Source organism: Campylobacter concisus, from assembly GCF_003048375.1.
Taxonomy (GTDB): Bacteria; Campylobacterota; Campylobacteria; order Campylobacterales; family Campylobacteraceae; genus Campylobacter_A; species Campylobacter_A concisus_T.
In genome coordinates this window covers 1-57671 of the sequence record NZ_CP021643.1, presented here as the reverse complement: position 1 = coordinate 57671, position 57671 = coordinate 1, and the positions used below count along the sequence as shown (strand labels likewise).

General features: G+C 32.2%; 54 protein-coding genes (1 of these 54 running past the window's edge). 24 read left to right on the top strand and 30 right to left on the bottom strand.

The features are described 5' to 3' along the window. The 3 genes from CCS77_RS10005 to CCS77_RS09995 all read right to left on the bottom strand — a co-directional run. A protein-coding gene (locus CCS77_RS10005; RefSeq protein WP_107917371.1) for a DHH family phosphoesterase crosses the window boundary here: on the bottom strand, positions 1-347 show its 5' end (the start). 1645 nt of this gene lie to the left of the window's left edge; only the first 347 of its 1992 coding nucleotides appear in the window; it begins with the start codon at positions 345-347; the stop codon falls past the left edge of the window. 66 nt (positions 348-413) lie between these two features. Then, on the bottom strand, positions 414-3302 hold the full coding sequence (locus tag CCS77_RS10000; RefSeq protein WP_107917370.1) for a hypothetical protein: 2889 nt from the start codon (positions 3300-3302) through the stop codon (positions 414-416). A 24-nt stretch (positions 3303-3326) separates the two neighbouring features. Continuing rightward, the gene (locus CCS77_RS09995; RefSeq protein WP_107917369.1) at positions 3327-4481 is read right to left on the bottom strand and encodes a hypothetical protein; all 1155 of its coding nucleotides are present in this window, start codon (positions 4479-4481) and stop codon (positions 3327-3329) included. Positions 4482-4649: 168 nt separating this feature from the next. Here CCS77_RS09995 and CCS77_RS09990 point away from each other — a divergent pair, with 168 nt between their 5' ends. The 8 genes from CCS77_RS09990 (at position 4650) to CCS77_RS09950 (ending at position 13792) form a co-directional block, all read left to right on the top strand. Then, entirely contained in the window at positions 4650-5150 is a 501-nt protein-coding gene (locus CCS77_RS09990; protein ID WP_107917368.1) for a hypothetical protein, read from the top strand. Next, a complete protein-coding gene (locus CCS77_RS09985; protein ID WP_107917367.1) occupies positions 5147-7627 on the top strand; it encodes an ATP-binding protein in 2481 nt (826 codons plus the stop codon). The genes CCS77_RS09990 and CCS77_RS09985 overlap by 4 nt, the downstream gene beginning before the upstream one ends. A 12-nt stretch (positions 7628-7639) precedes the next feature. Continuing rightward, on the top strand, positions 7640-8092 hold the full coding sequence (locus tag CCS77_RS09980) for a hypothetical protein (RefSeq protein ID WP_107917366.1): 453 nt from the start codon (positions 7640-7642) through the stop codon (positions 8090-8092). Continuing rightward, on the top strand, positions 8092-10491 hold the full coding sequence (locus CCS77_RS09975) for a type IV secretion system DNA-binding domain-containing protein (RefSeq protein ID WP_103642860.1): 2400 nt from the start codon (positions 8092-8094) through the stop codon (positions 10489-10491). The genes CCS77_RS09980 and CCS77_RS09975 overlap by 1 nt, the downstream gene beginning before the upstream one ends. A gap of 328 nt (positions 10492-10819) precedes the next feature. Further along, on the top strand, positions 10820-12229 hold the full coding sequence (locus CCS77_RS09965) for a UvrD-helicase domain-containing protein (protein WP_107917364.1): 1410 nt from the start codon (positions 10820-10822) through the stop codon (positions 12227-12229). Positions 12230-12239: 10 nt separating this feature from the next. Beyond that, the gene (locus CCS77_RS09960; RefSeq protein WP_107917363.1) at positions 12240-12776 is read left to right on the top strand and encodes a hypothetical protein; all 537 of its coding nucleotides are present in this window, start codon (positions 12240-12242) and stop codon (positions 12774-12776) included. Position 12777: 1 nt separating this feature from the next. Further along, a complete protein-coding gene (locus tag CCS77_RS09955; RefSeq protein ID WP_107917362.1) occupies positions 12778-13155 on the top strand; it encodes a hypothetical protein in 378 nt (125 codons plus the stop codon). Then, complete coding sequence (locus CCS77_RS09950) at positions 13148-13792, top strand: hypothetical protein (RefSeq protein WP_107917361.1); 645 nt, start codon at positions 13148-13150, stop codon at positions 13790-13792. Before CCS77_RS09955 ends, CCS77_RS09950 begins: the two co-directional genes overlap by 8 nt. Positions 13793-13821: 29 nt before the next feature. Here CCS77_RS09950 and CCS77_RS09945 read toward each other — a convergent pair whose 3' ends face one another. Then, positions 13822-15078 carry a type II toxin-antitoxin system HipA family toxin gene (locus CCS77_RS09945; RefSeq protein WP_236635328.1) on the bottom strand — a complete coding sequence of 419 codons (1257 nt, stop codon included), beginning with the start codon at positions 15076-15078 and terminating at the stop codon, positions 13822-13824. After that, positions 15075-16904, bottom strand: coding sequence for a helicase C-terminal domain-containing protein (locus CCS77_RS09940; protein WP_107917360.1), 1830 nt, complete (start codon positions 16902-16904; stop codon positions 15075-15077). Before CCS77_RS09940 ends, CCS77_RS09945 begins: the two co-directional genes overlap by 4 nt. A gap of 98 nt (positions 16905-17002) precedes the next feature. Between CCS77_RS09940 and CCS77_RS09935 the strand changes: the two genes are divergently transcribed. From CCS77_RS09935 to CCS77_RS09925, 3 genes are read left to right on the top strand one after another with little or no spacing between them, the layout of a single operon-like run. Beyond that, the gene (locus tag CCS77_RS09935; RefSeq protein WP_107917359.1) at positions 17003-18436 is read left to right on the top strand and encodes a hypothetical protein; all 1434 of its coding nucleotides are present in this window, start codon (positions 17003-17005) and stop codon (positions 18434-18436) included. Then, positions 18437-19108, top strand: a complete 672-nt coding sequence (locus CCS77_RS09930; RefSeq protein ID WP_107917358.1) for a hypothetical protein — start codon at positions 18437-18439, stop codon at positions 19106-19108. Between the two features lie 17 nt (positions 19109-19125). After that, a complete protein-coding gene (locus CCS77_RS09925; RefSeq protein ID WP_107917357.1) occupies positions 19126-20136 on the top strand; it encodes an RAMP superfamily CRISPR-associated protein in 1011 nt (336 codons plus the stop codon). A 1918-nt stretch (positions 20137-22054) separates the two neighbouring features. Here the strand turns inward: CCS77_RS09925 and CCS77_RS09920 are convergent. Genes CCS77_RS09920 through CCS77_RS09910 form a run of 3 tightly spaced genes read right to left on the bottom strand, consistent with a single transcriptional unit; the run spans position 22055 to position 23662 of the window. Continuing rightward, positions 22055-22408, bottom strand: a complete 354-nt coding sequence (locus tag CCS77_RS09920) for a hypothetical protein (protein ID WP_012000860.1) — start codon at positions 22406-22408, stop codon at positions 22055-22057. Then, positions 22405-22632, bottom strand: a complete 228-nt coding sequence (locus tag CCS77_RS09915) for a type II toxin-antitoxin system HicA family toxin (protein ID WP_012000867.1) — start codon at positions 22630-22632, stop codon at positions 22405-22407. The genes CCS77_RS09920 and CCS77_RS09915 overlap by 4 nt, the downstream gene beginning before the upstream one ends. 40 nt (positions 22633-22672) lie before the next feature. Next, a complete protein-coding gene (locus tag CCS77_RS09910; protein ID WP_107917356.1) occupies positions 22673-23662 on the bottom strand; it encodes a tyrosine-type recombinase/integrase in 990 nt (329 codons plus the stop codon). Between the two features lie 579 nt (positions 23663-24241). On the opposite strand from CCS77_RS09910, the gene CCS77_RS09905 reads away from it, so the two are divergent. The 3 genes from CCS77_RS09905 to CCS77_RS09895 are packed head-to-tail and all read left to right on the top strand — an operon-like array spanning position 24242 to position 25240. Then, positions 24242-24499, top strand: a complete 258-nt coding sequence (locus CCS77_RS09905; protein WP_103592737.1) for a hypothetical protein — start codon at positions 24242-24244, stop codon at positions 24497-24499. Positions 24500-24557: 58 nt separating this feature from the next. Continuing rightward, entirely contained in the window at positions 24558-24743 is a 186-nt protein-coding gene (locus tag CCS77_RS09900) for a hypothetical protein (protein WP_107917355.1), read from the top strand. Positions 24744-24778: 35 nt separating this feature from the next. Further along, on the top strand, positions 24779-25240 hold the full coding sequence (locus CCS77_RS09895; RefSeq protein WP_152025747.1) for a hypothetical protein: 462 nt from the start codon (positions 24779-24781) through the stop codon (positions 25238-25240). On the opposite strand, the gene CCS77_RS09890 is transcribed toward CCS77_RS09895, so the two are convergent. Both CCS77_RS09890 and CCS77_RS09885 read right to left on the bottom strand, forming a co-directional pair. After that, positions 25241-26416 carry a hypothetical protein gene (locus CCS77_RS09890; protein WP_107917353.1) on the bottom strand — a complete coding sequence of 392 codons (1176 nt, stop codon included), beginning with the start codon at positions 26414-26416 and terminating at the stop codon, positions 25241-25243. 24 nt (positions 26417-26440) lie between these two features. Next, positions 26441-28573 carry a UvrD-helicase domain-containing protein gene (locus CCS77_RS09885; RefSeq protein ID WP_103642849.1) on the bottom strand — a complete coding sequence of 711 codons (2133 nt, stop codon included), beginning with the start codon at positions 28571-28573 and terminating at the stop codon, positions 26441-26443. A gap of 151 nt (positions 28574-28724) precedes the next feature. Here CCS77_RS09885 and CCS77_RS09880 point away from each other — a divergent pair, with 151 nt between their 5' ends. From CCS77_RS09880 to CCS77_RS09850, 7 genes are read left to right on the top strand one after another with little or no spacing between them, the layout of a single operon-like run. Then, complete coding sequence (locus tag CCS77_RS09880) at positions 28725-36101, top strand: hypothetical protein (RefSeq protein ID WP_107917352.1); 7377 nt, start codon at positions 28725-28727, stop codon at positions 36099-36101. Continuing rightward, a complete protein-coding gene (locus CCS77_RS09875) occupies positions 36101-37519 on the top strand; it encodes an AAA family ATPase (RefSeq protein WP_103642847.1) in 1419 nt (472 codons plus the stop codon). Before CCS77_RS09880 ends, CCS77_RS09875 begins: the two co-directional genes overlap by 1 nt. Before the next feature lie 10 nt (positions 37520-37529). Next, positions 37530-38639, top strand: coding sequence for a ParB N-terminal domain-containing protein (locus tag CCS77_RS09870; RefSeq protein WP_107917351.1), 1110 nt, complete (start codon positions 37530-37532; stop codon positions 38637-38639). Next, positions 38639-39565 (top strand): hypothetical protein, encoded by a 927-nt coding sequence (locus CCS77_RS09865; RefSeq protein ID WP_107917350.1) that lies wholly within the window; start codon positions 38639-38641, stop codon positions 39563-39565. The genes CCS77_RS09870 and CCS77_RS09865 overlap by 1 nt, the downstream gene beginning before the upstream one ends. Next, positions 39562-40665 (top strand): hypothetical protein, encoded by a 1104-nt coding sequence (locus CCS77_RS09860; protein WP_107917349.1) that lies wholly within the window; start codon positions 39562-39564, stop codon positions 40663-40665. Before CCS77_RS09865 ends, CCS77_RS09860 begins: the two co-directional genes overlap by 4 nt. Beyond that, positions 40665-44408 carry a hypothetical protein gene (locus tag CCS77_RS09855; protein WP_107917348.1) on the top strand — a complete coding sequence of 1248 codons (3744 nt, stop codon included), beginning with the start codon at positions 40665-40667 and terminating at the stop codon, positions 44406-44408. The genes CCS77_RS09860 and CCS77_RS09855 overlap by 1 nt, the downstream gene beginning before the upstream one ends. Positions 44409-44428: 20 nt before the next feature. Beyond that, a complete protein-coding gene (locus CCS77_RS09850; protein ID WP_107917347.1) occupies positions 44429-45163 on the top strand; it encodes a hypothetical protein in 735 nt (244 codons plus the stop codon). Between the two features lie 398 nt (positions 45164-45561). Here CCS77_RS09850 and CCS77_RS09845 read toward each other — a convergent pair whose 3' ends face one another. Genes CCS77_RS09845 through CCS77_RS09835 form a run of 3 tightly spaced genes read right to left on the bottom strand, consistent with a single transcriptional unit; the run spans position 45562 to position 47655 of the window. Continuing rightward, entirely contained in the window at positions 45562-46185 is a 624-nt protein-coding gene (locus tag CCS77_RS09845) for a hypothetical protein (protein ID WP_107917346.1), read from the bottom strand. 28 nt (positions 46186-46213) lie between these two features. Beyond that, positions 46214-46657, bottom strand: coding sequence for a hypothetical protein (locus tag CCS77_RS09840; protein ID WP_107917345.1), 444 nt, complete (start codon positions 46655-46657; stop codon positions 46214-46216). A gap of 23 nt (positions 46658-46680) precedes the next feature. Further along, positions 46681-47655 carry a ParM/StbA family protein gene (locus tag CCS77_RS09835; protein WP_107917344.1) on the bottom strand — a complete coding sequence of 325 codons (975 nt, stop codon included), beginning with the start codon at positions 47653-47655 and terminating at the stop codon, positions 46681-46683. A 194-nt stretch (positions 47656-47849) separates the two neighbouring features. Here CCS77_RS09835 and CCS77_RS09830 point away from each other — a divergent pair, with 194 nt between their 5' ends. The 3 genes from CCS77_RS09830 to CCS77_RS09820 all read left to right on the top strand — a co-directional run bounded on the left by CCS77_RS09830 (position 47850) and on the right by CCS77_RS09820 (position 49408). Continuing rightward, the gene (locus tag CCS77_RS09830; protein ID WP_103642839.1) at positions 47850-48068 is read left to right on the top strand and encodes a WGR domain-containing protein; all 219 of its coding nucleotides are present in this window, start codon (positions 47850-47852) and stop codon (positions 48066-48068) included. A gap of 95 nt (positions 48069-48163) precedes the next feature. Beyond that, complete coding sequence (locus CCS77_RS09825; protein ID WP_107917343.1) at positions 48164-48754, top strand: hypothetical protein; 591 nt, start codon at positions 48164-48166, stop codon at positions 48752-48754. Positions 48755-49045: 291 nt separating this feature from the next. Beyond that, positions 49046-49408 (top strand): hypothetical protein, encoded by a 363-nt coding sequence (locus tag CCS77_RS09820; protein WP_107917342.1) that lies wholly within the window; start codon positions 49046-49048, stop codon positions 49406-49408. On the opposite strand, the gene CCS77_RS09815 is transcribed toward CCS77_RS09820, so the two are convergent. The 17 genes from CCS77_RS09815 to CCS77_RS10550 form a co-directional block, all read right to left on the bottom strand. Next, entirely contained in the window at positions 49403-50164 is a 762-nt protein-coding gene (locus CCS77_RS09815; RefSeq protein ID WP_107917341.1) for a hypothetical protein, read from the bottom strand. The genes CCS77_RS09820 and CCS77_RS09815 overlap by 6 nt on opposite strands. Before the next feature lie 89 nt (positions 50165-50253). Further along, the gene (locus CCS77_RS09810) at positions 50254-51114 is read right to left on the bottom strand and encodes a hypothetical protein (RefSeq protein ID WP_107917340.1); all 861 of its coding nucleotides are present in this window, start codon (positions 51112-51114) and stop codon (positions 50254-50256) included. A gap of 1 nt (position 51115) precedes the next feature. Beyond that, positions 51116-51784 carry a hypothetical protein gene (locus CCS77_RS09805; RefSeq protein ID WP_107917339.1) on the bottom strand — a complete coding sequence of 223 codons (669 nt, stop codon included), beginning with the start codon at positions 51782-51784 and terminating at the stop codon, positions 51116-51118. Between the two features lie 95 nt (positions 51785-51879). Beyond that, on the bottom strand, positions 51880-52095 hold the full coding sequence (locus CCS77_RS10395) for a hypothetical protein (RefSeq protein WP_152025746.1): 216 nt from the start codon (positions 52093-52095) through the stop codon (positions 51880-51882). Between the two features lie 237 nt (positions 52096-52332). Continuing rightward, complete coding sequence (locus tag CCS77_RS09795) at positions 52333-52617, bottom strand: hypothetical protein (protein ID WP_107917337.1); 285 nt, start codon at positions 52615-52617, stop codon at positions 52333-52335. 125 nt (positions 52618-52742) lie between these two features. Then, entirely contained in the window at positions 52743-52976 is a 234-nt protein-coding gene (locus CCS77_RS09790; RefSeq protein WP_107917336.1) for a hypothetical protein, read from the bottom strand. A 10-nt stretch (positions 52977-52986) separates the two neighbouring features. Then, the gene (locus CCS77_RS09785; protein WP_107917335.1) at positions 52987-53463 is read right to left on the bottom strand and encodes a hypothetical protein; all 477 of its coding nucleotides are present in this window, start codon (positions 53461-53463) and stop codon (positions 52987-52989) included. Positions 53464-53488: 25 nt separating this feature from the next. After that, positions 53489-53911 (bottom strand): hypothetical protein, encoded by a 423-nt coding sequence (locus CCS77_RS09780; protein ID WP_107917334.1) that lies wholly within the window; start codon positions 53909-53911, stop codon positions 53489-53491. A 305-nt stretch (positions 53912-54216) separates the two neighbouring features. Beyond that, a complete protein-coding gene (locus CCS77_RS09775) occupies positions 54217-54447 on the bottom strand; it encodes a helix-turn-helix domain-containing protein (protein WP_107917333.1) in 231 nt (76 codons plus the stop codon). 41 nt (positions 54448-54488) lie between these two features. Then, on the bottom strand, positions 54489-55142 hold the full coding sequence (locus CCS77_RS09770; protein ID WP_107917332.1) for a hypothetical protein: 654 nt from the start codon (positions 55140-55142) through the stop codon (positions 54489-54491). Between the two features lie 84 nt (positions 55143-55226). Continuing rightward, on the bottom strand, positions 55227-55598 hold the full coding sequence (locus tag CCS77_RS09765) for a hypothetical protein (RefSeq protein ID WP_107917331.1): 372 nt from the start codon (positions 55596-55598) through the stop codon (positions 55227-55229). Positions 55599-55968: 370 nt separating this feature from the next. After that, complete coding sequence (locus CCS77_RS09760; protein ID WP_107917330.1) at positions 55969-56265, bottom strand: hypothetical protein; 297 nt, start codon at positions 56263-56265, stop codon at positions 55969-55971. Between the two features lie 19 nt (positions 56266-56284). Then, the gene (locus CCS77_RS09755) at positions 56285-56509 is read right to left on the bottom strand and encodes a hypothetical protein (protein ID WP_107917329.1); all 225 of its coding nucleotides are present in this window, start codon (positions 56507-56509) and stop codon (positions 56285-56287) included. Then, the gene (locus tag CCS77_RS09750) at positions 56490-56738 is read right to left on the bottom strand and encodes a hypothetical protein (protein WP_107917328.1); all 249 of its coding nucleotides are present in this window, start codon (positions 56736-56738) and stop codon (positions 56490-56492) included. The genes CCS77_RS09755 and CCS77_RS09750 overlap by 20 nt, the downstream gene beginning before the upstream one ends. Positions 56739-56758: 20 nt before the next feature. Beyond that, positions 56759-57097, bottom strand: coding sequence for a hypothetical protein (locus CCS77_RS09745; RefSeq protein WP_107917327.1), 339 nt, complete (start codon positions 57095-57097; stop codon positions 56759-56761). Then, positions 57090-57293: a hypothetical protein gene (locus tag CCS77_RS09740; protein WP_107917326.1), complete on the bottom strand. Its 204-nt coding sequence runs from the start codon at positions 57291-57293 to the stop codon at positions 57090-57092. The genes CCS77_RS09745 and CCS77_RS09740 overlap by 8 nt, the downstream gene beginning before the upstream one ends. Before the next feature lie 27 nt (positions 57294-57320). Further along, positions 57321-57671, bottom strand: a complete 351-nt coding sequence (locus tag CCS77_RS10550; RefSeq protein ID WP_107917325.1) for a hypothetical protein — start codon at positions 57669-57671, stop codon at positions 57321-57323.

Here is a 57671-nt window from a genome sequence, read left to right as displayed (position 1 = left end):
TCTGTTCTTGTTGGTATTTTAAATCTAAGCTTCTCAAAAAAGTCTTTGATTTTAGTATTATTAGGGTCTTTATCTAGCTCTTGCTTTGCTATTTGCTGTAATGTTTCGATCATCATCACGCAAGAGAAAATGCCATCTACGTCATAGTCTGAATATATTAAAACGCCTTTGCCATTTTTGATTTTGTCGAGAATATTTTCATAAAAGCAGTCAATTTTGCCTACTGGTATTTTAAATTTACCATTACCTTCGTTTTTTTTAAGCTCTTTTATATACTCATCAATTTGTTTTTGGTTTTCTTTTTGGTTTAGTTGTAGTTTTCTAAGATATTCATTTACTGTTGCCATTTTTGTTTTCTCGTTTGTATTTTAAAAAGACCCGCCAAACCTTATGCCTGGCGGGGAAGTCTTATTTTAAAGTTTGAATTTGTTGTTAATGTTTTCGTCGAAGTCTTGGATTTCTTCGCTTAATGAGTATCCCATGTCATCGCCAAAATTCATATCATTATCGTCCATATTTGGAACGTAGGTATCGTATGGATTGCCTGCTATTTCGCCAAGATCAAGGTCTTCAATTTGTGCTTCAACGGCAATATTGTTGTCGTTCTCAATAGCAACGATCTCCTCGTTTTCTCCAGAAATAACTTCAATTACTCTCTTGGAAGGTCTGCCTCTTTTCTTTAGTTGTGGCTCTTCCGCAGGAGTTTCTTCGATATTGCTTGTCACAACCTTTGATAATTGGCTTTGGTCTTTATTTTGTGCCATTTTTAATAGCTCTTCTGGATTAAAGCTTGGTTGAACATAGCTATTTTTACCAAGCTTACTTACAAATTCTTCTTTCCTATCGCTTGAAATATCTTTGTATTCTTGGTTAAAGTAATTTTTTAGATCTCTCATTGGAGATTTTTCAGGCATATTATTTTGTAATATTTGATTTAAGACAACAGCCATTTTTGTTGGTAAAGGAACATTCATATTATGAACCTCGCCGTTTTGTGTTTCTTTTTTTACTGGTTCGCCTAAATCCTCACCTATTTTATAGTTGGCCAAGAAATTATCAGGTGACATAAATTCTTTATCCTCTTTTGTCTTGCCGACTAATTTCTTAATAGCTGGGTTAATTGGACCATATTTTATGGCATTATAAAGAGGATTGTCTTCTCTCTCTTTAAACTCAAATAGAGTATATGAAAACGCTTGATCTTTGTCATAAAATTCTCCAAGAACTTTATTAACGCTTTTTCTTATATCACCATTTGAAATCTCATTGTGAGTAACATATACGTCATCACCATTATTGCTCTTTGCTCTTAGTGCATTATTGATCACAAACTGGTTATTTTTAGCCACCGAGTCAAGATAGCTATTAAGAGCATAATTTGGGTGCAATTTACTTTGCGCAGCAAGCTTTAGTGCATCATCGAGTTTCGGTGATGTAAGAACCTTTTTTAAGTCCTCTGGTGATTTTTTTGCACTTGCAAGAAGTGATAGAGCATCAGATATTGCCCCTTTTGTTTTGATATATATCTTGTTTTCAAGCTCTGGATCTTTTTTATCTCCATCTCCATTTGCTCTTGTTAGTAATTTGTCTATCTTTTCTTCTATTTTTGCTGAATAAGTTGAGCCATTTATTCCAGTTAATTCGCCATTGTTGTTCATTGTTGCAATAGTTCTTAAGACGTCGATTAGCTCTTTTGATAGTGTTCTATTATTGCTTGGGAACAATACTCTTGGCGGAACATTTATCTCTTCGCCAGTTTGTTTATTTATAAAAAACCTACTTGGGATAAAAAAGTTTGCTATCTCAAGTTTTTGAGTAAGTATATTTTCTTTACTCATAGATCCCTTAAGGTCTTGTGATTTATTTATCTTTGCAATACCTAAACCAAGAGGCAATGCACCGTTATAAAACATACTAACACCATTTGCACTACCCTTTACGTGAGAACCATCTTTTGTTAGAGTAATTTTATTAAAATCATTTATGTAGTTAATAGACGCGACTACCTTATTTTTAAACGTTTTTACTAAATTATTAGCAAACTGAAAAATATCTTTAGCATCTTCACCCTTGCCAAATTTATCAGCAAAATACTTACCCGAAAAGCCTATTGACGGGAATGATTGTTTTATTGGTTCAAGAATTGCATTTATTGCTTTATTTTCAGTAGCAAGCTTTGTTGGGTTTGGCTCTTTAATAAGCTGCCCAACCTCTTGAATATGTGGTCTAAGGCTGCTTTCAATGGCTATTAGTAGATGATAAGCAACGTATGGATCTTTTGCTGCCTCATTGACGAAAGTTTCAATGTTGGCTCTTGTTTCATTGCTGACATAGGTTGATTTAAATTTCTCTATATCGGTTTCATTGATGCTTTTTGCAAAAGCTGATGTCGTAATTGTTAAAGAGTTGTTTTCATCAGCCATAATAAATTCAGCCTCTTCAATCTTAGTAGAGTTTATTTTTAATCCAACCTTTTCTACATCTGGATCATTGTATTGAATTAGTCTAGCAGACATAGTAATAAGATTTATGTCAGCATATTGGTTAAATTTTACTAGAGTATTTATAGCTTTTAAATATGCTTCGCTTGTAGGCATAATTTTCATATATTGTTTTTCTGTTTCCATGGCTATTTTAATAAAGTCCTTGATATTGCCATAATCAACATTTGCATAGGTTTGTCCATCTTCATCCACAGCCCAAAAGTTGCTTATATCATTTCCGTTCTCGTCTTTTTTCCCATATTTCTTAGGCAAATCAATATACATTGTTGTTAAAGGCTCTGTATTGCCATTTTGATATAAGTTAATAGCGGCTTTTAAAATTTCGTCAATGGACTCTTTAACATTTCTAAAAGTGACCCTAGTTTGGCTTAAGTCAATCTCTTTTAATTGTTTTTCACCATCTTTTTCAATGCTTTCATATAGTTTTAAAACCGAAGCTTTTGTTCCACCACTATTATTTTTATTAGAAAAATATACTTGAAAATTGCGTCCGTTAATTTCAACATTGGCTGAAGTAATTAATGGCTGAATTGTTGCACCAATAACCTCTGAGCTTTGTGGAAATTTTGAAAAGATTTTTGCATTTGTTTGCATCTCTTCTTCGTTGCTTTTATTTTCTACAATTAAATCTTTTACAAATGTGTCTTGCGAAACAACTGGGCTTTGAGAGATTACTTCTTGAGTTTTGGCTTCATTGATCTTTTTCAATGGGATGCCGTCAAAAAGACCTAGATCGCCAGCTTTTAGCGTAAGTGTAATACCTTTATTTTCATTACTATTGTATCTAAAATGTGCCATTTTGCCTCTCCATTAGTGATTTTTTTATTTTATTCTTAATTTTGGACTCTTATTATAATTATTATTTTGTGATATATTGTTAATGATACTATTTGTTTCAATTTTGCTTAAAATTTCTTTTTGCTCTAATACATTTATGCAGTATTCATCAAATTCCTTTGAACGTAAGTCAGTAAAAACATCGTTTTTCATATATATGCTCTTGCTAGTATTCTTTTGCCCCATATACTCAAAGTTTTGATCACATTGAGCAGAAAGTTCTTTGCAGCTCCACAAAAGGCTCTCAACGTCCTTCTTTCTAAATTTAAGATCTTCGGTAAGCGTTTTTAAGCTAAGCTCATAAGATATGCTTGCCGAAAAGTATTGCTCATTCTCTTTCAATTCTGGACTTGCCTTAACTAGGTTGCCAGCATCTGTATAGATCGTGTTTAATGGTTTAACTAAACTTAATCTTTCATCAAAAGATAGCTTGTCCAGCATTGCTTCATATTCATCTTTATCCCTAAGAGTGCCATTGTCATTTAAAATAATGTTTATAAGTTTATCTTTTTGACTTTGATTTATCTTGTAGCTAACTTCACTTTGTCCTTGGTAGCCAAAAATTTGATACATTAAAATACCAGGTGAAGTATTTTTTGTCTTTTTTGTAATAAGCTCAATGATCTCTTTATAGTCGTTTTGGTTGATACTATCAGATGCTAGTTTTGAGCTTAATCTAAAAGTTTTATTAATAGTTGCCATGCTTGTATTAGCAATAATATCTATGAGATTAATCAATCTATTGTCATTAATCTTTCCACTATCTATTCTTTTAATAAGCTTTGTTAAATTTGCATCTGTAATTTTAATACCTGAGCAATTTTTTATATCAAACTCTTGTTTGCATCTATCGTAGTGTTCTTTGTCCTCTGGAGTAGATGAAGAGCGATAGCCCATTGGGATAAACATTTTGTTTTTTAAATAAAAATCCCCTATTAGCTGGTTATCCTTCTTTACTTTATAGACAACATTTTCATCGTAGTCTATACCAGGGTTGAAGTTTTTAACTTCTAAATCAACGGTCGTGAAATTAGAAGGTATATCAGCAAAAATGCTATTTACATCTAGTTTGCAGTAATCAAGGATTTTTTTGGCTTGGTTCTGCAACATATTTGCAACAGCAATATCTTTGCTATCCACGATCGTTATCCTTTCAAAAAAAATTATTTAGTGCAATTATATATAATTTTTTATTTTTTATAATACAAAAAATCAAAAAAAATAAAAAAATTTAGTTTTTCTATTTTTTAGAATAAAGCAAGATTAAAAAATGTATAATTCGGCAAATATATATTAAAGAAAAAAGAAATGCAAACACTTACAGAGAAATTGGAAAGGCTCAATGATCTTTTGGAAAGAAAATTTTCTGAAAATCATGTAATTGGCGTTAATTATATCACAAAGGCGATTTGCAATCTTGCTTCAAACAATGAAGTCGAAATTGATATTAAAACAATCAATAATCTGCTTGTGGTATATTTTGATGGGGTGAAGGTTTTTATTCTTAGGCTTACAAAAAAGCGAATTTTAGAAACACTTTCTATTGTAAAAGTAGAGTTAATAGATATAAAATTATCAAATGTCAATGTAGATACTCCATTGGAGCGCGTCTTTGAATATACAAAAAATATTTCAAAGAAAAGAGAAACTGGCTCATCAGTGGAGCTAGACAATTTTTTAAATTTTATAAGAGAAAAATTTGCAATCAATGCTTTTGATTTGCAAGTTATAATAAGCGAATATGAAAATTTAAGCTACTTAGCAAAAGAGAAGCTTAAACAATTAAATACGATAGGACATTCAAAATGATAAAACTTGACACATTGCCCAAAGGCTCACTGACTTTTAAGTCTTTTGCCATATTGGATCAAATTTTTATGAAGGTTTTTGGGTATTTCTCAAAAGTTAAGCTTTCAAAAACCATAGATTTTTTTGAGATGGACTATGAAACAAATTCAATTAGTCTTGATATAAATGGACGACAAAGACTTTATGCCCTAAAACTTGAAACTGGCTCCAATGAGATTGTAAAGATAGAAAATTTTGCGCAATTCACAAACCAAATTAGGCACGATAAGGATAGACAAACTGAAGTAATGATCAGTTTTGTTAAGCAAGATAACATTGAGGCAATTTATGTTTTTACTCTTGATAGGGGCATTGCAGAAGAGATTGCACTTAGCTTCTCTATTCAACTACTCCCACCTCCTGAAATCTTAACAGCCTTGTATCATATTTTTCTACTGGATGTCTATTTGGAAAACGACAAGAGAAGTATAAATAAATACAATGACGTTGAGTATAGCGAAGACATTGACCTACTATATAAGAAATTTCCATCCCTGATTGCTATTGCGAGCGATAGTATTTTAAATAAATATACACCTTATCAAATAACTGGCTTTAAGGGGTCAAGTCACTTCTCTGTGCTTGAACTTTTTAGGACAGAGTGGAATGGCGTATGCAATCTGTTCTTTGATTTTTCTACGCACAAGACCAAAGGGCAAATAGAGCTTATGCAAAGAGCTGCCAAATTTGGGGACAGCATTACAAATAAAGCTTTAAATAAATTAAGAAAAGATCCTGAAAACAAAGAAGCAATAGAAGAAATCGAAAATAAATGTTTTGTTGCAAATGGCATGTTCTTTCTAAAAGAGCAAAAAACAGCCTCTGCTTTTCAGTCTATTATGGGCATAAGTGCCGAGGAAAGATTTTTGCTTGTTGATAAGTTATTGCCAAAAACCCTATTAATGGCAAGGGATATTGATTTTGACATAATTGTTCATCAAGATATTATTTCTAAATTCTTCCAGACATCTTTATGTAGAGATTGCTTAGCAAAACCATTAAAAGATGAGGCCGAAAATCTTAAGCACGGCGTAGGCTCAAACGTCTTTTTGAAAGTTGATTTTTATGGCCGAGATATTAATAACAACTTTTTTAACTGCATGCTAAAAGGCAATTCATCTCCACACATGCTAATTTTCGGAACTACTGGAGCTGGTAAATCTGTTGCTGCGCTTAAGATGGTGTCACAAATAATTGGTTATGATTTTGAAACTGGGAAAGCAAACGATCTAAATGAAAATCGAAAAATACGCTATATCAACGTTGGATATACTGGTGGAAGGATATTTGATAGCATTAGAAAAAATAACAATACTCCTGAGAAAAAAATGATTGAGATTGTTCCGCCAGATGTTTCAAAGCTACGTTTTTCTCTATTTGATTTTGATGATATATCAAGACCTACCGAAGAAGAGTGGCTAATGTTTAGGGACTTTATCAATTTGATGCTAACTGTTTCTGGTGGTCCAGATAAGGCATTAGACCCGCTAGAAGAAGCTGCCTTAAAAACAAGCCTTTACAGAATGTTGCAACTAAAAGGAGAGGCTGATGAAGGGGGCTATCCACTTCTTACATTAAGAGAAATTAGAAATAATCAAACCTACGGCAAATCCTATGAGGGAATAATTGATGAAATATTAAAAATAAAAGATGAAAACGGCAACCCTAAGTATAATGAAAGAACAAGGGCTGATGAATTGCCACCAGAGTATAATAGATTTGCAAGACCTATTCTAAATGATCTAGTAAATGCTATAAAGGGACAAACAAAAAATATTCAGCTAAGCGAAGAAGAACAAACTAGGTTTGGATCACTTGGCGAGAAATTAAACTTTATCAGCAAAAATCCAGTTTTTGCCTACTTCAATAACGTCGTTGTTAGAGAGAATTATCCAGCATATTATGCTGAGTTTGATAAGATCAAAGGGGACTCAAAAAACTTTGTGTCAGTAGGCTGGCTTTTATTCCAAAACTGGTTTAAATACGACAAGTTGCAAGCAATGAAGCAACAAAATGCCGATTTGCCAAGGCCTGACGCTTTTTACTTCATTGAAGAGGCACACAACTTTTTTAATATTCCAGTGTTTAGCAAGCTTCTTGATACATTTGCTAGAGAAGTTAGAAAATATGGTATTCATCTGATTTTAATTACGCAAAGCACGGGTGATGTCGATCAAGAATTTGCAGAGTTATTCTCAACAAGGTGTTTCTTGTTTAAAATGAAGGACAAAGATGTCGCATACGCTGGAGTTAAAAGTGTAAATGGCAATAAAGATCTAAGCGGCCCAGCACAACAAATTTATGATGCTATTAAAGAAAATCCTGATGGCAATAGAACCATTTTTATGCTTAATTCAAGTGGAGCTAGTGCATTTACTTTGCCTGCCTATAAGAAATATGGTAATATGTTTATGCCATACGAAATACAAACTGCATAAAAGAGAGAAAAGATGAAAAAAATAGCATTGGCCACTTTGCTTGGTTTTAGTTTTTTGGTTGCAGCAGATGATGTAGATACGCCATTAAAGGCTCAATATAGAGAGCTACAAGCTAATAATTGCTATTGTAACAATCCTGCTGGAGTAAGCCTTGTTAATGCTTCGCAATTAAAGCCTAGCGAAAAAAAGATGAATGAAGAGATTTCGCAAATGATCCTTGATGCGAAGAACGAACAATATCTTATTAGGGCTTTTTGGATAAAGGGACTTGGGGCAGAAGCGAATGAATTTGCTCCGCAAAGGGCATTTTATTCAAACTTTAACTATGCCGAAAAAGAATTTGGCTATGAGCTAGAAAAGAAAAACAGAACAAAATGTGTTGCCCTAGATACAGAAATAAATGCCATAAACGCTCAAATTTTATTGGCTGAAATGAAGTTGGCTGAACTAAAAAAGAGTAACTAATGGCGGCCATTTTACTTGAAACCAACAAGATACATCGCTCTGTCAGATATTTTGGGCTAGAAGAGAGCCGTTTCAGGTTTAAAAGATATACAAAGACGGTGAGAAGCTTATTTTGGCTATCTTTGGTTTCATTTATGTTTTCACCATATATGGCTGTTTTCTTTTTATGCCTATTTGTTTCAAAAACAGCAGGCGAACTATTTGGCGTTTTTTTTAAAAATGAAGCTTATATGCGCCAATATAATGCGATATTGCAACCTCAAACAGCTAAAAAAGTTGTTTCTGTAATCGGTTATAGAATTTATAATGAAGAGCTAGACGGACACCTTTCTATAATAAAATCAGGCGACAAGACTTCTCTTGCAGCCAAACAAAAAACAATGGAGCACCCACACAATAAGCTAAGACACATCGGAATTGATATGGACTTAGCCAAAACACACATGGTCTTAGTCGGTAAAACTGGTGCTGGTAAAACAGAGGCCTTGCGATCTATGATGGACGACATTATGAAAATTGGCGGAGGGATAGTATTTAACGACGGAAAATCTGACGTTAAAATGCTAGATGAAATCTTAGCCCAAGCAAAATTAAATTATAGAGAAACTTCGGTCAGGGTATTGAACTTTCTTAAGGCAGAAAAAAGCGCAGAGAGCAATACATTTAACTTTTTCAACAATCAGCACCCAGTAAAATTAATAGAATTCTTATCAAACCTAGCCTTTAAAGATAGTAGCGAAGGCAATACTGCATATTTTCAAAACCGCGGCAAGGCATTGTTATTGCCAGTTGCATCAGCCCTATATATCAGGGATAAACTGCTAGGCGAAGGTATAGATAGCGAAAAACTTAGCTCAAACACAAGTGTTTTAAATGTTACTCTAATCTTTATTGCGTTTTATTGCATGTGCCGTGATTTAGATGAAATCATTGCCGAAAATAAAAACGTTGAGCCACTAATTGGTGACAATAGTATTGTTGTTGCAAAGACATCTTTTTTTGACAATATAGAAAGACTTATTGAAACAGTCATTCAAGAACCTACACGCAGAATAGATATAGAAAAAGAGCTTGGAATTGAATATAGCTTTATAAAAGATACATACACAAACGTTTATAAAATTATTCGTTCATACCTAGATAAGGTATGGAATAGATTTATCCCTATACTTGATGTCGTTGCCCTTGTGGTCTATTCACAAGGCAAAAGTCAAAGTGATGGCAAGAAGAGATTTTATTCAAAAGATGTATCGCCTGAAACTATTTATTCTATGCAAGATATTAAAATTTTCTACAATCTTGCCAAAGAAGCTTTTACAAATACGCCAGGACAAAATCAATCAGTTATGCCAATTAGCCAAGAAGCTGAAACGCTAAAAAATAATTTGACTAATATTGTTAATGACTTTTCAAGAGGAACTTTAACTATCAGTTATGCGACTACGATTTTAAGCGAGGCATTTACTACCAAGGGAGCTTCATTAGAGAACCCACCAGCAGACAATATGATGCAACACTCCTATGCACAACAACAATGGGAGCAGTTGTTCAACGTTTTTGCTGCCTTTAAACATATTCTTGCTCAATCGAAGAGTGAGATCAATCCAGTTGATGTTATTGCAGATAACCAAATTTTATATGTTTTGCTGCCACCGCTTGAATTATCAAGATCGCAGGTTGAAATTTTGGGAAAAATTATTATAGCAACTATCAAGGCATTTGCTGGTTCAGCATTGGGTGGCGAATATATTGGCATTCATCAAACTATTAAGAATATAGCAAAGGATAAATTCACCCCTAAGCCTTTTACTCTAATCAACCTTGACGAGTATGGTGCATATCCAGTTGCTGATCTTGATACGATCTTGGCGCAAGTGCGTTCGTTAAATATGAGTGTTGCCCTTGGTATTCAAGACTTTGTATCGCTAAAAGCGAGTGGAACAGACGAAACAGCTCAAAAAAGAGCCTTAGCCAATACGTCAAAGATAATCTTTAAAGTAGCCGATAAAGACGTTATAGAGTGGCTAGAAGCTATGATCAACGAAGAAGAAGTTGAGAGTAGTGAGTATAAAAGAGATGCCGCTGGGGAACTTGTTCTTGATGTTCAAACAAGACTGGAGAATAAAAAGATCATACCTATCAAGAAAACACAAGACGCTAACTATGGTCTATGCCTAATGTTGCTTGGTGCTGAGAATGATAGGGCGGTTTGGTGTCAAACTTTCTTTAGAGGCGGTAAAACAGAGAATGTTAGGCTAATACACACTAATGCCATAGCTGGTATCAGTGCTGATGTTATTAGCAATATGAAAAAGGGCTACGAAGACTTTAAAGACGAGATTATTCAAGATAATATTGTTGGTAAGATCAATATGGAGCTAGAAGAACTTGCTTCTTAAGCTCATTAAAAGTTATTTCATCACCTTTAGAAATCAGCCAATAGACATAAAAATAGCCTTTGTCCTTTTTTTGGCAGGGGCTTTTTATACTCTTTGCTTCATGTTGTTATATTTTTTCTCTGGGAAGATGGATACAACACAAGCTATTAGTGGAACAATTATCTGCTCTTTGTCAGCTTACTCACTACTAAATCTCGCTGATCATTCAAACAATGCCCACATCTCGCAACCAATAAAACTCTTTCTTAGTTTTTTGTTTGGCATTGTGACGATAGCTATTGTCATGCCACTGCTTTGCTTCTTGCTGAAAGGCATATTTTACAATTAAATGAAATTTACACAAGAGCAATTAGATATTTTTGCCGTATGCAAGAACCTCAAAGATGACCAAAAGGTATCTATTATTGCACCTGCTGGCTCTGGCAAAACTTCTACTTTGGTAGAGTTGGCCAAACAACTACCAGATAAGACAATATTGTATCTAGCCTATAATCAGTCAATAAAAAGAGAAGCTCAGGGCAAATTTCCAAACAATGTGACTGTTCTTACTACTCACGGATTAGCATTGCGCTCCCAAAGCATAAAAATAGAAGATATATCAACAACTGATCTTAGTGTAGTCGATGTTCAAACCATGTTTGGCATAGAACCCCTAGAAGCTTTTAATGCTATTAAAATTTTCAATGATTTTTGTAATTCTAATTATAAAAAATTTAATGAGGAAGTCGTTAAAAAAAATGTGGCCGTGCATGCGGCTAGCCTAATATATGAAAAGATGAGAAGAAGAGAGATACCTATCACTCACTCTTTTTATTTAAAAGAATTTCAGTTCTTTGATAAGTCAAAGATTAATTTTGACTTAGTTTTTTTAGATGAAGCACAAGACAGCAATGATGTTGTCTTAAATATATTTTTGCAGCTAAAAGGCTCAAAGGTTTTTATTGGCGACCCAAATCAAGCAATTTATGGCTTTCGTGGATCGGCTAATGCTTTTAACAAAATAAGTGCTGATTACTCAATGAAGCTAACATCTTGCTTTAGGTGTGTCCCTGATGTTGTTAATAAGGCGAACAAGGTGCTTGAAAGATATAAACAAGATCCAGTCAAAATGGTCAGTAAAGTTATGCCACGAGATGATATTGCTGCCCTAAATTACGAGCATATTAAAAAAAGTTCAATAAAAAATGCTATAATCACGAGGACAAATTCAAAAATTGTCGAAATTTTGTCCAGTGGGCTAGACAAAGATACGTCCTATATCTTAATCAAAAAACCACAAGACATTTTTAAAGAGGCTATCAACTTTGTCAGATTTTTAAATAACGAAAAAGACAAAATAGAGCCTGAGTTTTCATATCTTAAAGAGTTCAATAGCCAAGCTGCCTTAAAACAGCATTTAGAAGATTGCGGAGATAACAACTTGCTCTCAACTTTCAATTTGGCTAAAAGGTATGGTAAAAGGATTTTTAGTATATACCGCAAAGCAAGTGATGACTATAAAAATAGGAATAAAATAGCACATCATGGGACATATCTTATGACGGCACACACCGCAAAGGGGCTGGAGTTTGATATTGTTACACTAGAAAAAGATTTTCCGTCGTTAAGCGATCTAATATACAAAAAAAAGATCAGTTTTAGTGAGCTGCAAGAAGAAGTTAATCTTTATTATGTAGCCATAACACGTGCGAAATATCTTTTAATTGACAAAACCAAAAACGAAGAAGAATTTAATTAAGAGTTTTAATATGAGTGCGAGTATGTATGAAAATAGTTCAGTGGTAGTTCAAAGCAAAAATATAGATAAAGCTGATTTTGATTTATTTTTAAATTCTATTTTTGCCCTAAGAGAGAACGATTTAAATATAACTGAACTAATTAAAAATTATGGTGTAAGCAGAATAAACGTCTTTTCTTGGCTAGAGCCTAAAAGGCCAGATGTAGATAGTTTGTGGCGATATGCCGTTATGAAATTTTTACTAAGATATGACGAAGAAAAACAAACAGCTCTTTACAAGACATTATCTGATATGCAAATTTTAAAAAAATCCGATGCAAATATTGATGATAAGATACTTTCTTTAATTTTAAAAGTTCCTATTGGCAATTTAGAACGTATGCGCGATAATAATAGTGGCTGGCAGAAGAAATTTTACAACATAGTAAAAAGACAACACCCAAAGGTGTTATATTATCAATTTTACTATATCAGGCAATTTATATTAAAAAACACTCAATATATTCCGCTTGGAGTAGGATATGGAGATATAGGCGTAAAGGGATAAGATGAAGCACAATAGTCAAATAAAACAAATAATTCAAAGCTTTGAAAAAAATACTATTTGGAACTATGAAAATTGCAAAAAAGCGGTAGATTTTTATATTGAACTACTTGCCATCATTGAAAACCAAATTAGTTTGCTAAAAGAGAAGCTAGACAACAAAAGCTTAAATGTTGTCAATAACAACAATGATCTAGTTATGCAAGAAATTGACTTTTTTACAAAAACTAGCAATGTTATTATAAATGCTTTTATGAAGGCTACTGGAAAAAGACCGCAAGAGGTAAGAGCTTGTATGGTTGCCAATAATTACGATGAAAAAAAGCTACCAAGAGATATTGTTGGCATTTCAACTAGCGTAAAAACATACATTTATGGTTGATTTTTCTAAACAATATACGAAAATACCACTTTCACATATACCAGATCAATGGTTCATCGCGCTGGGCAAATATATTGATTTTGAAAAAGTTTTAGCAATCCACCCTCTTAGTGATTTTACTCTAAGACAAATTCCTGGCATCTCTTGGGAAACAATAGCAAGAGCGCAAGGGATAAGCCCTTTATTGTTTGAACAACTGACAAATTTTAGCTATGTTAAACTTTGTGGCCAAAGACCAGAATTAAATGGTTTTGGCGTTAGCCCACATACCATAGAGATGCGCAAATATGAAATTAAAGACTATAACTGGAAGCTATATGCTAGCAGGGCTAAACTAGATCGAGAACATTTTGTAGATCATTTTATAGCCTTTATAAAAAATAAAATAATATTTAACGACGTTGAAGCACAAGCCCTATTAGAAGCATTAAGTCAAAATCCTTTTTTGCCAAGTAGCAAACAAGAGGCACTGCAAGTATATCAACATGTTAGCATAGATGCTGAACCTAAACAAGACACCATAGAGCAGCAAACAAAACCTCAAAGCAGCAATAGCACTAAAAACGTATCATTTTTTGATGATGAGCATAGCCCCTCTAACGAAAATAATGATGGCGAGAGTTTCTTCGCTAATTAGGATAGACAAGGTTTTCGTTAGAATATACTTCAAAGCTTAAATTTGTAAGAATTAGCTTCGTCGTCTAAAGAGATATATTCTTCGGCCATATTTTGATTAATCTGCGCTATAAATTCTCCACCCCTTCCAAAATCCTCGTGGCAATAGTTGTTTCTTAGCATTTTCAAGTTGTCGCTATTTATTTTATTTCGTTTTGCTATCTCTTCAAATTTATCTCTTGCCATTAGCATATCTGCTATGATCTCTTTAAACTCGCTGTCATTTATATCAAATTTTGATTTTATATCATAAAAAAGCTGGACTGATGGCAAGCTTTTAAAACCCACAAAATTTAAAGCATGGTTTTGTTTTGAGTAAATTATAGGTGTTGGTGTTATATCAAATGCAGGGGATAAATTCCAGCTTTTTGTTTTTTCATCATATAGCACGCCGTGATTTCTTAGGTGATCGTCCGTGTTGCCAAATAAGCCATTAAAAACCATACGCCGAAAAAGCTCTTTTTTGTTTTTACTATCAAGCACGTTAGCTAGATCGCAGTAGCTCTTATCGTTATTTTCATCGCCATCTCTAACCCCAAGCAAGGTCATAGCTGACTTATAGGGTATTCTCTTATCGCCGTTTCTGTCAAATCTTTTGACAAGTAAAGCCGTGCCTTTTGCTGTTTCAAAAAGTTCGCTTTGACATACGTTTATTTTTGCGATACTGGCAACATCTAGCATAGTCTTTTCACTACGAGAAATTTGCCTATATTCATCTTTTATGGACGGAAATTTGACTATGTAAAGCTCATTGCCTTTTAATACGCTTGCCTTTGGTCTAGCACCGCCCAAGCTTCCGCTAGGCGCAAGCAAATTTTTAATGTCACTCTCAAGGCTCTCGCCGCGTTCAATTCTTTGTGATGATATGCAAAGCTCGCTAATATGAGTTAGTTTTGGTATATCGTTTGTGGCAGAAACAAATTCGCTCTCTTTTTCTATTCTAAGTGAGCCTATACGAAAATAGTCACTTACCCCTAGCATATATTCGCTTTCAGTAAGTTCGCTACCAGCTTTTCGTTTTTGGATTAATCTGCCCCATCTATCTGGACTTATATCGCAAAACGCTCCCCATAGATTTTTAGATACAAACTGAGAGCTTTGCAGTGGTAAATTTGGGTCTATCTCAAAGCCATTTTTTAACCACTCTTTATCATATTCAAAATAATATGTTTCATTTCTACCTACAGCATATATTTTAAGAAATCCCACAAGATCATCGTTGCTATATATTTTTAAAGTATCACTCATAACTGCGCTCCCTTTAAAGCAATTTTCTCTAAAAAATAGATCAACCTATTTTTTAAGCCCTCGCTCAAAGCGTTAAATTTGCCGTCAAGCAAAAATATTTTTCCAGTATCCTCTGGTGAGCGAATAAGACGGCCGATAGCTTGTCTAAAAGTCATAACCATTTCATTATTATATTCAAACCAAAAGAAACTAGGATTTTTTTCTTTTAAAAGTATCCATTTTTTTGTTTGATAAACTGGGTAAGGCAATTTGGTTATAAAGAGCCTTTCAAGGGTTTTGCCTTTCAAATTTATACCAGTAGCGTAATTTCTAGTAGCTATTAAAATTCCACCACTCTTTTTAAAGCCCTCAATAATATTTTGGACGCTTCTACCTTGCTCCGCCAAAACTAGCCTATCTTTTACGCTTTCTAGTTTTTGAGCTAGAAGCCTTACTTCATCAAAGCCACCTACTAGAACCATTGTATTTTTGCCGTCATAGCCTCGCAAAATTTCATCTGCAAAATACTCAAATCTTTTTTGCTCGTCTTCTATAAAGTCGTTGCTAGTAATCGAATAAGTCGCCTGCTCTGGGCGTAAAATCCCCTCAAATGACTTTATTACGCATACTTTGCTTTTGCGCTCTTTTATTACTGTATCTCCAAGCTTTATATCACTAAAGTTGATGCCCATGCGTTTATAAATTTCAAGATCATGAACGTCTTGTGTAAGTAGAGCCGTAGCTGTTATACCTACAAATCGATCTATTTTGCTCCAGAACTTATCGGCGAGCTTAAGCTTTATGTCCTTAGAATAGGTATGAAACGATATAAACCCTCTTTCTTGCGAGAAGCTAATATAAATATCTTTAGACGACAAGGTGCTTTTAACATCATCAAATTTATTAAGAAAAACGCCTAGCTGAAAAAAAGGAGTTTTTTTGTAATAGCTTTTTAGTTTGGCTCTAAGAGCCTTGCTTTTTTCTTGATCAAAAAGCTTACTTAAAACGTTTGTAGCTCTTTGTATGGCTATATCATTGGCTGTTAGTGTCTTGCCAGCCATTTTTTCATCACTCATAATCTCATTTATGGATTTTACACGCTCAACCTCTTCATTCAATAACTTTATCAAAGTTTTAGGTGCGCTAGCATCGTCGTTAATTGTCTTTGCAATCGTTTTTAATTGCAAATAGTAGCTATATAAAGAAAATGCAGAGCTTAGTGTCATTTCAGCCATATTGGGTAGTTCTTGAATTTCATCAAAAATATAAACAGTGCCATCTACTTCCGCATATTTTTCATCGAACATAAATTTAGAAAACAAAAAAGAGTAGTTTGTAATTTGAATAGTATATTCTTTAAAGCTTTCACTATTGCTTTTTTCAAGTGCAAGGTTATTGGCAATATATTCTCTCTTGTCGGCATCTACTATATCTAGCTCGTTTAAAAAATCTTCAATCAAGACATAAGAGAAATCTTCCTTTAATTTTTTTATAGCCCCATCAACAACCTCTTTGTCTAAAGGTAAAACTTCAGAGCTAATCTCTGTATCCATAAAAAAAGTGAGTTTTTTTATATCCAGGTAGTTATTTTTGCCAATGCCTAGCACATAGTCTGGGAGATTATCGACATTTTTGGCTTCAAGAAATATACTTTTTGCCAAAGAGTTATCGCTAGTGGCTATTACCACTCTTTGAGCTATCTTTTCATCAATTAGTTTCTTTGCAAGCATTAAAGCCGAAAAAGTTTTACCAAACGCCGTAGGCATTTCACAAACACAATACTTATTCTCTTTTACCCTCTTTGCCGCATAATCGACAAATTTCCTTTGTTCAGATCTAAGTTCCATTCTCTTTCTTTTTTATTGATAATATTATTGTAATTTAAATTGACAAAACTTAATTTGTAGTGGTATAATAGCGCAATTTTTTTAAAAAAAGGAACAAAATGGAAAATTTAAAAATATCCTTTTTTCTCAATAGTCCTTTATTAATTGGCAGATTTAGCACGATCGATTCTATTTTGGTAAATCTTTACGTCAAGAGGCACTTTGGCAAAAATATAGAAATCGAAAAACTTTATGATTTTGACTTCATAGAAAAATATAAAGATGGTTATTGCGGATCTATCTGGTTCGTAGAAGAAAACGATCAAGTGTCGCTTGAAAATCGATGTATCGTTAAAAAGCCAGAGTATGAATATCTCAATGAGAACAGAGCAAATAAAATAGAATATAGTATGGGTAGTGGTGAATTTAAAGCCTATAATATTTGGAACGAGCTTTTAAAAACCCCTAAAATCTACTTTTACGTTAGAGGCAAAAAAGAAATTATAGAAGATCTTTTGCAGGATTTAAAATTTATAGGTAAAAAAACAGCCATTGGATATGGGCAGGTTTCTTCTTTCTTGGTAGAAACAATCCCTGAAGATAAGTCTGTATTTTTAGCTAAAAACACTCCAGCACGACCAATTAGTGTGAAGAATTATCCATCTTTGGAAAACGCTAGGATCATTTACTATAATAGCAAAGTCCCTTACTGGGCAAATTGGAGCAAAGAGGCATGCTATATGCCAAATTCATCTCTAATAGAAACTATCTATCCAGGTAAAGAAAGACCAAGTATCGATGAAAAATATTTGAGCAAATACCATTCAGCCATAAATTTTGTATATGACGTTTTACACGAAGACAAAAATAATTGGCAAGAGATAGATCTAAAAGAGAAAGCGACCGCAAAAGACTTAATTGTTGATGGACAAGATCATCTTTGTGCGTTTTCAGGTGAGCAGTCCAAAGAGGGAATTTTATGCAAAAGTATAGAAAAAACACTTGGTTCGACCTTTACAGACTACGCCTTTTTAAACAACTCTAAGTTTGTATCAAAGCAGACTTTTTGGACGCTTCAATGTGGCGTTAATAGTAGAGTAGGCAAAAAGTCTTTAGGCTTTCATGTGGTCGATAAAAATGGTATAACTTATGTTATGGGTAAAAATAAAACTAAGAGCATAGAGCAGGCTATCAAAGATGCCTCATTGCCTTTTAATTTGGCACTTAAGACTACACCAAACAACCAACACGTAGTTTTTAAATCAAATTTGACACTTTCTAAGGATCTTATAGCTTGCCAATACGGAAGTGAAACTTATTACTTTGGTTATGAAGAAGCCAAGGAGTGTCTAAAACGAGTTAATGAGATAATAAAAGATTATCCAATAACAAAAAGTCATCTAATACCAAACCCACAAATTGATGCACCTTTTATAAGCCTAAAAAAAGATGCAAGAAATAAAGATACTATCCTGCTAATTAGTGATTTTTACAAACAATATAGTAAAGACGTTAGGGTAGGAGCTTATATACTTACAATAGGAGAAAAATAAATGCGCATAGTTCTGACATTTACGGATGATGTAAGTGAGATAAAGCCTAGAGAAGTGCGTAATTTTTGCGGCAGCATTACGGAGCAAAAATTTAATAGCATAATTATGTATCATGGCAACGATGCACCGCCACTTATATACAAAAAGCCACTAAAATACGCTATTGAAATTCTTTTTTATGAAAATAACTTCTTTGCATTTCAGCATCTTATGGAAAGGCTTGAAGGGCATAAAAATAATTTCTTTGGTAGAAAGATAAAAAAGATCATCCCCAAAGAAGATGGGTATATGCCACCATTTTATCTTGGATCTCAAACGATAGAGTATTCTACTAGAACGCCTATCATAATAACTGCAAATAAAACTGAATATAATATGAAATACTATTTTGAGAAAAACGACAAAATTCAAGACTACATTTCATATAGAATAAAAAGAAATTTAGCTTATCAGCTAGAATGCTACACTAAATTTAAGCAAGATTTTGAAAATCTTGTCCTAAATTTCAAGGATTTTAGGGTTATTACAGAGAGATATAAAGAAAATATCAACTACATAGGGCTTTGGGCAAATTTTACATCTAATTATCAGTTTCCTGAAATGATAGGATATAAAAATGGTCTAGGCTATGGACAATTATTACAAAACACCAAAATAGATATCAAAAAATAAAAACCAAAGGAGATGTCATGTTAAAAGACTATAAAATCAAATTAGTCATAAAAACGGTTAGCCCAATCGCGATCATTGAAAACAATGATACCGAGCCAGGCGGAAACATTGTAACTCGCATTAAAAAAACTGCAACAGTTAATCAAAATAGCGACGATGGCAAGATAGAATATATCCCTTATTTGCCTGCAAATGGTATTAGGGGACTATTGCGCCGTTTAGCGACGAAAAAATTAGTTGATAAGGTAAAAGAGAATGAGAATATCGAAGAGCTAAAAGATACTGACATTCATGCAATGCTAAGTGGTAGCGGAGTAAGCAAGTCAGGGCTTAAATTTAAAGAGATCGAAGAGATTAGAGAAAAAAATCCGATCTTATCGCTATTTGGCACGGGCATATTAATAGCTGGAAAATTAAAAGTAGCAGATGCCATCCCACTAGACAAAGAAAATGCTAAAAACTTAGTTAAAAGGCAAACTTTTGTTAAGGTTGATGACATCTTAATGGGGACTAAATTTAGCCAGCTTTATACAAAAAAACAGATCGAGGATTGGGAGAAAAGTGTTGAAGAAAACTCTGAAGCACGTAAAAAAGACCGTGATGCTAAAAAACTAGCAAAAGAGATGGATAAAACATTTGATGAAGAAGCAAAAACTAAAAAATCATCCATACAACACTTTGCTCAAAGGGAGCATATAGTGTCTGGAGCGACATTTAATGGTGGTTTTTTCCTGGAAAAAGTTTCAAAGCTTGAGCTGGGTATGTTCTTGCATGCGCTTGAAGGCTTTATAGAAAATGGACGACTTGGTTCTAGCCAAAATATAGGCTTTGGTGTTGTTGATATACACATAGAAGATGCAAGCGAAAGTGCAAGCTTAACTATGGATAGACTAAGTGATAGCGACTATATTTTTAATGCCAAAATAGACGTAAGTCTTGAAAGCGAATTTGATGAAGCATATAAGGCTTATGCTGAATTCTTAAAAAGGGCAACTAAGGATAATATAGAGCTTATTTCTAAATTTTAAGTTCTAAATCGATACAATTTGGCTGATTTTCAGCCAAGGCTATTGTTGTGATAGTTAAGTTCTTTTATTTATCATTGTCAATTAAAATGTTTTAAATAATTTTGTGAAATTTTAAAATTTGATTATATTTTTTTATTTTTACAAGAATTTAAAAAATAATTGAATGATCTCAATAAAGCTTCTTAAAAGCTTTTAAGAATATCTACTAAAGGGGCAAGGTAGATAATAGACTATATATATTAAGTTGTTTTTAATATATATTTTTTACCCAAAGAGCTTCTTGCCCTATAATACGTAGATTTGTTGCTGTTTTAAACAATGTAGTGGAAGTTTAGAACTTTCGGTAATATCGCTAAAAGTCGCCGAATTTTCATCGTTTTAAACAATGTAGTGGAAGTTTAGAACTTATACACTTTTGATTTACATTATCCACTCCGTGCGGTTTTAAACAATGTAGTGGAAGTTTAGAACTGTTTCGCTCCGCCTTAAAAATAAAATTTGGGTCTAGTTCTAAACAATGTAGTGGAAGTTTAGAACAAAGATATAAAAGATTTAGGCACAAATTTACAAGGTTTTAAACAATATAGTGGAAGTTTAGAACACTCAAAGGCTTTCAATGCACTTGCTCCATTGCTACCGTTTTAAACAATATAGTGGAAGTTTAGAACCGATGGAATGGATGCAAACGCTGAAGGACTACGCTGTTTTAAACAATGTAATGGAAGTTTAGAACATCGCACAAGAAAATATATATTGTGCTTTTTGTATTTTAAACAATGTAGTGAAGGTTTAGAACGCGGAGAAAGGCGAGCTTTTTAACCTGATAAATAGTGTTTTAAGTAATATATTGAAAGTTTAGAACATATATATGGCGGCTATCAAAGCCAAAGACTAGATGTTTTAAACAATGTAATGGAAGTTTAAAACTAAACTCTTGCCTTACAAAAACAGCAAGCTCTATTATCGTTTAAAACAATGTAGTGGAAGTTTAGAACGCAGGAGGTGGCTCAATAAGTGATGCACTTGGTGCATAATTTTAAATAATATATTGAAAGTTTAAAACTACGAGAGCGAGAAAAAAGTAGCGACGTTTTTGTTGTTTTAAACAATATAATGAAAGTTTAGAACACAAGGACTGATCTTTGCGATCATTTGAAGATTAGTTTTAAACAATATATTGAAAGTTTAGAGCAAGGATAATCGACGTCATTTATCTTTTACAAAATGTTTTAAACAATGTAGTGGAGGTTTAGAACTACGATAACTTGGTATTTTTAAATATAGAAAAAGAGCGTTTTAAACAATATATTGAAAGTTTAGAACAGGATATGACCCCTTACGATAGCTTTGTAGCTAATGTTTTAAATAATATATTGAAAGTTTAGAACTATATAGCCAAGAGAGCACGCTCATTCCCCACTTCGATTTTAAACAATATTTTGGAAGTTTAGAACAAAGAGGATAGGTATAAATGGCGTGGAATTTATAGTTTTAAATGGTGTAATGAAAGTTTAGAATTCCCCAAGCGCGCTTAAAATCGTCATCAAGCGACCATTTTAAATAATGTTATGCAAGTTTAAAAACGGCAACAACAATATGCCAGCCCAAGCTTCGCACGTTTTAAACAAAATTTGAAATTTTAAAAAACATTTTGATTGACAATCCCTGGCTTAATTTCCCTCTATCCGCCTCATCTCTTTCTTAACCATATCCCCAGTAGCGTCTGCATAGATCATTGTTGTCTGTATTTTTTTGTGCCTAAGAGCCTTTTGGATAACGCCTAAATAAGACGTGACTAGTATTATACATGCATTTATAGTAAGCATAGAAGTAAAACAAGCCACCAAAGTCTTTGTCTTTCACAACGATTAAAACGTATGACAAATTTAGGTAGTAATCTAATTTTTTGCAATTAACATCAAATCGCCAACGCTTTTCTAGCAAGCTCACTTAGCCACGCCGAGCGGTTAGAAGTTACGGCGTCAATAGCGTTTAAAACACCTTTTGGTATGGTTAAATTTATTCGAACTTTGGCGTTTTCGTCGATCGGCTCTGGTATTTTTATACCGTCAGCAAGTGCTGTTTCTATAGTAAATTTAAAAGCTTCTTCAAGCTCGGCTAAGGCTTCTTCTTTACTTTCGCCATCACCATAAAAAAATGCAATGCTATTAAGTTCAGGCATAAACGCACCCCAACCACCACCTTGGTTTTGTGGTATTTTTTTAAGCTCTATTTTATACGGTAGGTTTAGATAGTAGTCTAAATTTTTCATTGTTTGTCCTTTATGGCGTCTAAAACTAGCTTGACATAATACGTTTTCATCGGCTTTTTATATGGCAAAGTAAGCAAAATTTTACCATTTGTAAATTGATGATGTGAGCCTTTTATGCCACGTAAATTAAAGCCATTATTTAAAAGCAACTTTTCAAGTACTTCAAATCTTACATTTTTAGGATTATTTTCAAGCTCTTTTAATAATTTGTCATTTTTACTCAAATTTTTGCCTTTTTATATGTATATTATACATACTTTTTGCTTACATCACTCTTTTCATCTCTTTCTTAACCATATCCCCAGTAGCGTCTGCATAGATCATTGTTGTCTGTATCTTTTTGTGCCTAAGAGCCTTTTGGATAACGCCTAAATTTGTATTTTTCTCGACCATATTCATAGCAAACGAGTGCCTTAGTATATGGCAACCCCTTTTATTTACTATGCCACATTTTCTATATATACGCTCTAGTAAAGTATATACGCATTGCCTAGAAATAGGCTTGTCGCCATTTTTATTTGTAAATATATAGCTTTCAGGTGGGTATATGCTAGATAGCCTCTCAAAATCATCTTCTATATGGCTTTTTGGTATATATGCCGTTTGATACTCTCCACCTTTGGCTAGTATATTTATGTCATAAAATTCCCCGTCGTCACTCTCTTGAAAGTCGCAAAATTTAAGATTTAACGCCTCGCTTATTCTAAGTCCACTTTTTAGCATTAGTTTTATAAGCAATGAATTTCTATAATTTTTAATATATCTATATTCAGGTTTTTTAACCAGCTTATTTTCTATATAGTCTAAAATTTTATCTCTCTCGCCCTCTTTCATAAAATTTTCAAGCTTGCTCGTCTTTTTCTTTGCAATCTTATAGTTATCTAGTATTTTTTCTAAATCTATAAGCTTGTCATTATTATTAGTAATATACTTAAAGAAAATCTTTAAAATAGTTAAATAGCTAATCTTTGTTGAGCTTGATATACTTTTAGTCCTATTAGCAATCTTTTTGTGTTGTTTTTTTCTATATAAGTCATCTAACCATATAAAATAATCAGTTATATGCTTATGACTTAGATTATTAAAGCTAATTACATCATTATTCTCATAACAAAACTCTACAAAGCCATCAAGGCAATTTTTATATGTATTAATTGTGTTAATGCTCTTGTCTGCTATCTTATTATAAGAAATGAAACTATCTCTATAATTTGCCATCTCGTCTGCAAAGTCTAATTTCTCATTATTTTTCATAAAATTCTCCTTTTATTTTACATAATAGGACATTATGTAAAATATTTTTTATGATTTATCACAAGGGCAGATTTTTTAATCGCTCTTATTTTTAATAATTATTATGTAAATATATTTAGAAATTATATCATAATAGATTGTATTGTCAAGTAATAAATATATCTTTTTATTTGAATTAATAAAAGAGAAAATATTGTAACTTTTGTATTGATTTTTTTATTATAATTGGCTATATTATTATAAATTTAGTTTTAAACTTTTAAAAGGCAGCTTGGCTATGCAAAAAGTATTATCTCTTGAAATTTTACTATATGAAAAGAGAAATAATATAAAAAATGGCTTTTATCATTTAAATCAAATAGCTTTTGCGTATAACTCTATTTTATATTGAGTTATAAAAAATAAACTAGGTTTTTGGATTAATTTGAACAAAATGTATTCTGTGCTTGAAAAAGTTATGTCAGGATTTGGGACAAAAATAGATAGCTAGACCTAAAAATTTCCCAGAAAAAAGTTCAAAAAGCATGGGATATATTGAGCTAGAGGGCATTAAGAAATAAAATCAGAAAGGAAAGAACAATGGCATTAAAAAAGATAGAGCTTCCAGACGAGCTTTTGGCAAAGCTAGGTGCGACAAAAAGTCCAAAAGAGTTGGGCGAGATAGTAGAGAGTTATGTAGTAGCAGGGATGGAGTGTGCTAATTTTTCAAAAGAGAACATCACGCTCTACAATATCACCCTAGATTTGTCAAAAAGGTTAGGAAAAGAACAAGAGGCTAATGCTTTGATAAAAGAAGCAATAAGAGAAATAAACGTAAAACTTATGAATGATCTTTGAGGTTGCAAGGCATAAAAACGTGTGATAGAATTGGTTAAAAAAGAAAGGAGGATCATAGATGAAAAATAGTATTTTAATTGGTTTTATCGCACTGTTTTTTGCAAATTTGTTTGCAGTTTTTTTGTTTGTCTATTTAAAAGAAAGCTTTGAAATTGCTATCATTTTGCCAATAGCTTCTATGTTATTTTTGGCAAAATTAATTTGTAAATTTATAGAAATCAAATTCATCAAGCAATGGGCATAAGATCAACGCGCAATGAATTAAAAGACGTAGCATTGTTGGGATTGGCATACTCTATGCTAAACTACTCAAACGATGCTACCGATGTCTTAATAAACGATGATCTCACACAAAGGCTAGAAGCCATAAAAGAAAAAATTCGGACTATTTTAAATATATACTACAAAAACGAGGGTGATAGAATAGCCAAATTGATCAACTCTCTTGATCTTAGAACCATAAATACCGTAACACATTTTTCGATAACAGCAGAGCAGGTTGGATTAAATTTACTAAGTCTAAATTTGCCATACAATGAAAGACTATGCAAGGTTAGCAGCAAAAATACAACCTCACGAAAACCGCTTTCGCTTGCTCCAGTCTTAGAACAATTTTGGTTAGAAAACAAAGATGAAATTTGGACCTTACTGGATATGATAAATGTCAGTCAATACGAAAAATACGCACTTGACAGCGAGAGATTGGCTTATTTTTACATCGAGCAAATGAGAGCATTATAGTTATTTTCTTGGTTCAAACGCCACTTCGACCTGATTTGTAAGAGCATTTACTCTTTTGTAGCTAAAAGTGATCTCTTTATTTTGGTTGAAATTCACAATTTGTCGATAATCTTTTTCTTTATCTTTTAGCTGGTCTATATATTCTTGGGTGTCAAATCCACTAAGCTCTACTACAAGAATATTACCCTCGCCAAAAACAAAAAAATCAGGTCTATATTGACTACGAAAATAGGGGAATTTCTTTTTGCTTAATCTATTGTGTTCGTCTGATACCGATTTGAAAAAAGTCCTATTTGCAGCAAAAAGCTTTCTTGCCATATCTCGTTCATTTTCACTCTCAATAAAGGCTATCTGCTCTTTTTCTGCACTAAAAAATACTGGACAAACAAAAAGTCTAACAGCCAAGTTTCTACTCACCGAAGCTATTACAAAGTAAGGAGGTTGAATAAAATTGTTAAAAATTTTTAGTCTTTTTATTGCAATTTTTACCCTCTTTACCGTGCTTTTTATAATGTATTTGCTATCTTGAAAATGTATCTCTGCAATAGATTTGTCATCATCGCTATCATCATATTTTGTTAGATCATCAAAAGTAATACCCTTGAACAAGAAAAAATCGCTACGATCTTTTATATTTTCAATCGAGCCTATCTTAGAAATTTTTATATCGCTTTTATTCAGGCCATATCTGAAATTTTCATAAGTATAATTTTGGATATATCTATCATTTCCTTTGTTTGCAATATTGAAAGCAAAGGCGTTTGCACTACTAATCCAGTCGATACAAAAACTATTAAAAGTAGTTGCTTTTGCCATTATTCGCTTCATAGCATTGCTGCTATTCTCATCTGCTTCGCTCTTCGTTGGCTCCTTAAAAAGTGATAGAGAGTAAGTTTGTGTTTCTTCATCATAAAGCTCGCTAGCAGTATTGCTAAATATGCACTCATCTTCGTGGGTTTGCGTTATCTTTGGGAAAGTTCTTAGAAAAAGACCACCTCGGCTTACAACTGACATCCAAAGCTCTTTTTTAGGGTTACAACCACATTTTATAACTCTGCCAGCAAGGTGGTATTTTGAAAGTAGCGACTGATAAAAAATACTTGAAAGCTCAGATCTACTTTCAAATTCATACTTACAAAAAGAACCATCTGACCCTTTAATTAAAATACTTGCCATCTTAAATCTCCGCCATTAAGCCTTCTACATTTTAGGGAAAGAGAACGTCACTCTATTGCTATTATTTACAAAAGGCTCGTCTTGATCATCATAAATATCACTATTTATACTTATTCTATCATCCTCGCCTTCTACTGGCTCTGTGATTTTTTTATATGAAAAAAAATTCTGATCTATCTTTGTATCAGAGCTTGGGCTTTCATCCTTACAATAAAAATAACGCAAGAAATTCTTGTTGCTATCTCGTTCATAAAACAAAATAGAACTCTTAGCACGTGTAACTGCCGTATGAGCAATGTTAATCTCTTCGTCAGTGCAATAATACTCGTTCTTTCTAGTAAAAAAATCATCTCCTATAATGACATTTTTATACTCTTTTCCCTTGGACTGATGAACGTTTGTAATAATAACACTAGCATTGGCCTTGGCGCGTATATTAAGATATTTTTCCAAAAACGCCTCGTCATATCTCACCAGGTAGTTATACTCTGGCATTTTTTCAAGTAGTTTTCTTACGTTTTCATCTTTTACGGCCATGCTTATATTTAGCACATCTCCATCAAAATCAGGCTGTAAAATAGAATAAGCTTTCCGAATTTGATTTTTTACATAATCACTCTCAATCACAGAGAATATATTTTTTTGATATACACCCTTTAGATCCTTTTTTATTGCTGGATCTAGGACAACGTTATCTGGTGAAAAATCACTATCTGGATAGTCGCTCGCAACTATTTTTTCAAGCGATTTACTAAGTTCATTAAAACAATCAATACAACCACTATTTGTTCTAAAAATGATGGCCGTATTGTTTTTTCGGCTCTTTGCGTCAGTTTTATGGCTTTCTTCTTTGTTGTAATTTTCTATTATTACTCTTGCCAGTGTATCATTATCAAAGACTTTGCTATCTATTGTGTCTTTAACTCTTTCATTGCCAATCAGTCTATCGTTAGGGTGAATGTGTCTTGCAATTTTCTCGCCAAACTTCGCAATATTTTCACCATACCTAAAAGATGTTGTAAGTGTCAGATCCTGAAACCAAGAGTTATTTTGGTTTGCCCACTCAAAAATATTAAATGAACCATTAAATTTGTAAATTGACTGCTTAGGATCGCCAAATGCCAAAAAGTATTTGTTTTTTAAACATTCATCCTCTCTAGCAATATTCATATATTTATGGATCAGATTAAAAATCATCGCATCGGCATCTTGTGCCTCATCAATCACAATTAAATCGTATTTATGAAAAATCTCTTTTAAAAAATCATCGTCCTTCATAGCATATTCATAAATTCGCTTATAATAGTAAGTGTGTGAAATTTCTAGCTCATTTTCTTTTATGGCCGTATCTAGTGCCTTGTTTATCTCATGGGCAAGAACCGCTTCTGGAGTAACTGAGTTATTGGCACAAAATTTAGCAAGCGTATATTCGACCCCACAAGACTTAAACGGAGTATCGTCATAGCTTAATCCTGCATCTACAAAAGCCTTATGCGCACCCCTAATATTATAGGCAACATTATCGCTTTTGAGATAGACATTAAAAAACTTCTCAATTTCTCCCCTGATTGATCGAGAATAGCCTCTTAGCATTTTAAGAGTTTCTTCGTCTGTTTGGTTATATTGCAAAATACGATTTTCAAAGAAACTATTGGTTAGCTTATTGGCGATTACGGCATAATCATTTTTGGTAAGCCCATTTTTTGCATAGTTGATTTTTACTGCATTTAGATCATTGATCCCAACCTGAGCTAATGCACGTTGCATATTTTCACCACTCTTTAAAAAAGAGTGATATGTTTTTACATCTACAATATCGCTTAACCATAGATTATCTACCAGTGATATTTCAATATCTACTTTTTTTATTAAATTTTTAAAATAATCTGCCATGGCTCTGTTAAAAACCAAATATAGTGCATCATGTCTATATGACATACCGCTGTCATAATCTATTCTTTGCGTCGCAGGATCAAACTTCCAATCCCTAATTCCATAGTGGCAATTAGTAAAATAGTTGATTAATGCTTCTTTGATAGTAAAACTTTTGCCAGTTCCAGCACCAGCTGACACTAGCATATTTGGACAAATGTTTCTATGTTGTGAAACCTCTTGTATTATTTTAAACTGCTCATCCGTATAGCTAATTGCGCTCATCTTTTTGCCTAAATTTTTTATTAATGAAACATTTTACTATTTTTATCTAAAAAAAACAATTTTTAGTAAAGTTTATAATATTTTTTTATTTTTTATGCTAAAATAATACCCTATAATTTAAAATGCTTGCAAAAATATAAAAGGGGCATAAATGGCCAATCTACATTTCAATGATTATACATTTGTTCTTTCTGCAAGCACAAAAGATGAAGTTTTTGACGATCTGGTTTCAAAATTTCCAAATATTAATTTTGAAAGACAAGATTTAGAATTAAACTACAACCAAAGGGTAGATGCCTTCTTTCTGTCTAATGGTATTAAAAAATATGAAGTAGGCAATCTTAAATTTGAAACAATAAACGAAAAAACATCAATAAAGACGACCGAAACTACAAACAATGCTCCATTTGCACTAATAACAGTAACAAGAGAAAACATGTTCTCTGTCAATTCCCCTAAACTAAAAGAAGAAGTTATTGCTATATTAGATTACCTAGAAGAGCAGCATAATATAAAAATGGATGTAAGTTTTATGCAACATAGAGTAGGCGGTGGTTATTTGGATGTGTTTTTCGATAGTCAATCATTAAAAAAGATTACATTAAATTCAAATATAGGACACCAAGAAGCTAAAAGAATGGGGCAAAGTGTTTTTTGGGGCAAGCAGCTAGACCAAGAAAAATTTAATACACTGATCGAAGTATTAAATATCCAAAAAGAGCTTCTTTTAAAAACACAACTTTTAAAAAACATTATCCACCTTGTCGGACTGCAAGCGATAGAAGAGCAATATGAATTTTATAAAGAGCATGAAACTACTATAAAAGCGACACATACTATAAATAATATTGAAACAAGAATATCAAGGGGCGAAACAGCAAAGAGTATATATGCTGATATTCATAGAGAAATTTTTTCAACCTCAAACATTTCAAGCGATACAAGACGGATTTCACTTTTTGAGACACTCGTCAATAAGAACAAAGATTTTATAGATTTTCCAGGCTCTTTAAAAGACTTTGTAACTTTTTATATTGAAAACCCTGCAAGCTCACCAACGCTTGAACGATACATAGACTTTATAAAAGATTTTAGTATAGAAAAAGTCAATAAAGAGATAAGATCAAAAAGCGATTTGGGTAACTTTTTTGCAAATGTTTTAAATTTATCCTCTCAAAACAACCAGATAATTGTTCCGCAGGGATTAAAATTAAGCGAAACAGAACTAGAAACCTCTTTATCAACAACGCCTGGTATTACCCAAAACATTAGTATTTTATCAAACAATACAAGCGAACTAGAAAGTAGAAATTTTGGATCAGTAGAGCTTGTCACAAAGGCAAAAACTGAGCAAGAAATTTCGGAGAACTTTGATCTATTTTATCAACTAGGCCGCTCTTATGATGCAGAGCAAAAACAATACTATGATATTAGTGACCTAGAGCTATCCACAAGCGAAGCCAAGACCTTGCTATCAGGCCTAAATGGATTTATTGTGGCGAAAGCAGGCTTTGGATCTAAAGTTAAACTCTCCAGCATTAAACTAGGAGCAGATAAAGAATTGTGCCTTACACATAGCAAGGCTGAAAAAACTATCGATACTAAGGTTTTTAATAGTATTAATGCTTCTTTGGGCAATATACACAATAGATATTTGCTGGACAAGCTCTTAAACATTAGTTCGGTTAGCTTAAAATCGGATTTTCTAAGTATTGAAGATAAATCGGCAAAAATTATGAGGCTAGAGCATGAACTTGCAACAAATCAGAAATACTATTTAGATGTTGTAAATGCCCTTACTAGAAATGATGCAAGAATTGATATTATTCCATTTCATACTACAAGCATTAATAATGGAAAAATAAAGAGTTCTCCTAGATCAATACCGCAAGGCGACGATGCTTCATTGACTGATGAAGAAAAAATCAACAAATACGTATATTTAGAAGCCTACAAACAAAAAGGGTATGACTTAGAAAATCTTGACAATAACCCACCAGTTTATAATGCTGCGTTTGGAGGAGATGGCTGCGTAAAAAATTTAGGCTATCCTCTTAAAATAGATCTTAGCAGCGATAAAAAGAAAGAAATTTTTTATAACCTTTGTGTAAAAGCATTGGATAATTATTCTTCTATCGCTGAAAGCTCTGATGAACTAAAGACAAAACAATTTAATCAGATAACAAATCTACTATCAAACGATAAAACATACTCGGCTATGCTAAATTTAACCTCTATTATAGATAGCACAGAAAACGTTACAAGGATTATCCCATTTGAATTTTATGGAGTTTTAAATAAAGACAACGAGCTTCTAGGACATATCAACGTCCCTGCTAGCTTTGTCTATAATGAGATGTTACAAGAAAAGCTTGTAAGCCTTGAAAATGATAGATTAAAAGTAATCCCTACCGACTTTAATAAAAAAAAGAAGCTAATTAATAACCAGCTAGCCTACTTTAACTCTTTTAGAGATTATTTGGAGAGCAACAACATTATAAGCAGAAAAGAGTTAAATGCTATTTTAAGCAATATCTTCTCCAAGGGCAAAATAACACCGAAAGAGATTTTTCAATTAAATTACAACAGCTCCGAGGAAATGAAAAAAATATACACGATTTCTAAAGCCTATTTAGACAGCATCTTGACCTTACCAAATCTCGAAAGCACAAATAAAAAAATATATGGCTCAAAATTTTTTAAAGATCTTGATACTAGCAAAAAACAAGAGATAGTCAATGCAATAGATGCCATATATGCCCAAAATAACAAAAAGGCATTAAGTAATCAATTTTTAGAATTAGAAAGAATAGTTGAGGATAATAAATTTTATAAGCGTGCTGAAGAAGCCATAGTAAAATATAAAGATGGATTGGAGCTAATAAAAAATACCACCAAGATAGTGGCGCATTCAATTTTATTTAATGCACACCACCTTATGCTTGTCAATCGCTCTGCGCAAATAGAGAACGCAAAAAAAGAGCTACTTTCAGTAGCAAAAGAAGAATTTAGCGACAACTATTTAGATAAAACCATAGGCGATATAGCACCAGAAAAACTTCCCAAAGCAGTAATAAATACTCTTCTTGCAAATAAGGACAAGACAATAGCCGACGTTGCTTCATCTATGACAAGGCAGGCTAACGATGAAATTCAAAAAGCTTTTGATGGTAATAGAATAAAACTACTCTTTTTAAATAAGCTTAAAGAACATCAATATTTTTCTCCAGAAGCAATTTTAAGTGCTGGAGTTAAAAGAGCTGACCTGAACTTTGCCCCACGAAGTGGAAAGACAAGGACAGCGTTAAACGTCTTATATGCCCTTGGAGATAAAAATCCTTCAAATTTTTACATACAAAATGGCAATGCAACAGACATAGTTGGACAGCTAGTGCAAACTTTCCCTGAAATTTTACATACAGTTAATTTAAAAGGTATTTCAGACAAGATTGATTTTATTGACCCAAAATTTCAGAAAGAATACACAAGTGAAATAGGCGTATTAAATATACCAAACATTATTAAGAAATTTTTACAATCAGAAAAAGACGATCAACGCAAGGGAGAATATGCCTTAAAGGACGAATTCCCTTTTGTGGCACTATCTTTCATCTCTTACTTTAAGAATAAAAGCAGAAGCGAGATCAAAGATCTAATCAATACGCAATTACCGCAAAGACCATTTTTAGAAATTTACCTTGATCTTTTGAATACAGAAAGAAACAATAGAAAAATAAACGAAAAAGATGTTTTTAACCACAATATGGCGGCAGTATATGCTTATTATTTAGATTATATAGCACGAAATGGATATATAGATATAGCCGACTATGACAAGATCAGAACTGCGATTGGCAACGCTTATGAAAAAATATTAGAAGATAGACGAAAAATTGCTAATAAGGACTTAAGGATCAATATAGTTTCCAAAAATAATATGCAAACTATGCTTCCAGGCGAAGAACTCTTAATGAATATTGGCGAAGCAGCAAAGCTGCAAAGTATCAATTATTTAGATAAATATTTTTTAAGTAGTGGCAGTAAAGATATCAAATTTAACACTAGCGTGGAGAGAATTTATAGCTTTAGCAATGAAGAAACATGCGAAAAATTGTCAAAACTATATAAAGATGCAAAAGACACGATTGATTTTATACCAAATAGCTCTTTGAAAAAATTAAGCGACAACAACGAAATTATAGTGTTTCCTTTTGATAGAAAAAGTAAAAAAGGAGATGCTCACATTTTAATTAGTAATAAGTTTAATGAAATTAGAGATGAATTTATCAAAGCTTGCAAAGAAATTACTCATACAACTCTAGGTGAAGCGCATAAAAACGAAATTTCAGTTCAGGATCTATCACGCGTTATTGAGAATTCTTTTAATGACTTTGAGGGTATAAAAAGCAATATCATAAAAAGTTCAGAATTTGACCATGATAAGCTTGGCAATTATATGGGAACTATCAATGACGTTATGGCAAACAACAAGGAAGCTGTGGGTATTATCATAAGGGTTGGTGAATTTCTTGAAAATCAGATAGCGACCACAAAACTTGCTGTCAAAAAGAACTTAGATGAAAATAAAGCCATATTTGATAGAGCTTTACCACTGCTTAATGTGGTAAATTATGACGAGCTAATATCACAATTACATGAAGGCTTAGATAGTCTTAAAAATAGTTTTGCCCTAAGACATAACAAAGAAATTTTACTTTCTGCTTATAAAGATTTTCTTTTTCCTGCTATAAATAGCAACTCAAACACTATTGGCAGAAGAAAAGATTACCAGCTACTTTTGGATAAATATACGAATAATTCAAGCAATGCTAATACTCAGTCTTTAAGGCTAAACTACAAGCAAAATTCTGATTTTATCCTAATGCCTAGTAAGTTTTCTAAGTATGGGCTGTCTATTGTTTCAGCAAAGCCGCAAGGCTTAAAATTTAACCCTGAAAAACAAGAGCTTTTTGAAAGTGTCCAACTTAATAAAAACATAATAACGGTAGATTTTATAAAAAACAATAATCAATCCTGGGAAACAAAAATTTCGTTAGATACTAAAGAGAGTATAAAACTAAGAGCAAGTGATCAAGCCAAAATATTAAGCACCAAGAGTAATACCTTTACTCTACAAAATGGTAAAAATGCGTCTATAAACATAATAGACGAGTCACATAAGAACCAAGGAGAAGATACTCTAAGCAATATTGGATTACAAAACGCCATTTTAAATAGCAATATATCTGTTGAAATTTCTGCTACCAAAAAAGAAAATTTACAAAGTGTTTTTTCTATAAGGGAGATACCAGATCTTTTATCAAGTATTATATACCTCGCAACAACACTACCAGAAATAAATGATCTAGTGACCAAAGATGCCTTTATTAGCGCAACTGATCATGATAGGCATGCAAAGTTTGATCCATTTTTAGTAAGAGCTAATAGGGTTTTACCTGCTTTATGCGGACAATTAGAAGAATTTATGGCTAGACGTAACGAAGCAATAGATACATCTTCTTATGAAGAAATTTTAAACGATAAAGATAAGTTGAAAAGTGATGGCGGTATTTTGAGTGGTATCAATCGTGCTTTTGAAACTATTATTAGCGCATTGTCTAAAAAATACATTGAAGATGATATTAAAAAATTTAAAGAAGTTGATAGCATAGACTTAGCCGATATCAGCTTTGTGCAAGAATATTTTCCAAATTTAGCAGACAAAGAAAATGTCTTGTTATGCTCTAATGCCTCTATTTTGGCAGAAAATTTTAGAGCAAAATCAGAAGCAGATAAACTAAAAATCACAAAATCACCTGATACGCTTTATGATGTAAAAATAGATAAAGATACATACATTTACAACAATAAATTTGCTATCGCATCTCTTTATGCAAAAAAATATTTTGTTCAAAATAAAGCTAATAAATTTATAAGCACAATTAATGGCCTTGTTGATGCCCTAAAAATATCTCTTATCAAAGTAAAAATTGAAGATGATGAAGCAGAGGATATTAAAAAAGAAAAAAGGCTTTTTAACAAGCTCGTCGGCGAAAACCTAAAAGGATTTCAGAATTTAATAGACTATTATGGCTTCGATATGTCTATCAAAGACTTTATTGTTATGGAGAACAAGGACGATAAAGAAACGTCTGGACTTGAAATGATTAAAGAGGCTGCAATAAATGGTGGATTGCCAGATGTTGTTATTAATGCAAATAAAAATAAAGAGAAGTTACTTTTAAAATACAATATTGCAAAAGAGGTCTTTTTACCAAAAATTTTGCCGTATATCAACAACGAGAAAAAAATAGAATTTCATAGTGAGAATGGTTTTGATACCCAAATGGGTTTTAATTTAGCAATAAATAAAAATTTTATAAAGCAAAATTTAACTAACTTATTAATAAAGCCTGATTTTTCTATTGTAGATGGCACAAATAACAAAAAGATAAACTTATCTCTTCAAATCACATTTGACTACGACATGGTAAAAGAAATGTTGCCAAATGTAGGCAGATATTTACTAGATGACAATGATGGCAATGTGCTATACAAAGAAAAGGTAAGTGCTGGAAATTATGATACCTTCTATTCTTTTTATACCCTGGTAAATAAAGGTGCAAAAGATCTAATTGAAGAGCAGCTCCAAAAAGGCTATAAATTTCCGCTTTTTACAGACAAGATAGGCTCTTCTCTTTTAAGCTCACTGCTTGTGCTTGAAACCATGATAAAAACAAATTCAGATAATAAAAATAAATCCATATTGCTATTTAGCGAGAACCAGCAAGTAATTTCTGCCATTAATAAAATTAATCTTGAAGAGATTAGAGATAATCACAACATAAGTTTTAAACTTATCACTGAGAAGAATAAGCTCCAAGATGAGATTAATAAATTTCATAGCATGGACGCTGATCCTGATGTAATTATTTCAAATAGAAAAGCTACGGCCGAAGGTATGCAATTTAGAAGCTATCATCCAGAAGCATATAGCCTCTATATTGATGGGCAAGAGGTTAGAAATAATTTTGCAGCGTTTATTCAATCTGCTTCACGAACAGATAGTCCAGAAGCAAGAGATATTTTTGCAAAACATTATGGTAAGAATGAAAAATTTGTCCAAAGACTTAATGTTTCTTTTAAGAAATATGATTTAGTCCTAGAAAAGAGAGATGGTTTCTTTAAGCAAACTGACATTATAGATAAAATGCAAAATATATTTGAGGATGGAAAATTGGATAATGATGCAATGCAACAAATAAGCAACCTCGCGTATTCTTATAATAAAAACACTGTTGCGGTCATTATTCCTAAAGAAGCCAGCAGAATACCTTATCTATTAAAGGCTTATAGTGACTCTTATTTAAGTAGTCCGAAAATGGACGAAGACTACGTAAAAATGAGCTTAGCTGCTGTGTATAAGCTAGAAACCAAAAGCTTATCAGAAAATATTATAAATAATAAATTTGGTATCAAGCAGGATAAAAACGAAGAAAACAAAAACACAATAGGAGCAAAAATTTAATGTTATATTTAAAAGTAGATGACGAATACTATTATTCAGAAGAAGGCAAAAAGGAGTTGGCAGCGAAATATAATCTGTCTGAAGAAAATTTGGTTTTTGCAAGAAGCAAAGAAGCCATTTTGAATGCCTTTGCGGACGGAAGTATTGCAAGAATAGTATTTATTGCGCCATATTTACCAGAAAGTCTTTCATCAGAATTTAAAGGCATTTTTGACGTTATAAGGGTTGATAATAAGTATGGCTTACTAACCAAAAAGCAAAAAGAAGAGAATATTGATCCAATGACGATCTTGCGTGAGAAACTAGGGTCAAATATATATGCTCCAGTCGTTACCTTTGACGATTACATTATTGACAAGACAAGTGGCTCATTTATTACAATGATGAGTAACCTAAAGGCCATAGAAACAAGGCAAGAATGCGGCGTAATTTCAAAAGGCTTTTTCTTGACTGGTGTTCCAGGCACTGGTAAAACATTTTTTGCCAAGTGCATAGCTGGAGAGCTAAAACGATACCTAATAGAGCTAAACCTTAGCTTTTTTATAAATGCCGACGATACTTTTGGGCTTTTGAATAAATTTTTTAGCTTCTTTAAATTTACCGAAGGCAAATTTGTTCTTTTAATAGACGAGATAGAGAAGATGTTTAATGATAGCCCAAAATCAAAACAAGTTCTAGGCTATTTGCTTACAACATTAAATGAATTTGCAGATAAAAATAGCAAGAACAAGGCAGACGTCTTATTTATTGCAACAGCAAATAACGTTACCGACCTTGTAAAAAAGAACCCTGAATTATTCAGAAAGGGGCGTTTTGACCAGAGTATCTATTTAACAGCCCCTAAAGCTGAAAAAGCTATTAGCACGTTTGAATATTACATCAAAAAATCGCAAGAAAAATTTGCTAATGTTTCTATCCCTATGCTTTTCTTAACAGCAAAGCTCAACCAAAACAATGAAAAAGTAATTTTCTATGATGACAACACAAGGTATAGTCAAATAGTAACTCTTATTCAATCAAATGATGCAGTCATGAATATAATAAACAACTATACTCTAGTAAGCGATAAGCGCTCAGAGCAAAAAAATGAATTGTATGAGATCTTATTAAAAAAACAAGATGCCGTAAATTTAATAGACGAAATAAAAACAACATATAAATTTGCCCCAGATGCAATTCAACTTGTAGAAGATGGCTTTTCAATATATAGGGATAGAATGGAAACAAATAGAAGCGAGTTCCCATACGTTCCTGCTGAAATTGAAAGCATCGTGACTGAACTATTTTCAGATTACTATTTTTCTGAACGAGATACTGATATAATTAAATTCTTTAACGCAAATACGCCACTTCAAATATCTATGAGTTCTGGCATTAAAGAAATGAACGGCGCAACTATGGAATTTACAAAAATGTAAGGAATAACCTATGGACTTTTATGAAGAGATAAGCAGCATTGACCCAAATGAATACGAAATCAGAGATAACCTTGATGATAGATCAATCGATGGTGATCTGGAAAATAGCGAAGACTTTCTCTCTCTTGTTAAAGACATAGAAGCAAACGGCATTGTAGTGCCATTAATTTTTGCTAGAAAAGGCGAAAGAGAGCTAGAATTAATAAGTGGCAGAAGAAGACTTGCAGCTCTTAGGGCATTAAATAACGCATTAAGAAGCGAAGACAAACCACCGCTACAAACAATACCAGTTAAGATCATCAAAAAAGATGTCCCTGACTCGAAAATATACCAAATAGCATATAGTGAAAATGCTTTGAGAAAAGATCTATCGCCATCTGCTAGAGTAGAAGCAATGTTTTTACCTCTATTTAATGCTTGCAATAGCGATTTCGCAAAAGCAAAAAAGAAAAACGAATTAAGAAGAAGAAATTTTGCTATGGAAGGTTTTTTAGAAGAATTAAAAGCATTAGTAAAAAAGATTAGCAGCAATAGAAACAATATAACTCCAAGAGAAAATTTTATAATTGAAGAATTAAAAAATCTTGCAGGCATTTTTAATAATATGCCTTACTTAAGAATGCTAAATAGTATTACAAAATACAAACTAACTGTTGTAGAAAAACGGCTGATTACCCACTATGGCCTAGAGTTAAAATATCTATTGTTATGTAAAAAAACAAGGCATAATAGCACTCTTAAAAAAATAAAAGAAGCTTATATGTTCAGAGCAATTCAAACTCCTGAAGAATATGAAAGTCTGAAATCAACCCTTAATGACTTTAATGTTAAATTAAGTGATTTCTATAAAATTGATAATATAGACAATTCTTATATAGAAAACTTTGTAAAGAAAGCTGGCATAGAGCCTCTTACGGAATGGTCTGATAATTTAATGCTATTTTTGTGCGAGAAGCTAAAAGAGATAATGCAAAATTACAAAAATGAAAAAAAGAAAGAACCCAAAATTGTTTTAAGTAGGGAGATCAATACTCTTATTAAATCTATGCCTGCCGAGAAATTACATAAGCTTAAAGAATTTATCGAGAAAAGTCTTATAGAAAAAGGAGATAGCATATAATGCCAAAAGAAAACGCATATATTGACAATCAAACTACTTTTAAAGAAGCCAAAAATATATATATGAACGAAATAAATGCTTTTAACCAGGCATTTGAAAAAATGTCTATAACTGACAATTCTCTTAGCAAAAAAGAGTGGCTTGATCTTTATACCAGAACTTGTAATATGGCAGAATATATCTACTTTGGTCTAAACTATTGCATAGCAGAGAACTATGACGATGAATTTTGCGAAGAGTTAGATAAAGAGCCATTTATTGCAAATTTCAACAAACTAAGCAAAAGCCTTAATCACAATCTTTATTATAAAGACTTTTTTGATTTTCAAACAAGCAACGCTCTAGTGCAAGCAAATGAAGTAGCTATACAAGCTTGGAATGGGCTAAAGGCAAAAAGAATAAAAGAAATAACGCATTTGATTTGTGAGTATCAAACAAATGGTTATAGCCAAAAATTACTATCTAAGCCAAACAATCTAAATGATCTACTAGATATTTTTCATATTGACTATTCACTAAGGGACATTAGCAATGGTGCGGAAGAGGATTTGGAGTATGAGAAATTTTTTGAAACATATTATAGCGATGATGCCGATACGAATTATAAAAATAAGTTCATAGATGAATTTATTAAATTTTCTGCACTTGGCATGGTAAATGACAAAAGCCAATACGCTATTCATTGTCTAAATATTGGTTTAAGCCATTTTGACATAAATGAAAAAAAAGTGAATTACTCCCTTGATGAGATTGTTTTAAAATCTGCAACCGAGGGGGAGCTGTTTATTTTTGATATTTCAAAAAAGAAATTTAAATTTAATGGCCGACAAGAGAGAGATGAATGCAGGTTATACACTCAGGCATTAGATTGTTTTTGGGAAAATGTAGATCAAAGCGACGAAGCACAAAGGATTTTTAAAAGATGAACTCTAATATCGTTACAGAAAAGCTAGAAAATATTTATAATTATGATTTTGATGACAACGAAGCCTTTAAAAAGGTAATCAATAAGCAGTTAAATTTAGTTAATTATTTTAACGACCTTGTTAAGAATTTCCAAATGTTAGAATGCGCACTTGACATAATTAGCATAAATGATTTTATCAACAATGAGAAGAAATTAGAGTTGGCCGTTGAAAGCTCCGATGAAAATATAAAAGAGGAACTAGCAAATTTTAGCTCTATTGCATATCCTGCTTTAAAAAATGCCTTTTTAGAAAAGAAAGATGAAATAGGCAACGTCACCATTAAGGGTAAAAATATTTTTGAATACAGCTTTAACGAGGCAAGCGAGCTTAGACAAAGCATAATTGAAGAGTTGGATTACGTTTTATCAGAAATGGAAGAATTTGTTCCATCATATCTAAAAGAAGCCATCAGTAATGCTATTAGAAACAATGAAGATTTTGGCGAAGCTGCTCTAAATAGTATTCAAAATAATTTGACACTATTTAGCTTTTCAGTAAATGTTGCAAAAAATTCATTTGCTGATATATTTATGCAAAGGGTGGTTGAAAAACTTATTGCCACCAATGATTTAGATTGTATAGATGAACTTTACAACAAAGAGAGAGATCCTCAGTGCATAGCTATTTTGCTTGAAGTAATGAGAGAGGCACAAGCTGACTTTACACCTGACGAAGTAATTAGTTTGATCGACTTTGACGAAAAGCTTTATAATAGAGCATTTGAGCTTTTTTATGAAAATATAAAAACCGATATTCAAGACCCTAACGGCATTTTTATGAGTATCTCAAAGCTTTTAGATCGCCAAGTATCAGGTCTTTATGAATTTTCAAAGTCTTTTTACGAAAAATACGGCAATCTTATCGTTATGCCACTTGCTGACATGCTACGCAATAACTTTATCAAAGCAGATAATGATCTAAAGGCATATATGGAGAGTATTAAAAAGGACATAGATCCATTTTTGATCGACATCCCCAAAAGAATATGTGATAACTATTATTTAAACTATAACTACTCATCAGCCAAACAAATAGATAATAAAATAAAGGAAATATGATGGATCAAGAACAACTAAAAAATTTTGCTAACAACTTCGCTATAAAGCCACAAAAAGACGAATATGAGGAGATGGAGCTAGAAGATCTTAAAGTAGATAGGGCAGAGCAAACTATTCCTAAAACAGCTCAGCAAGAACAGCCAAACCCTATTAAAAAAACTTCAGCTTTGGAGCAAGAAATTTTTGCGGATGGCATTGGCAACGAGCCAAACATAAATAATAAGCCACATTTTGATAATGTAACGGACGTTTTAGAAGACAAAGAAGAAAAGATTGCGACAAATAGTGCAAATACTTTAAAAGACAACGAAAAAACTAGCAAACATGTAGATTGGGACGCTTTTAAAATGGGGTCTAGTGAAGATTTTGATAAGGCAAACCAGCAAGAAGGTAAAAGAGCTTACGAAGAAAGAAACGCACAAGAGCAAGATAAGCGCAATATATCAAATTTTCTTAAACGCCAAAGCGAAGAAAAGCTCCAAACCCTATTAAAGACACGCTATGGCTTTTTGCCTAGTTCAGTTTCGCTAAATAAATGCGCATCAACCAAAATAGCGCAAGCCAGTGGTGATGGCATGTATGATCATCAACAAATAGAAAATTGCTTTAAAGAGGATTTAGAAAATGCAAAAAAGAAATTAAAAGAGATTGATGAAACCTATAATAAAATGCTAGGTTCGCCAGCTTTGGCTTTTTTTGCGTATTTTTTTATTGCAGCAAAAGCAATTCATCATGCAATAGAAACACCACACACAATTAAAACCACGCATAACTATATGGATAAAAAGAACCTCAAAGAGCTAGCAAATTTTATGAACCTTTCAGCAGATGAAAAAAAAGAGTATCTAAAAAAAATGGAAAGAGATATTCAAGGATATAACGACAATATACAAAGCAAAGATGAGTTTATAAAAGAGCTAAACAAAGATATAGAAGATAACATCGACGAAGCTACAAAAGCCGTTTCAGGAGGAAAATATAATTCAACTGAAGACATGATAGCCGATGGTTATTTTGAACAAGATTTAACTGGAGAAGAGATAAAAAAACTCCACCAACAAACTGAAAATTTGGCAAAAGAAGGCAGCATAGAGAGAATTGAGCAGCTAAAAGCCAGTCAAGAACAAAGCTTGGCAGAGCTTGCAGAGGTAAATAATAAGCTTTCTCAGGCTGATAGGGCATTGGAGGATATTGTAGATAATATTGAGCCTCCAGCGCATGGTAAATATTTTCAACAAGCTTATGATGAAATGTTGAAAGAAAAAAAATGGACCAGGGACGACATAAATAATTTAGACTTATATGAAAGATACTCTGCTATGGGTGAAATTTACGATGAAGCGGCAACTCTTGCAAAACAAGATGGAGCAGATCCTAAAAACCTTATTTATAAGTCAAGCCTAAATGAGATGTTAAGAGATATGTCCAAGTATCGTATTGATAAATCAGACAAAGAAGAGCAAAATTTGCGTAATTATATTATAGACAAACTCGACAAACACGATATAAAAACTGATTTTAATAATGTTTATAATCTAAGCGACCAACTAGACGCTATTTTAAAAAAGAATAAAGCAGATTTAGAAGAACTACAAAATCTTTTCTCTAAAACAAGAACTACTTATGCCATAGCGACGTCCCAGCTAGAAAAAAGCTCAGCTAAAAAAATCGCAGCCCAAGAGAGATCTAAAATTTTGGATGCTTATGGTAATGAATTCACCTTAAAGCAGAAAGACAAGCTGGCTATCGAAGCATCGGACAGTATCTTTAATTTAGTAAATAGACCATTGCTTAAAAAAGATAGTCATTTAAATAAAAACATAGATAAGCTAGAAGAATTTGCTAAAGAAAATTTCAAAAATTTTTCAGACAAATATAATTTGATAAAAGCCAATAGTATTATTATGGCAAAGGTGTTGGATCAAGAGAAATTTGGCTTAAGCGATCAAGAAAATATTAAGTTTGCCAAAATAGTCCAAGATGGATTAGATAAATTTCATCAAAATTTCATTAAAACTGGCGAAATGAACTTTAAGGATCTTGAAGCACAAATCACAAGCAAAATAAACGAAGAAAACATTGGCATAAAAAATAAAGATTTTAAGAAAAATATTGGCAACTATATTCTTGACGCCATAGATGACGAACGTATTATGAAAGAAAACAACAATCCTAAGTATATTTTAAAAGATGCTGAAAACATAAAGAACATCCATAGCTCCATAGAAAAAATAAACTACTACAATGAAAACATTAGATACGCAGGAGCAGAAAATAGAAAAACACTTGAAAACGACATAAAAGAGTATAGTAGTAAAAAAGAGGAACAAGAAAAATTAATAACAAAACACATAGAAAGACAATTTGGTTCTCTCTTTAAGGACGCTGGCCTGACGAATGAAGAACATAATAGCATTAAAAATTCTGTCCAAAATAGTCTAAGCAGAATGTCTAAAAGCGATAAAATAAAAGATGCTGGTGGTGAAATTTTAAAAGATCTAGCGGAAAAATCAGGTGTAAGTAGCCGCATTAAAGAACATTTGATTAAAACAGTTGCTAAGATAAATCCAGTTACTGGAGTAGCTGTATATATTGGTGATAAAATATTATCTAGTGCCTATAAAAAATATAAAGAAGCTGACGAGAAATTAAGCTCAAAATCAAATATTTTAGAAAAACAAAACAAAGAGCCTGATGGTATCGGAGTGTATGGAAAAATTTTTGAAACCATCATAAGCGGCAATGGCGATAAGCTTGACATCATTCCAAAATTAGCCCCATTAAAACAAGACTTTAAAAGCGCAGCGAAAGAGTGGTTCTCTATTCTTACTAATAATGTGAAATATTCTGACGAGATAAATAAAGATTTCAAAACTGATCCAGCAAGGGTATCAAAAATCCTACCAATAAAACTCTTATTTACAAAGCTTAACTTTGCAGATAAATTAAGTTATGGCGAAAGACCTGAACTGATTGGCATGCAAAATCGTAGTGAAATGACCCACAAAACAAGCGTGGATAAAGAAAAACTTGACTCTACTATGGAATTTTTGAAAAAAACAGCAGTAGGAACTAGCTTGATTTTTGCAAAGGCCATCTTTCAAAAAATAGCTGGAGCAAAAGAGAATGAGAGCATGGATCCAAATCAAAAACCTTCGAGCAGCTTAGCTTCTGCTATTTTTACCCAAAAATTTGATCATATTATAGGGCAAAAAGACCCTTTTAGAATTGCAAGTGTTCTAAAAGGAGCTGGCTTTAGCAGTGAAGCTATATCAAAGATGCCTACTGACAAATTAGGGTATGCAAAATTATTTTCTACTGATGCCTTAAGAGTTTTAGATATTCAAGGTAAGGAGTATCTAAACATAATGCAAGGCATGTTAAAATTAAAAGGTATTAGTGGTGTTGGAGATTTTATGAAACAAGTATCTGAGTTAAAAAAGGTTGTTGGAACACAATTCAACTCAACTATAAATTCAAACTCTTTTGCCAAAAATGAACCTTTTCTTAAAAATTTAAAAAGCATTGATATTTTTAAGAAAGAACCTATGCTTGATATTGGTGAGGTAAAAGATGGTATTAAAAATGTTGCTGACTTTGCATTTAAAAGCACAATAGCAAAAAATATAATAAAAAAAGTAGATACAGCAATGAAAAAGATTTCAGAGGTAAGTAAAGATGATAGAAATCTTAATCAAATAATTGACACTTTTGAAAACATATTTAAGCCTAAAATGAAGTAAAGGGCAGTTAAGGTAAGTTCATGCAAGAATATACAAAAACAAATGGAGAACCAAGCGGCAAGCGTTATTTTCAAATAGATGAAAATGACTGCCTTATTATCCCCCCTAAAGAGGTAGCCCCAGAACTTTATATTTTGGGTGGCTTTTTTAATACACATCAAATAGAATTTGAAAAGGTTGTTAAACAAATTGCGACCGACAATGCAACAAATAAAATAGAGGATAAACAAAACCAAGAGCAGCAAAAGAACCAAGAGCAAAATACCACAATGGCTCAAGCCGAGGAAGAAAAAGTGGAAGATAAAGTAGAAGAAATCCATATTGAAGAAGAGCAAAAACCTTCTATCCCCTTAGACTTTTTTGCAAATAAATTTAAACAAAATGTGCCACAAAAAAATGACAATGAATATATGGACGAAGACGACTTCCAGCCACAGCCAAATTTAGAAAATGTCTATCCAAACCAAAAACAAGACAATGGTCAAAATAAGTTTTTGAAAGATCCACAAGACTATATCGACTCTTTAAATGATGAGCTACCACCCGAAAACATATCTATCAGAGCCGAAGACGATGAGGACATTGAGCTACATGCGCAATTTGACAACACAGACTATATCAATAGCGATATAGTTTCAGATGATGATGTGATAAGCGAAGAAGATATCCAAAATGGAACTGGCTATGAGTTTGAAAAAGAATACGCAGGCTCTGATGAAGATACAGAAGATGATGATAGTTTTTATGTATTATAAAAAATATCTTTAATTTAAAAATTAATAATAAATTATAATAATTTATTAAAATATATATCTAATAATCAATAATCTTTATTAATAAATAATCTTTATTGTTTGCGGGTCCATTGGACCCGCAAAAAAAATAACCTCTTTTTTATGATTAATTTTTAAAAATTCCACGACCTAAAATTAAAAAATTCAAAAAAAGATTTCTTGATAGAAATACGTTTTGAAGTGTGATTTTCTTTTTTAGTTCATCGAACTTATAAAGAATTTACTTATTTTTTTACTTTTTTTGGCAAATTCCACGACCTAAAATTAAAAAATTCAAAAAAAGATTTTTTTTAAAACTGAGTTTTTAAAAAATGGAGATCGCTTGGATCTCCAAAAAAAATTCTTTTATGAGGGAGTAATTATTCTTTGTTCTTTTGAATGAAGAACTTCAGTGAAGAAATATTTGAGTAGGTTGTTTTTAGTTTTGGTAGCGCATAGGCTTTAAAAGTTAGATCAAAATACAAATTAATCTCTGCCTCATTGCCTAGATTGTTAAAAGATTGATACTTATTTTTTTCTAACATCAATGCTAGAAGTTGTTCGTGTTTTTTAAAATCTTCTATCACTGCATTAACGTCTTTTTTATCATCTATATTATTTGCATAGATGTAAAATTTTTCACTCTTTTTTTCCCTGATCTTTTTATACGGAGAGATCAAAACACCATACCCATAAAAAAGCTTTACGTCAAACGTCGGCTTTATATAAAGCTCTATTATTTTTGATTTATCTACCAAAGATAGTTCGCACTCATTAACAAGGCTAAATGTATCATCCTTTTTGATCTTTAAACAAAATAACCCTATTGCTATTCGCTTGGCTTCGTCTAAAAATAAATGCGACATTAGATACTTATATATTCTATTGCCACTATCATCTATTTTTATAGCCTCTAACCTTTTCATTTCTTTGTCAAAATTAGAAACTACAAGCTTATTTGTTTTTAACTTATAGCTGTTTTGTATAGGCTCGTCTATAATCATATAAAATCTCCAAAATTATATTCAGGCTTTAATTGAAAGTTTTTTTCTCTTTCACTTTTTTTAATTTTTTGATAGGCAATATTTCGGAGCTTTTGTCATCTTCTATATTTTCGCTCTCTAGCTCATCAATAGCCTCAACTTTTTTATCCTCTGCAATATCTTTACCTTTTGGCTCATCTATTACTTCAGGCTCTTTTATTGTTTGTTTTAACTCGCTAGCTTTCTCAAAAAACTCTTGCCATCTTCTTTCTTCTTGCTCCTCTATTAGTTTAAAAGCTTTTAAAGCATTTATTCCATTTTTACCATAAAAAATATCTCTTAACTTTTCATCTTTTACAGCATATTGGAGCATAGCGGCAATAAAATTAGATCGAGAACAATCCAACAATTTCCATAAGATTAAACTACTTTTATCTATCGTAAAGCTCATGGGCTTTCTTTTAATAACATTATCTTTTGCTGGTCTTGCCATTTTGTTTCCTTTTTTACTTTAGCTTATTCCGCATTATTTTCTTTTAGGCTTAATTCCCTAACATAATACCCTCTTGCATTTGAAAACTCATAAGGGTCATCAACAAAAACTATATTTTTAAAATTAAACATTTTCTGCAAGCCATCATCGCTTATAGCTCTTAAAATATATGCACCGCCGCCGCCAATTAGTAAAATATCAGCTCTTTCCAAGATATTGTCTTTCTCTACAATATCTTGCTTGATACTATCGATGTAATCTTCTGTAATATCCTTTAGGGCATCACTAAAATCTATAATTTCACCCCTATGTTTTAAAGTTTTGTTGTTTGCTGAAATAGTTTCATTAAGTTCAGTAGTTGTCCTTTTAATATCAAATTGACTATTAAGCTCATATTGTAATTTATTCAAAATAATATTGATGCCATTCGTATTTGCGAAGCTATTTCTGATCGAAAGTTTATCTTTTTTCATTGCTATAAAGTCAAGAGTATTGTAGCCTACATCTAAAATTAGAGCCAAATCTTCTTGTGGATTTTTTGAAAAATAATCATACGCTATTCCACGACCTTGGGGCAATAAACTTACATCAAGCTTTATTTCTTCGTCATTGACTGTAAAGTCTTTCAAGATTTCGATTAATTCATCTCCCTTGTCATCAAAATCTTTTAAAGATAGTCCAGTGATAAGACTTAAGCCCTTATGCTCTATGTTGTTAATTTTTAATACCACATAAACTAAAAGCGGCGCATTTTTTATCAATGTTCCAGCTTTTAAAGATATATTTACATCCTGGTCAATAGCTTCCTTGCCAATTAGATATTTTGATCCGTTATATTCAAATACCTCTTCGTCATAAATATCTTCATCATCTATCTTTTTAACAGCCGTCGGGATTTTACCTGATATGACTTTCCCTTTGCGTTTAAAATAATATTTTACACCGCTGTAACCTAAATCTATCGACAAGATATTGTCATCAACTTTTGCTTTTGCCATTTTTATCTCCTAATAAAAGAATTAATTTTTACCATACATTATAGTTAAAAATTATAAAAATAAAGCTTATTTATATATAAAAACATTTATTAAAATAAATTATATATAAATAAAATAATTTTATATAAAATAATTGTTTTTATATTGATGAATTAATATTTTTATTGTAAAATTATTTTATTTAAGGATAAAAAATGGTAAATACACTAATAAAAAATACACGTTACTATAAAATAGACCTATCATCAACTCTCTTTGATGAATACCTGGTTGAAAGAGTTTATGGCAATAATACATATAAAGCACCCACTGGCAAACGTTCAAATTACTTTGGTTCTTTGTTGGAAGCCAAAGAGTTTATTTTTAAACTAATAAAGTCAAAAATCAAAAAAGGCTACATCGAAATAAGATAAAAAACTCTATTTTATCTAAAATACTATATAATTTAAGTTATTTTTAAAGCATTTTATATTATAATTCTATTATACATCAAGATAAAGGATATAAAATGGCAAATCCAAGCACAGCTTTTGGTGACTACACATTCGACTTTTCAAATGTAAAAGGTGCAACAGCCGAGAAAAAGGCAGATTGGTTTAAACGACTTACAGAACAACTGGGTGGTGGTGAGTATGACACTATCTTTTTTAATAATATTTGTGAAGACACCGAGCTTTTAAACTCAGATGAATTTAGTCTATCTTTCTCTGGCACTGGAAACTGGAACTATGACCGCAACATAGGGTGGTATGAAACAGAGCCAGAAATAAAAACCATTATGCTTGAAATGGTAGGTCTAAAGATAGAAATTGAATATATCGACCATGAGGTCGGTTGTGACTTTATCTGCAAATCGTCTGCTAAGCTTGAAGTAAAAAACGACAAGGTAGAAATAGATATAGACTGCATCGAGGGGCATAGTTTTAATTATCAAGCTTGGTCGGAGTTTGACATCGGCTCAAGAGATGAATACTTAGATGAAATAGGCTTTGCTGATTATATTTATGAAGCTGATAGAGAAGAGGCACTAAATAGATGGCTTGAAGAAGGCATAGGCACTGAAGAAGAGTTTAAAGCCTACGTAGGCGAAGTAGCTTAATAAAGGAGATACAATGATAGTAGATGTTTTCGTTTCGATGATTATAATTTTGGTTTTTCTAGCTGTAACTTATGGGCTATATGCCAGCTTGCTAAAAATTGGAAAATCATTTTTTCCAAAGACTACTAGCAGAATAATCAAACTACTAGACAATATGTTTTAACCTTGGAGGTCCAACAAACCTCCAACCTCCCTTTTACCCTATCTTTTTACTCCCCAAAAACTCCAAAATGTATTGAAACCCCTGATGTTTTAGACTATAATTAATAAAACAATATAAAGGGATATGAGATGACAAAAGAGTTTGACCCGCAGGACATAATAAAAAAACTAAACAAACAAGAAAAAATTGAACTACTAGATTGCTTACTAAATGACACTATTCTAAGAGAGAAGAGAGTAACCCAAATATCTAGTGAAAAAGTCCTTGCTAGCCTAAAAAAGATATTAGCAAATTTAAACCTTTTATTGCCAAAGAGCGAAAAACCAAATATCAGCAGTGCAGCAGCATTTTTCGATAAAAGTTATAGTGCTATCTTGAATAGATTGCCGCATCACAAGCTAGGCTTGATATACGGCTCATATTTAGCAACCCTAATGACCGAAGCTCAAAATTTACCAACAGAGAAAGGCAAGAGAAAAACTATATTATAGTTCTTCTATGTAAAGCCCGTGTATCCCAATATCAGGTTCGCTTTGTTTGTCATCGCTATTACAATAAACGTTGCTATCCACAAAACGTTTAACTAAAAATTCATCTACTTCTTTTGCTTCGAGGGAGAGAACATCTTTAATTTTTTGAATGATTGAATATTCGTTGCTAGGAAGTAAATCTTTAGCGACACAATCACTTCTTAAAACATAGCCAATAGGTGGAATACTACCAAAAACAAAGCTAGGAAAATCTTTTGATGCTTTATATAAATTTACCTTTTTAGATACTTTAATAAGCTCCGTCAAAGCATTTATATTTTTGTCAGTATCACATGATGACAAATCAAAAGTTCTACCTATAACGCCCATTTTATTATCTTTATCGGCTACTACAACGACATAATTATGAAAAATAATAATGCTTATAGTGGCGTCTTTGCAAGAAAACAAGTGTCTGCCAGCTCTTATAACGCTTGGTTCAAATGGCATGAAATTCTCATTATTTTCTAAATCGAAAAGCCACTGTTCTGACACATTAAAGGTAGAACAGAATTTATCAAAGAAAGTAAAACTAGGGATTTGATCTTTCTTATAGAAGTCATTTAGCGTAGCAAAACTTTCAAGCCCCATCTTTTTGCTAGCACTTACTAAATTTAGCCCCACGCCTCTTATAACGTATTGCATCTTAGATCTTAAAACATCTGCCTCGCTGCCTAATGGTGCATCCAACAATTTTACATAATCTCTTGATTCCATATTTTCCTCCTGAAAAAATAAATTTGTAAGATTATAATATATATTTTACTATTTTGAGATAAAAAACAAAATTTTATCATAAAAAAACATCAAAAAGTAACTAATTGCCTAGAAATTTTGATCTCTTTATCGTCGGTTGAGAATATCGGCAGAATATCTTGTTTTATAAAGGGGTCTAAGTCCAATGGTTCTAAGTCTATGTTTTTATTTTCATCGCGATGCGTAATCACCATGTCATTCATAAAAAGTTTTAGCTTATTGTCTATCTCGGTAATGAAAAAAAGTCTATTTTGAATAAAGTTAAGATGAAAATCAGCCGTGTGGCTAAAATTTAATATCTCAAACAATATTCCATTTTCTACAAAGTCTTTATTAAAATAAATAATTAGATTTCTATATTTTCTAAACGGCAGCTCTTGCCATATATTTTTATAATTCTCATAGAATTCAAACAATTTAGTAAAAACGCTTGCCTCTATAATGATCTTAAATGATACATTGTCATAGGCGTTATCATCTACTTTTAGTCTATATTTGCCGTTTGGGATAATATCCATGCTATCTTTTGGATTGGCTTTTGACTTCTTTGTAAAAAGCTCTTTAAAAAAACTGCTGTTAAATTTATAGCCTTTGGATATGCTAAAAACGGGAAAAATAATAGTTCTATCGCCACGCTGTATCAAGAAATCCAAGCCTGCATTGTGAATAGTAACCACCAAGGCATCAAAGCCTATTTTGTTATCCTTTTCGGCTTCATATAAATATATATCACTCATTTGATTAGGCTGCAAAGCAAAGAGTATATATGGATCTTTGACTATCTCTGGGAAGTTGCCTATTGATGTAAAATCAGCTTCTAGTTGAGATATTATCTCTTTGGGAACTAGAAGCTTATGGACCGAGTTATGGCTAAACTCAAAAAATTCATCGTGGGTTTTTAGTTCTAGCATGTTAGTCTAACGCGTGAATTATCACCATAAAAAAGGAAACAATAAAAAAATATATGCCAAAAAATATTGCCATATAATTTGCCGTAGGGTCGGTCGTCATTTCTATTAAAAGTCCATCATACCATTGATATAGAGCAAATTTCGCAAGAAAATAAAAAATGATACCAACTAAAACTCCTTGATAAAACCTAACATCCCAATGCTCTATAATGCCATTGACATGATCTGGATACAGAGCGAAAAAGAAAGGTAATATAAAGAATAAATATGTGATAGTCGAAAGCTTTCTAAGAATTTTTTCGGCTCTTTCTTTTTCCGTGCCACCCAAATATTTATATCCCCAAAGTATAAGTGGCGCATATATCAAGCCTATATAGAAAATAGTAAGTAACAAAAAGAATTTAGTATTTGAGCCAAAAAAAACCAAATATAAAAATATCCCTACCCACAAGCAACCTAATTTTACAAAAATATTTTCAAATATACTTACTTTATTGCCACGGGAATCCTCTTTGTCCTTTGCAAAAGTAACTGCTGTATATAAAAGTGCCACAAAGAAAAAAAATGGTGGTGGAATTAAAGACACATCAAGCATGTGATTACCAAATAGCCACGCGCAAAAAAATGCACCGATCCACGCAAGGGCTATTTTCATGATTTTGCTTTGCATAACCACTCCTCTTTTAAATTTTCTTAATTATATATCTAAATTTGGCTCAGATCAATACATTTTTGATTTATAGCTTAATAGAAAGGAGATAGGGGTTAGTTTGCCTTAAGGCTTCCTAGTTCTTTTATATCCACATCACTGCTTTTTAGCTTCTCGGCTACATCTTTAGCTTTTTGTTTGTCATAAACTACCAATGAGAACTCTTTACCGCCATCTTTTACATATATAACTCTATGTAGCTGAGAATAATATTGCGAGAAAAAGCCATTAACACCGCAAAGTATAAAAAAGCCATTTAAGACAAGTGCCATTATAAATGCCCCAGAGGCTTTATCCAAAAAGAGCTTAATTGTTTTGGCTATATTAAATTTTTTAAAGAAACTAATCAAAAAATAGGCAGCCAAAAAGGAAAGGCCTACACAACCCATAAAATAATGTAGAAAGTAAGCAGTATCGATCCATAAGTAAAGGGAAGCTAAAATTTGTGTTATAGCTACCGCAAGAAAAAAGCCAAAAATCGCAATAGTGGTTATTTTCAAATTTTGCTCCTATAATGCTCGAAATTGGCTAATAACTTCAAGAACCTTTTTATTATTTTCTGCAAATGCCTCTTGCTCTTCTAACTGAATTCTTATGGACATTAAGCTCTTAAGCTTTTCTTTATTTTCTATAACATCTCGCTCAACACCATCAGACATCTCAACAAATTTAACAAAATTTTCTAGCTTAATAGCAAAGCTGCAAGCTTTATAAAAATTATCAAAATGCTGAAAACAATTTGAACCAAAAAAGACAATATAACCTTTTGGTAATTTTTTCTCAATTAATAACATATCTTATCCTTGTTCATCTTTTTTATCTTCTTTTAAAAAAATTGCCATAGCAAAAACAAATAGATTGGCAAAAACTATAAAAATACCCATTCCACCAATACTATTAGAAACATCAGCACTCATTTTTACTTTCCTTCTTCTAAACAATACTTTTTATACCATTTTATAGCTTTAGTTGTATTAAGCCAGCCTAATACGCCTATTGCAATAAAAAACCCAATAAAGATCAATGAACCAATTAAATTTTGTGTATTGTCTTTATGCCATGCAGTGCAAGCGATAGCCAAGATAGAAAAACAAATCACAATTCTCTTAAAAAGCCTTAAGTCCTTGTATAGTTGTGTAAGAGTGTTGCTCATTTTAAATTCCTTATTTGATATTACTCAAAATACGCTTTGCCATTTCTTCAGGGGCATCAGGTTTAGGTTCAGGCTTTTTATGATTATTTAAAAATAATTTAATTTCTTCGCCGATCTGATTTTCACATTCAGGCTTTACTTCATTTTCTATATCCTTGCATAAGGATAAAGTTCCATTTTTTTTCATATTGTCATAAATTATATTTGAGGTTTCACCTGCCGAGTCCCTCACGCTAGTTTTGCTAATAACTACAGAAATAGCTCGCTTAATTTTATACATATCAATTATGCTTATTCCATCATTTTCGTTTTTAAAATCCTCTAAAGCCAAAACCTCTAGTCTATCGTATTCTCTATCCACATACTTCATAAATTTAACGTATCCGATATATAAAGCGAAGATAAAAACAAAAATAAATGGCAATGCCAACAATGCCAATAGTGCGTTTAATATCAAATATTTGCTACCGTTTTCACTTTTATTCATATCTACACTCTCCAAAAACTTCTAATCATTTCTCTAACAATATTTTTCCACTACCAACGAGAATAACAGTTGGATCACCAGCATGCTTTGCGAGCTCGTTTAATTCGCTCAACTTGATTGGGTTAATAAGTTCTAGTGGATATTGTCCAGTCTCTGCTTTAATCTGCTCTCTATCAAAGGAAGCACGAACTAAAGGAGAAATAGTATATGTGCCACAAATTGTCAATATCCAAAACAAGAGAAAAAGCCCAACATACCAGGATTGTTTTATATAATCAAATTTCTTCATACTAGCCTCTTTACTAGATAAATTTTCATCACACCTACGATCCGATGAATAATTGTCACCCTTAAAATTTAAGTTTTTAGGATAGTCATTCATAATTTCTACCTCATTGACATCAAAATTTATTTGCTCACCCATAGGGATTTTAATTTTCTCACTCATAATCTATTTTTATCCTTGCTCATCTAATAGTTAGAATTTTGCTTTGTCAAAATAATCAGGAAAAGTCATAAGTATAGCCATAATAATAAATAATAGCCCACCACCTAACGTAATAAAACATTTTGCCTTGTAGCTAGAGCTATCGGTATTTTTTTAAATTGAAAAAATCCGTAAAATATAAAAAATGCTCCTAAAAGTTCTATTATGTATATAAACATTTATAAACTCCTTTTAAAAATCAGTAACCATAAAAAATAATGAAATTAAAATTTTTAAACCATATTTATCAAATAAATCTTGCATTTTTATTCCTTAAAATTTGTAATAGCCTCTTGGGCTTCTTTTGCTTTTATAATAATCATTTTGAGCTCATGATTTTCTATCATAAGCTCAAGAGCTAATTTTGTTGTTTGAGAAATCCTAGCTGGATCGCTAGTCCAGCTATTTATTGTAGCAACAGAAATTCCGAGCTTGTCGGCAAGCTCTTGCCTACTGATGCCTAAAATTTCACAAGCTCTAATGTGTAGTAAATCCATTATTAACCTTTTTGTTTTAATTATACAAAAAAACGTATAATTCAGTTTTTAATGATTGCAGGCAGATTATTATTTTCTTTAAATTTTTCTAAAACTTGCTTTTCTTGTTCTACTTTATTAAGATAGCTAGCCTTTTCCTTTATTTCATCAGCGGTTTGTTGCTTCACTTCATCCACAACTCTATCTAGCCAATATTTGCAAATGGATGAATTCATGGATAAAAGGCAAATGCCACCGCCAAGCTTATTATAAAAATATAATCCACCTTCAAAATAATTTCTTTCAAAGGCAGGCTTTTCATTATCGTTTAATTTAGACTTAATATACAATGCAAGTAAGTCGCTTCTTTCCTGATATTTGCTATTTAAATAAACAGCATCGTCACGTTGATTTAATACTTCATTGTGATAAAAAATATAAGAGGGTCCAAGCAATAAAAGGCAAATCACCATAAATAAAAGTATAATTATCGAGCCTTTCTCTGTTTTATTATCTGCTTCTCTTTCAAAATCACAACCCGACAACCCACTTCTATGTATTTTTTTACTAATATAATATGTGCTAAAAAGCAATAAAAATATACCAGTAACTAAAAAAACAATAGCAAGGCTAGATAAATCTATATTTAGAAAAAAAACTACTAGGATATCAACTATAAACGCTACTGGGAGAATAACACTAAAAAAACCAATCATTTTAAAAACCCTCGTGATCTTTTGCTACTGAAAAAAGAGGAAACACTGCGCAGCCTCCGCCTTTTGGGTGTGAAAATGTGATAATCATTGTTCGCCTTTCTTTAGCCATTTTTCTATATCTTGCCTATTAGCTACCCTGACGTTTTCGCAGTCCATATCTACTGGAGGATATAGCCACTTTTCTTTTTCATCCGTAGGCTCGCAAAGCTCCAGCTTGCCGTTTGGCTTTAGCGTGCCGATTACCACGAAATTTGAAATATCGTTATATTTTGTGTAGTCATAAGCGATTACAACTACGTTTTCAAATTGCCCGCTGTAAGCGGTTGAATATTTTATCTCGGCTATACCTACACCGCCGTTTAGATTTTTATAATCCCAGCCGTCGGCGGTATTTCTAAGCTTGATTTTTTCGCACGTGACAAATTTGTCTAAAATCAAATTTTGTAAATTTTTCATTTTCAATCCTCTCTTGTATATTTGCAAATTAATAAGTGTATTATATTGTAAAATTACAAGTTTGTCAAGGGTTTATTAGTAAAAATACAAATAAATTTTAAAATAATTTGTAAAAATACAAAATTAATCTATCTAAATCAATAAGCATGGAAGGCAGGATAATGTGAATTGATCTTTAGGCTGAGAGCATCGCTTGGATTTTGCCTGCTTGTTTTTAGTATTTTCTATAAGGAATTAAATAATTAGAGTGTCTTTACTTTGATTTCAAGCAGGCTAACATTTTTATCTATGGTTGCTTTAAGAACTTTTTGGGCAGAAATACCAACTGCTTTAGCGGTTGGGTAATTCATAACTAAAAAATATTGATCTTTTATATCTCCCTCTTTAGTCCCAAAAATTTATACTCTGCTAGGTCTTCATTAATAATACGCTGACACTCGCATATTTGCTTCAGCGCATCTAAACTTTCATAAACAGCCCAACAATTATTCCCTGCGCGAAAACCTTTTAAAAACCTATTCTCACTAGCAAAATTAAAGGCATCGAATACGTTATCAAAAACTTTAAAATTTGCTGGAGTAGCTTCGCTAGGTGTTTCATAAAAAATAACAAAGCCCTTTTTGATTTTTTTAAGAGCTAAAACCATTTTATCAATCTCATTCATCATTTGCTGATCCTTTTTAACGTCAAAACTTGAAGTATAGTGGTTGCGCCACAAGAACTAAAACAATTATTATAACACCCGAAGCCATAATTTTTCGCCTGCTCTTTTCATTGTAATTATCATAATTTGAGGCACTAAACAAAACAATAATCCCCAAAATTAAGAAGAAAATGGAATTTATTAAAAAGATATTATCCAATCTTTCTATTGCTTCGGCGCTACTAATTTCAATTTCTCTTAGCTTCATCTTTTTCTCTTTTCTTTCTAACTGAGTCAAGAATAGTGTTTGTAGTATTACATTTAACATGATCAGTAATATATTTGCTTGCGTAATGCTTCATCCTAGCCATAATTTTCCATTGGTCTTCCAAAGATAAATCTGACTCACACAAAGCATCAGTGTCATAAGCATCAATTAAGTAATATATAACTGTCCTACAATATTGGTCTATTTCTTTCTTTGTCAGGTTTTTCATATAAAATCTTTTTTTCAATATCACCAATGAAAATTTAAGTCGAAAATTTCATCATCGCAATGTTCATCAGGTTCTACCAAAAGAGTATCTTTAAACGCTAAAAATTTCTTTTTAGCATACTCCTTCCACTCTTCTTCATTTGAAAATAAAAAACCATTAGTCTTATATCCTCTTACCAAGGCATCTTCCCAAAAGACATCTTTTCTTCGTATTTTATTTTCACAATAAACAAAGTTAGGTTCAAAAAAGTGTATTTTTGTGCCACCTAGCTCCTCTTCAAATTTATGTTTTTTAACATATACAAAGTCACCCTCCCAAGGTATCTTTAAAAACTCATACCTTGATTTTATGTCATTCATCTTTTACTCCTTCAAGCTCTTTGACCTTTTCAAGAACACCTTTGTAGGCATTCATCTTGGCTCTCATTTCTGTTTGAATAAGTGCCAAAGGGGCATTTATCAATACGCTTGCGCTTGCGTAGTGGTAGCGTTCATCGTTTTCTATCTCAGCAATTTCATCTTTTATAAATTTTTCTAGCTCTTTGAAATTTCTCATATTTTTGCTCCTTTTTATTTGATATATCTAATGCTCGCCGTAGAGCAGTAACCAATATTTGCCATTTTTTAGCCTATAAGCCATATAGCCGTAAAAATCGTCCTCATTTCTTTGTCGTTGCCACACCAGATACCCGCTACCCTCGTCCTCAAACAAGATATTATCGTTCAATAAGCTACAAGTATAGTATTCTTTTCCATTCTCAATTATTTTGTTAAAGTCTGCAAAGTCGTAATGTAGCACTTCATCGTTATCAATCATCTTTTTTAAATCTTCGACGACATCATCAAAATTTTCAGACTTGTAAGCATTTTCTAAGAAAAAATTAAAATTCTTTTGAAGTTCTTGTCTTTCTAAATCAGTTATACCATATAGCAT

Excerpts from the sequence above, each read along its gene's own strand:
- CCS77_RS10000 (WP_107917370.1), bottom strand. The coding sequence starts at position 3,302 with ATGGCACATTTTAGATACAATAGTAATGAAAATAAAGGTATTACACTT.
- CCS77_RS09990 (WP_107917368.1), top strand. The coding sequence starts at position 4,650 with ATGCAAACACTTACAGAGAAATTGGAAAGGCTCAATGATCTTTTGGAA.
- CCS77_RS09985 (WP_107917367.1), top strand. The coding sequence starts at position 5,147 with ATGATAAAACTTGACACATTGCCCAAAGGCTCACTGACTTTTAAGTCT.
- CCS77_RS09980 (WP_107917366.1), top strand. The coding sequence starts at position 7,640 with ATGAAAAAAATAGCATTGGCCACTTTGCTTGGTTTTAGTTTTTTGGTT.
- CCS77_RS09975 (WP_103642860.1), top strand. The coding sequence starts at position 8,092 with ATGGCGGCCATTTTACTTGAAACCAACAAGATACATCGCTCTGTCAGA.
- CCS77_RS09965 (WP_107917364.1), top strand. The coding sequence starts at position 10,820 with ATGAAATTTACACAAGAGCAATTAGATATTTTTGCCGTATGCAAGAAC.
- CCS77_RS09960 (WP_107917363.1), top strand. The coding sequence starts at position 12,240 with ATGAGTGCGAGTATGTATGAAAATAGTTCAGTGGTAGTTCAAAGCAAA.
- CCS77_RS09955 (WP_107917362.1), top strand. The coding sequence starts at position 12,778 with ATGAAGCACAATAGTCAAATAAAACAAATAATTCAAAGCTTTGAAAAA.
- CCS77_RS09950 (WP_107917361.1), top strand. The coding sequence starts at position 13,148 with ATGGTTGATTTTTCTAAACAATATACGAAAATACCACTTTCACATATA.
- CCS77_RS09945 (WP_236635328.1), bottom strand. The coding sequence starts at position 15,078 with ATGAGTGATACTTTAAAAATATATAGCAACGATGATCTTGTGGGATTT.
- CCS77_RS09940 (WP_107917360.1), bottom strand. The coding sequence starts at position 16,904 with ATGGAACTTAGATCTGAACAAAGGAAATTTGTCGATTATGCGGCAAAG.
- CCS77_RS09935 (WP_107917359.1), top strand. The coding sequence starts at position 17,003 with ATGGAAAATTTAAAAATATCCTTTTTTCTCAATAGTCCTTTATTAATT.
- CCS77_RS09930 (WP_107917358.1), top strand. The coding sequence starts at position 18,437 with ATGCGCATAGTTCTGACATTTACGGATGATGTAAGTGAGATAAAGCCT.
- CCS77_RS09925 (WP_107917357.1), top strand. The coding sequence starts at position 19,126 with ATGTTAAAAGACTATAAAATCAAATTAGTCATAAAAACGGTTAGCCCA.
- CCS77_RS09920 (WP_012000860.1), bottom strand. The coding sequence starts at position 22,408 with ATGAAAAATTTAGACTACTATCTAAACCTACCGTATAAAATAGAGCTT.
- CCS77_RS09910 (WP_107917356.1), bottom strand. The coding sequence starts at position 23,662 with ATGAAAAATAATGAGAAATTAGACTTTGCAGACGAGATGGCAAATTAT.
- CCS77_RS09905 (WP_103592737.1), top strand. The coding sequence starts at position 24,242 with ATGGCATTAAAAAAGATAGAGCTTCCAGACGAGCTTTTGGCAAAGCTA.
- CCS77_RS09900 (WP_107917355.1), top strand. The coding sequence starts at position 24,558 with ATGAAAAATAGTATTTTAATTGGTTTTATCGCACTGTTTTTTGCAAAT.
- CCS77_RS09890 (WP_107917353.1), bottom strand. The coding sequence starts at position 26,416 with ATGGCAAGTATTTTAATTAAAGGGTCAGATGGTTCTTTTTGTAAGTAT.
- CCS77_RS09885 (WP_103642849.1), bottom strand. The coding sequence starts at position 28,573 with ATGAGCGCAATTAGCTATACGGATGAGCAGTTTAAAATAATACAAGAG.
- CCS77_RS09880 (WP_107917352.1), top strand. The coding sequence starts at position 28,725 with ATGGCCAATCTACATTTCAATGATTATACATTTGTTCTTTCTGCAAGC.
- CCS77_RS09875 (WP_103642847.1), top strand. The coding sequence starts at position 36,101 with ATGTTATATTTAAAAGTAGATGACGAATACTATTATTCAGAAGAAGGC.
- CCS77_RS09870 (WP_107917351.1), top strand. The coding sequence starts at position 37,530 with ATGGACTTTTATGAAGAGATAAGCAGCATTGACCCAAATGAATACGAA.
- CCS77_RS09865 (WP_107917350.1), top strand. The coding sequence starts at position 38,639 with ATGCCAAAAGAAAACGCATATATTGACAATCAAACTACTTTTAAAGAA.
- CCS77_RS09860 (WP_107917349.1), top strand. The coding sequence starts at position 39,562 with ATGAACTCTAATATCGTTACAGAAAAGCTAGAAAATATTTATAATTAT.
- CCS77_RS09855 (WP_107917348.1), top strand. The coding sequence starts at position 40,665 with ATGGATCAAGAACAACTAAAAAATTTTGCTAACAACTTCGCTATAAAG.
- CCS77_RS09850 (WP_107917347.1), top strand. The coding sequence starts at position 44,429 with ATGCAAGAATATACAAAAACAAATGGAGAACCAAGCGGCAAGCGTTAT.
- CCS77_RS09845 (WP_107917346.1), bottom strand. The coding sequence starts at position 46,185 with ATGATTATAGACGAGCCTATACAAAACAGCTATAAGTTAAAAACAAAT.
- CCS77_RS09840 (WP_107917345.1), bottom strand. The coding sequence starts at position 46,657 with ATGGCAAGACCAGCAAAAGATAATGTTATTAAAAGAAAGCCCATGAGC.
- CCS77_RS09835 (WP_107917344.1), bottom strand. The coding sequence starts at position 47,655 with ATGGCAAAAGCAAAAGTTGATGACAATATCTTGTCGATAGATTTAGGT.
- CCS77_RS09830 (WP_103642839.1), top strand. The coding sequence starts at position 47,850 with ATGGTAAATACACTAATAAAAAATACACGTTACTATAAAATAGACCTA.
- CCS77_RS09825 (WP_107917343.1), top strand. The coding sequence starts at position 48,164 with ATGGCAAATCCAAGCACAGCTTTTGGTGACTACACATTCGACTTTTCA.
- CCS77_RS09820 (WP_107917342.1), top strand. The coding sequence starts at position 49,046 with ATGACAAAAGAGTTTGACCCGCAGGACATAATAAAAAAACTAAACAAA.
- CCS77_RS09815 (WP_107917341.1), bottom strand. The coding sequence starts at position 50,164 with ATGGAATCAAGAGATTATGTAAAATTGTTGGATGCACCATTAGGCAGC.
- CCS77_RS09810 (WP_107917340.1), bottom strand. The coding sequence starts at position 51,114 with ATGCTAGAACTAAAAACCCACGATGAATTTTTTGAGTTTAGCCATAAC.
- CCS77_RS09805 (WP_107917339.1), bottom strand. The coding sequence starts at position 51,784 with ATGCAAAGCAAAATCATGAAAATAGCCCTTGCGTGGATCGGTGCATTT.
- CCS77_RS10395 (WP_152025746.1), bottom strand. The coding sequence starts at position 52,095 with ATGGCACTTGTCTTAAATGGCTTTTTTATACTTTGCGGTGTTAATGGC.
- CCS77_RS09795 (WP_107917337.1), bottom strand. The coding sequence starts at position 52,617 with ATGTTATTAATTGAGAAAAAATTACCAAAAGGTTATATTGTCTTTTTT.
- CCS77_RS09790 (WP_107917336.1), bottom strand. The coding sequence starts at position 52,976 with ATGAGCAACACTCTTACACAACTATACAAGGACTTAAGGCTTTTTAAG.
- CCS77_RS09785 (WP_107917335.1), bottom strand. The coding sequence starts at position 53,463 with ATGAATAAAAGTGAAAACGGTAGCAAATATTTGATATTAAACGCACTA.
- CCS77_RS09780 (WP_107917334.1), bottom strand. The coding sequence starts at position 53,911 with ATGAGTGAGAAAATTAAAATCCCTATGGGTGAGCAAATAAATTTTGAT.
- CCS77_RS09775 (WP_107917333.1), bottom strand. The coding sequence starts at position 54,447 with ATGGATTTACTACACATTAGAGCTTGTGAAATTTTAGGCATCAGTAGG.
- CCS77_RS09770 (WP_107917332.1), bottom strand. The coding sequence starts at position 55,142 with ATGATTGGTTTTTTTAGTGTTATTCTCCCAGTAGCGTTTATAGTTGAT.
- CCS77_RS09765 (WP_107917331.1), bottom strand. The coding sequence starts at position 55,598 with ATGAAAAATTTACAAAATTTGATTTTAGACAAATTTGTCACGTGCGAA.
- CCS77_RS09760 (WP_107917330.1), bottom strand. The coding sequence starts at position 56,265 with ATGATGAATGAGATTGATAAAATGGTTTTAGCTCTTAAAAAAATCAAA.
- CCS77_RS09755 (WP_107917329.1), bottom strand. The coding sequence starts at position 56,509 with ATGAAGCTAAGAGAAATTGAAATTAGTAGCGCCGAAGCAATAGAAAGA.
- CCS77_RS09750 (WP_107917328.1), bottom strand. The coding sequence starts at position 56,738 with ATGAAAAACCTGACAAAGAAAGAAATAGACCAATATTGTAGGACAGTT.
- CCS77_RS09745 (WP_107917327.1), bottom strand. The coding sequence starts at position 57,097 with ATGAATGACATAAAATCAAGGTATGAGTTTTTAAAGATACCTTGGGAG.
- CCS77_RS09740 (WP_107917326.1), bottom strand. The coding sequence starts at position 57,293 with ATGAGAAATTTCAAAGAGCTAGAAAAATTTATAAAAGATGAAATTGCT.
- CCS77_RS10550 (WP_107917325.1), bottom strand. The coding sequence starts at position 57,671 with ATGCTATATGGTATAACTGATTTAGAAAGACAAGAACTTCAAAAGAAT.